Origin of the sequence: Methanogenium cariaci JCM 10550 (assembly GCF_001315945.1) — an archaeon.
Classification (GTDB): Archaea; Halobacteriota; Methanomicrobia; order Methanomicrobiales; family Methanomicrobiaceae; genus Methanogenium; species Methanogenium cariaci.
Map to the genome: position 1 here is coordinate 1 of NZ_BBBG01000012.1, position 53,201 is coordinate 53,201.

The window sequence follows — 53,201 nt, forward strand, 5'->3', positions numbered from 1 at the left end:
AGCGCGAGCTGGGCGTTGAGCGATATGGCGCCATAGCTCATGTGGGCGATCATGATCGGGGTCTCGCACTTCAGGTTGGGTGCCAGTTTGGTGACGAGGTCGATGTCCCCCCCTTCCGGCGTTCTGTCGATCTGAATCTGCCGGGGGGGTTTTTTCCCGATATAGGTGCGGAGTTCCATGGGTTCGCGGAGCGGGTCGATGGACGGGTTGGTGACCTGACAGGCATCCAGCAGGAGCCGGTCGAAGATCTGCGGCACGTTGAGGGCGTTTCCCATCCCGGTCAACACAATCTTCCCCCCCGACTGCGCCTGCGTATAGATGGCTTCGCGGGCCTCGCGTGACCATACCGGGTGGGAACGGTAATCGACGGGTTTCTCCTGAAGGCTGATGGCGTCACGCGGGCACATGGCGATACAGCGGTGGCAGCCGGTGCATGCACGCGAAAAGATCTGTATTTTGTTGCCCTCGCGACGGAACGTCCCGTAGGGGGGGCAGTTTTCTATGCAGCGTTCACAGAGCATGCAGAGGTCGTTGTCGATTTCCACTTTGTATTTGGGGGGGGACACTTCCGACAGGCATCAGTATACCCTCCCGATGACCGGTTCTCCGGCGCGGGGGGGCATCCATATCCGGTCGGGTGCGGGTTCCATCACCCGGATAGCCGCCTCTTCACTGGAGAGATACAGGCGGTCGCCTGCCTCTGCTGCAACAAGGGGGGGGCGGAGTTTGATCCGGTCGGTAATGCCTGCAATGCCGTCCGACCCTGCCACCACAATGGCAAACGGCCCGTTCATCATGGCCGGGCTGTAGGTCATCCGCAGGGCGGTATCGAATGCCCGTTCCTTTTCCGGCATCCGGTCAATATCATCAGAACGGGGGGGGCCAGTGCTTTGAACGCCAGTTCCGCCGGAAGCTTGTGCCGTCTCTGGAGAAGATCGGTGAGGTATGCGACCACTTCGGTATCGGTATGCATGGTGCATACGTAGCCGAAACTCTCCAGATAGCGTTTGTTTGTCCCGTATGAGGTGATCTCGCCGTTATGTACGACACTCCAGTCGAGCAGATTGAACGGGTGGGCGCCGCCCCCCCACCAGCCTGCGGTGTTGGTGGGGGGGTAGCGGTTGTGGGAGAGCCAGATGTATCCCTCATAATCCTGAATGCGATAAAAATCGGCCACCTCTTCCGCCCAGCCTGCCGCCTTGAAGATGCCGATGTTTTTGCCGGTGGAGTAGATGAGCGCTCCGGGAATGCTGGTGTTGACCTTCTTCATCAGGTAGACTAAGATGTCCTCTTCGGATGCCGTTGTGCCAAGGGCCGAGACATTCGGCTGAAAGAAATATCTCCACGGTATGTGCCGCTTTTTCAGGTTGGGCTGTTCAAACGTGGGAATCTCTTCGTCATGCGTTACGGTGCCCAGTTTTTCCAGTTCTGCTTCAACGGCCGTTTTCGGCCCGATGAGGTCGTCATAAAATACGTGGACGGCATAGTAATCCGCAAATTCCGGGAATGCGCCGTAGACGGCATACCCTGCCCCCCCTTCGCCATTCCCCCCCGTTCGTTCATGATGGTGAGCGCTTCTCTGACAGCACTGCCATCCATGGGATTTTTCTTTCTGTCAATGACGCTGATTATTCCGCACATGGTTATCACATAGTTTTGAGAGATGGTGGGATCTGATTTGAACGTTTTCCCCCCCTTCGGGTGTGGTTGCTCTTCTATGGTATGTGGCCGCTCCTAAATAATACCATAGTTTTATAACATATTTGATGGAAGCTCCCTTCCATCAGGTCCCCCCCGACGGGATGGATATTTGCGTGATGAAGATCCATCGGAAGGGATTTGTTGCTGTCAATCAGAAAATGGGGGGGAAAAAGAGGAAAAAACGAACAAAAAAATACCGGATTGCCCGACATCAGGCGTTCATTGGCAGGGGGGGTGATGATGTTCCCGGATGTCTGAAGCACCCGACTAACGCCGGGGGTTTTTTGCCGGTTTTGACTTTGCAGGAGTCTTGTTCCCGGTTGTTTTTTTCATCAGGGAAGGCATGCTCTTTTTGGATTTGAACGCAGGGGGGGACGCGAGCTGCGGATCTCTCTTTTTGCGTTCTGTTCCCGTGCACTCAGTTTCTTTATGGAGATGTCCCGGTTGACAATCTGGAGCTTTCGTTCTTCCAGACGTTTTACATCATGCTCTGCAGGTGCCACCTCTTCGGTGATGGGATCGTATCCCAGATAGTACATCGCCGTAGAGCGGGTGAGGGGGGGGTGGGGGGGGTAAACATCTGGATCTGGTTGCCCTGCAATTTATTGGCATTGAGGAAATCGATCGTCTCTTTTGTTTCCGCTTTTTCTTCACCCGGATGTCCGGCGATGATGTAGGGGGGGTTTACTTTCAGGGGGGGCAGACCCTCTTTTGTGGAGATATCGCGGGCCCGTTCCAGGAAGTCCGTAAATACCTCCGGGGGGGATGGTTTACCCATCAGGCTCAGCACGCGTGCGCTCCCGGATTCCGGTGCAATCTTTATCCGTCCGGGGGGGTGTGGAATTTGATACACGCACGGATGAGGTCATCATCCATCAGTGCCGGGTCAAACCGGAGCCCCCCCGAACTGATGAATACATGTTTTACGCCCTTGATCTCTCGTGCCTCATTCAGCAGTTCAAGATATGCCTTTGTCCCGGAAATGAGTTTTTTGCATGCCGCATCTTCCTTCAGGCAGTTATGGTCGCGGCATCCCCCGATACGGCAGGAGGAGGCGTACATATTTGCCGATGGCCCTCCGATATCCGTGATTGTACCGGAAAATCCGGGTTTCGCTGCGATCTGTTTTACTTCCCGGAGTACGGATTCCTTGCTGCGGGACACGATCTCCGGACCCTGGTGTGCGGTAATGGAACAGAATGAACACCGCCCGTAGCAGCCCCCCCGGTGCGACGTGATGGAATTTTCTATCATCCGGAATGCCGGAATGTCGGTGTATTTTGGATGGGGTGCCCGTTCAAACGGAAGCGCATAGATGGCATCCAGTTCTTCCTGCGTCAGCAGCGCCGGGGAAACTGGACCAGACTCCGCGTGTCCTGTGGCTGTATCAGCGGGTTGAGGTCCCGGTTCTGGTAGAACAGGTTAAATGCGGTCTTAAATGATTTTTTCTTGTCTCTCACATCGGCAAATGAGGGGAGCGTATATGCTTTCTGGATGCCTTCCGTGGATTTTCTGATGACTGCCGTCCCCCCCGGAATCTCCATCGTCTCCGGAGTCTGTCCCTCTGACAACGCCCGGATACAGTCGACGAGAGGGTATTCGCCCATGCCGTATATCAGGATGTCCGCCTTTGCATCAAAGAGGATGCTCTTCCTGACAGAATCCGACCACCAGTCATAGTGCGCAATCCTTCGCATCGAGCTTCAATACCGCCGATAATGATCGGCACGTCACGACAGACGCTGCGGATCTGGTTGGTGTAGACATTAATTGTCCGGTCAGGCCGAATCCGGTATCTCTTCCCGTCTCCTTTCTGTGAGAAATACGGCTCTCCTTTTTCACAGTAGGCATCGTCGCCACGGGGAATTTTGGATGCGGTATAGTTCATCACCATGGAGTCCATCGCTCCGCCGGATACGGCAAAAGCAATCTTTGGCACTCCTAATGCAAGGAACGATTCCGGGTCTCTCCATTTTGGCTGGGACAGAATGCCGACCCGGTAACCTTTGGATTCAAGCATTCTCCCGATAACGGCTGTTGCAAATGAGGGGTGGTCGATGTAGGCGTCCGGGGTAACGATGACGACATCGCACTGGTCCCAGTTGCGCTGCTTCATCTCTTTTTTTGTTGTTGGAAGGAACATGGATTATTCACGTGTTGTCGTTTTTTGTGGGGGGGGTCTGCCCCCGGTATTCTGTAGCCTGATTATTCCGGCAACGATGCAGGGCGTTCCCGGTAGTATGCATTTTCGGTTTGAAAATTACTGGATACTACTCTGTTGACAGATTAAAAGAATGTCTGCTAAACTGAATCAATGGGGGGGTGCAACGGAAAGGTATAGGAGAATCCGTTATCGTTCGGATAACGGATATCAAAAAACGGATTGGTGTATGGTATTTTGGGTTTATACCCAGCCACGGATTTTCATTGCTTCGACCACACGGGTTACGGCAACCGCGTATGCTCCCATACGCATGTTGACGTTGTGGTTTTTGGACGCATAGAGCACTTCGTGGTATGCCTTGGTCATCTTCTGGTCAAGACGGGCATAGACCTCTTCTGCTGTCCAGTAGTACATGTACATGTTCTGGACCATCTCGAAGTATGATGCGGTTACACCACCGGCATTGCAGAGGAAGTCAGGTATGACGTGGACGCCGTTTTTGTAGAGGATTTCGTCTGCTTCAGGTGTGGTTGGACCGTTTGCCAGTTCTGCAAGGATTTTTGCTTTGATGTTTCCGGCATTCTCTTTGGTGATTGCGTTTTCCAGTGCCGCTGCGATGATGATGTCAACGTCAAGCTCAAGCACTTCGTTGTTGGTGATGGTCCGGGTGTTTGGTGCGTTGATGACTGACCGGGTCTCCTTCTTGTGTTCGATGACTGCTTCAATGTCAAGACCGTCGGGGGGGTTGTAGATACCGCCCTTTGAGTCACTGACCGCAACGACCGTTGCGCCAAAGAGTTCCTGTGAGAGGGTTGCCGCAAAGGAACCGGCATTTCCGAATCCCTGGATTGCGATCTTTGTCTGGGAAAGGTCCATGCCCAGTTCTTTTGCTGCCTCACGAATGGTGTACATGCCGCCCATTGCGGTTGCATCGCCACGACCGGCGGAACCGCCCACATTGAGGGGGGGTTTGCCGGTAAGGATGCCGAACTGGTTTTTCCCGGATAACTTGGAGTATTCATCATCATCCAGGCCATGATCTGAGGGGGGGTGGTATAGACATCGGGTGCGGGGGGGACATCGACATCCGGGCCGATGAATTTCCAGACGCGATCCATGTATGAACGGCTCAGGCGTTCCAGTTCTCCTTCAGAGAGCTCTTTGGTGTTGCAGATAATTCCGCCCTTTCCGCCTCCGAGTGGCACGTCAAGCAGTGCACATTTCCATGTCATCCATGCCGCGAGTGCCTTCACGGTATCGACGGTTTCCTCAGGGTGGAAGCGGATGCCACCTTTTGCAGGGCCAAGGACATTGTTGTACATGACTCTGAATCCCTGGAACACTTTTGTTGTTCCGTCGTCCATCTTTACCGGAACGGATACCTGAACCTGCTGCATGGGATTCTCAAGCATCCCTACAACATCATCATCCAGATCCAGAACCTTGGCACATGCGTAGAGCTGTTCCTGTGCCATTTCAAAAGGATTGTTTTTGTCCATATCATTAACTCCTAGAATAGTTTGATCAATTTGATGTCTTAAAAAATTATGCACATCGGGGGTGACAGACGATCTACGAAACTCTGTGTTGTCGCACAGAATCCGTTCAACGTGGATGACCTGGCCTTGTATCTTCTGTGCATAACCGTTCCTTTAGATTTTGTATTTCTGATATAATAAAGTAGCTGAAAGCAGTGGCTATCTACCTTTTTTATGCTTTTAGCAAATTATATATGGTCAGAATTGGTGGATAATTGTTTAACCACATCTAATTCCTCTGTAGGTGAGAGAACATACAGACATTTGTCGGTTATTTTCCGTTTTATTGGCAAAATGGGTTTTTCGTGAATGGATGGTATGATCCAGCAATGCTACACCGAAATGTGTTTATCTGAAGATGGTATATGTGGAGGTATGAAAGTTGGTATTATTGGAGGTACTGGTGATATTGGAAAAGGAATGGCGTTACGCCTCTCCCAAAACCATGAGGTGATCATCGGTTCCCGGAAAGAAGAGAAGGCCTCGTTGTCCTGTGACGCATGTTGCCAGTGTCTGAGAGAACTGAATCTTCCCTTTAATCTGACCGCCTCAACGAACCAGGGGGGGTTGTTGACGATTCTGACATTGTTGTGTTTTCCGTTCCTTCGGAAACATTACAGATTACGATTGACTCATTAACCGGGCTGGAAGGAAAACTGGTTGTCAGTCTGATGAACCCGATGGAACGAGGGGATTTCTTTAAGTATGCCCCCCCTCCGGAAGAAGGCTCTGCCGCCCTGCAGCTCCAGAGGATGCTGCCGGATTCAAGAGTTATTGCCGCATTTAACAATATCCCGGCAAAACAGTGGAACCAGATCGCAGAGATACTGGACTATTCTGTTTGTGTCTGCGGTGATGATGAAGAGGGGGGAAAAAAGTCGTTATGGAACTGGTGAACTCCATATCTGAATTACAGGCCCTGAATGCCGGACCCCTTGCCGTTTCCGCAACCGTGGAAGCCATTACTCCGCTGGTAATTAATATCGCAAAATTCAACAAAATGCGTGATGTGGGCGTCTACTTCAGATAAAATATGGGAAAATTCGTATTTTTAATGAATAATTCACATTTTTTGTTGTGTATCCCTTTTTTTGCATGAATCTGCCTGACATCTGCGATGGGGGGGCAGAGAGAATAAAATTGATTATTTTTGGTAATCCGGTGACGATTCAGAAAGGGGCAATCCATAATCCTCAAACCATTTTGCATCCGGATTTTTGGTAAATACCATCAGTTTTCCAATATTTTCTTTTGTATCCGCCTGATGATATTTCATGTAGGTATGGTTGCTGTCTGTCGCAAGGATCTCGATTTTACCGGATTTATGGGACATGACATATTTGACTCTCTTGGCCAGACCGGAGCAGTGCACCTTCGCCTCTTCAATGATCTGGTATGCTTCTTCAACCGGAACCGAGAAATGCTGGTTGCCGGTTGTGGGCCTGCACTGGAAGATATAGTAGGGTGAAACACCTGTTGCTGCAAGTTTACTCAACAGTTCCCCGAGCACATCCGGGTCATCATTTATTCCCCGGAGTATCGGTGTCTGGTTTGTTGGTTTTGCCCCTGCCTTTGTCAGCAGATCAATTGCTTCTACCGCAGCTTCCGTCAGTTCTCTCGGATGGTTGAACTGTGTCATGATATAGATGCGCTTGTCTTTTGTGCTGTACTTTTCAATCATTTCAAGGAGGGAAGGGTCATTGATGATGCGGTAGGGATTGTATGCCGGCATCTTGCTTCCGATTCGGATGATCTTTACGTGATCAATTTCCCGTAACTGTTGGATAACCGGTTCGAGTTTTGCGGTTGCCAGCATCAGGGGGGGATCTCCTCCGGTCAACAGAACATTTGATATTTCCGGATGATTTTTGATATATTCGATATTTTCTGCGAGATTCTTTATGGTCTCCGAATCCGTATCCATGAAGATACGCTTCCGGAAGCAGAACCGGCATATCCCGCCACAGACCTCACTTACCAGCATTAATGCAGTCGGGCCGTATTTATGCTGGACACCGGGCAGTACAGTATTGCTGCTTTCCGTTGACGGGTCCAGTTCTCCCCCCCAGTTGTCAAGTTCATCCGGTTCTGGCAAAATAATACGTCGGATCGGGTCATGTTCATCTGACCAGTCAATGAGTGAGAGGTAATATTCACTAGACCGAAACGGAAATCTTTCTTCAACGGTTTTCAGTTTTGCGGCATCATCTTCTGAGAGTTCTGTTATATCATCTATTTTTGTTATGTATCCGGGGGGGTGCGTCATATGTTCACCTCATTTTTGGCATTAGTCAGTTGAGAAAGGAATGGGGGGGGTTTATGCATCAAAGATACGATAACCTGACTACTATGTCTATGATCGTTACTTTATTAACTTTGGCTATATAAAATGAATGATGGTGTATATAGCAAATATATAGGCATGCTGTTCATAATATAAAATGGTTGGGTGGCATTATTTTTGTTCTGACTGACCGGGCTCAGTGGTCTTGCTCATCAGGAAAACCGTAGCGGATCCGTTTCAACATCAATAATCGTCGGGCATCGGTTCTTCATCGCCTCGGTGACAGCACCCCCCCTGAGTTGCGCGGGCTCTTCGACCTGGATACCCTTCCCCCCCGCAGATTGATGCGTATGCAGCGAAGTCCGGATTATACAGGTCCGTTCCAAAATTCGGGTACTGCTCCACTGTCTGTTCAACCTGTATCATGCCCAGTTCATGGTTATTCAGAATGATGACCACCATCGGCAGATCGTATTTCACCGCGGTGACAAAGTCCGCCATGGCCATGGAAAATCCTCCGTCGCCGGTGATGCAGAAGACCTCCTTCTCCGGACAGGCGAGTTTTGCGGCAATCGCTCCCGGCAGACCGAATCCCATCGTCGCGAGATACCCCCCCGACATCACAAACCGTTGTCTCTTCATCTGGAAATTTCGTCCGAACCACCACTGGTTCTCCCCCCCGACATCAAGGGATATGACCGCGTCTTCCGGGATGACGTCAGAGAGCACCTGCATGATATACGGAGGCCGGATGGGTCTTTTGGATGCATCCGCCTCTCTGTCCCGGATGGCATTCCAGTCCGCCTTCCGGGAGGCGATTTTGTCCAGATGGATTTCGGTGTTCCTTTTGTTCAATAACGGCAGCAACGCAGTGACGATGAGCCCGGTATCCCCCCACAGCGGCGTTGCCTCAGGAGAGATGCCCAGCTTCAGGGGGGGTCGATATCCACCTGAATCATCGGTTGGGACAAAGGGACATTGGTAAATTTTGAGAAGCCCACGCCGAGAGTGATCAACAGATCCGACTCTGCGACCCAGTCCCGGGCCGCCGGAATTCCCAGATTTCCAAGTATGCCCAGATGCCACGGGTGGCTCTCGGGGAAAAGCCCCTTGGCACGGAAGGTGGTGATGACGGGTGCGCTGATCTTTTCTGCCAGTGCCGCCACCCCCCCGTCCGCATAGTGAAACGCCCCCCCCATCCTGCGATGATCACCGGGTTTTCGGCGGCATTGACGATCGCTGCCGCCGCCGTGATGGTCTCTGCGTCCGGCAGCACCCGACAATCCGTGCATCGTTCTTTCCGGCATCTTTTGATTTCAAGGGGCATCTTCTGGATGTTGTTTGGCACCGACAGCTGGGCGACCCCCCCACGGTGGATCGTTGCATACTTCAGGGCACGCGTCAGCAAAAGAACCGTCTTGTCCTTGTCGTAGATGGTATTGTTGTAGACCGAGACCGGACGGAAGAACGCGTCCAGATCAATCTCCTGAATGCCGCCGGGCCCCGAATACTGGGCCTCGACCTGCCCGTTAATTGAGATGACCGAGGCATGATCCTCCTTTGCATCATACAGCCCGGTTGTACAGTTGGTCGCACCTGGGCCCGCGATGGTGAGACAGCAGGCAATCTTCCCCGTCAGCTTGTTATAGGCAGATGCAGCCATCGCCGCGTTCTCCTCATGACGGACGACAATGTACCGGACGTCGTCATTCTTTCGGACTGCCTCCACGAGACCAAGGGATGACGTCCCCCCCGGCAGACCAAAGACCAGATTCACTCCCCCCCGTGCAGAAAGTGCTGCGATGATCACATCCGAGACGGTCGCTGTGGCCGACGCATGCTGGTCTGTCTCGTCCACCTTCTCAAACGCATCCTTGCCCGCACCGCATACCGGACACCTCCAGGTATCCGGCAGTTCGCGAAACAAAATTCCTGATGAAATATCCGATTCATCGTAGAGGTATCCACATATGTTGCATTTCCATGATGTCATCCTATCCCCCCCGGGAGTATGCCCGTTACCTGTCTGTTACGGGATAAAAAAGAGATGGTTCAGAAAGGAGGAAACAAAAAATTATTCCGATGAAATTACTTCCGTCTCCAGCATCAGGTTCCCGAATATTATTTTTTCAAGCACCTGTGAAACATACTTTATTTTTTGCATCTCATCGCTGTCTTCATACCGGTGAATATCCGCATACACCTGAAGGCGCACGAGTCCGAACCGGAAATGGTCCAGACCATCCCCTTCCAGTTTAATGGCGTGATAGTATATCGGTTCAATGGACCGGGGGGGCAACAGCTCAATATCTTCAAGACAGGGGGGGATAACCATCCGGTATATCTCGAGTACCTCGCCGTCTCCGGAAATGATCCTGATATAGTCCATAACGCATTACTCCTTTGTTCACCGTGATATTGGTTTCTGATACATATGCGTATCCACATTGAAGGATCCGGGAAAAAAAGAAAGAAATGAATTACTCTTTTAGTTCTTTGAGAATGTTGTCCATTACCGCATCGACTTTTTCCCATGTCGCCTGATGCTGGTCATCCCCTTCTTTTCGGATCACAAACGGCCTGCCTTCATCGCCTGCCTTGCGCATCTCAGGGTCAATGGGGGATGGAACCGAGGTAGGGCACATCCAGTTCCTCTGCCGCTTTCTTTCCGCCTCCCTTTCCAAAGAGGTCGATCTCATCACCGCAGTGCGGACAGATCATCCCGCTCATATTCTCGATGATACCGATGACCGGTAATTCAAGCTGCTGAATGAACTTCACCGCCTTTGTCGAATCCATCACGGCGACATCCTGCGGGGGGGTGGTGACAATGACCGCACCGTCGATATTGGGTGCGAGCTGGGCAATCGCCAGTGCCTCGTCACCCGTGCCGGGCGGCAGGTCAACGATGAGATACTCCATATCTCCCCAGTTGACATCTTCGAGGAACTGTTTGATTGCGGTGAATTTCATGGGACCGCGCCAGACAACTGGGCTGGAGGTGTCCGGGAGCAAGAAGGCCATGGAGACGACACCGAGTTTTCCGGTAAGACGGACCGGTTCAATCGTCTTCCCGTCACGGGACTCCAGACGTTTGTCCTCAACACCCAGCATCTTGGGGATATTTGGTCCGTGAATGTCAAGATCAACAATTCCGGTGTCATATCCCTTATTGGAAAGGGACATAGCGAGGTTTGTTGCGACCGTGCTCTTCCCCCCCACTCCTCCCTTACCGGAAAGAACGAGAATGATATGCTTTACACTGATCTCTACCTTCTGTATGGGACTACTGGTCTTTTTTGCCGGGTCTGTGCATGTGGACGCGGTTCCGCATGAGGAACAGTTCCCGTCGCATGCCTGTTCTGATTTTTCGGTATTTTCGGTCATGATATTCTCCTCACAGTATCTTTGTCTTATGAAGTGTGAATGATTTTCTTTCATTCGTCCTGCATAAATCTATATATGTTTTCAATATCCCGACGGATATATCTGCGTATTTTTGTGTGATTTCCCTGACGTATGAACCGTTCATTGATCATGCTTTTTTGGTCTGCTGAACCCGGTCAAGGTCGATGAAGGGTTTGATGTCCAGAACCGGGGGGGTGTTATCGATGGCATCCAGTCCACGGACGGTCAGGACAGTTCCTTTGACCTGAATCAGATCGACCAGTTCAAGGGCGATGGGGGGGTTCGGGCGTGCCGGTGACCGGATGGAAAATACTCCACGTTCTGTTGTCTGTCCCGGCGGAGTGGCCCTGAGAAGGGTTCGTTCTGCCCGGTCAAACCAGCAGAGCACTACGAGTTGGTTGCATTTTTCAACGGTGTACAATGCATCCCGGTACTCCGGGAAGATATGAATCTCCGAGACCTGATCCGAGAGCCGTCCCTGTCGGGGTGCGTCAGCAGGTGTCGCATAGGATGATTTGACCCGGCCCACCGGTCTGAGCGTAAATTCTTCTCTGCTGACGTGCTCTTCCTCAGCCGATGTCGTGCCCTTTTTTTGCATCCGGTCCAGTGTCTCGTTGCACATCCGGTCAGCGATACTGATGTGGGTATGTGACCGGGGGGGCACATTTTCAAAAGAGACTGAATCAAATTTTTTGACGATGGCAACGGCTTTCATATACAGTTCTCTCAGACAGCGGTCCCTGACCTTATATTCACCCCCCCTGAGCTGGCGAATGATCAGCTGACTGTCCGAGTAGAGAAGAATATTGCCGAACCCCCCCTGCTGTTCTGCATCCGAGAGTGCATTGATCACTGCGTAATATTCGGCCTGATTGTTCGTTGCATATGTGTGGTATCCGGAATTCTCTGTCTCAATGATCCCGTTATGCATGATAATATAGGCCCACGCTGAATTTCCCGGATTTCCGCGCGAGGCGCCGTCAGTGTATATTACCGCAGATTCACCCTTCATGTTCAGAGTATTGGCAATCAAGGTATTTAATTCGATTATTGAACGGACGGGTTCCGGAATGCGATGGGGGGGAAAAGGCTCCGGGAGTCTTCCTGCCGTCACATCCCGGAATAAATGAATGTTATTCCTTTAGTTCTCTCCGGACACACCGGCAGATGTCACAGATGGTAACACCGCCGTCGCCGTTGATGAGGGACCAGGCCCACCGGTCGATTACGCTATTGAGATCGTCTGATATTTCGATGCATTTGCATCCCCGTTTTCTGCTGACATACTGGGATACGGCAGCAGGGGGGGTCAGTCCCATATATCCTGCAACGCTTTTCTGGGTGAGTCCTCTCTGGATTACCATTCGGGATACGACTTCCGCCCGTATCTGGGGGGGCAGGTACTGCCGTACCATCTCATCACAAATTAATATGTCACAGGACGGCTGCTTCATGCAGCGGCCTTCTGTGCTTCTTCAGCAGTCAGTACGTCCTTGATCTGATAGAGAACCTGACGGGCATCTCTGAAGTTGAATTTCTCGATGATCATGCCGTTCTCTTTGAGTTTTTTTATTGCATACCTGACCGTGCGTGGTGAAATGTCGATTTCCTGCGTCACCTGCTTGAATGTCCTTGACTCTCCGTCCTCCAGAAGGGCCAGCACCCGCTGGGAGGAGGGGGGGGAAGCCGCACTTTGTTAACGCTGTTAATGGCTTGCATGATAGGTACTTAACGCCGTTAACATATATACCTGCCGTGATGTGCTCTGGCATGCCATGCCCTGTCAGCACATGGTGACGTTCGAAGAGAAATACACTTCTGATACCAGAGTGAACGGATATCCATGGTCAGACTCGACAGGATTGAATTTGTAAAACTGCTGGTTTCTGTTGGTGCCGGAATGGTCGCAGGGAATGTTGCCCGTGGTTATTTTAGTGATCAGATTGCCGGTTTCTTTGCAACCGTCGTTGTTCTGGTGACCGTATATGGTGCACTCGATATCATCGACCGCAGATACCTGCGCAGAAATGAATGATCGCAGATGAGTGTTTGAAAGAAAGACATAATGCACCTGATTGCCCACAGGGGGGGTTGTCTGTGGGGGGGTGGCGGGACTGTCTGTTGAAGAGATCATTATTCTCATTGTTTTTCTGTTGCTCATTGCTCTGTTGTCGGTGATCATTTTCAAGTGGCTCAGGATTCCGTATACCATCGGTTTGATTATTATCGGGGCTGGCATCGCCCTGTTCTCTGATATCACCGGCATGCTCGACCCCCCCTCATCTCGTTCACTTTGTCACCGGAGATCATTCTGTTTCTTTTTCTGCCGCCGTTGATCTTTGAGGCCGCATACCGGATGAACAGCCGGGTTTTTTTCCGCAATATCGTGCCGGTGCTGATACTGACCCTGCCGGGCATCGTTGTCTCAATGATTGTCATCGGGGGGGGATATCGGCGCTTCTCACCCCCCCGTCCCTATTTTTTCCGCCCTGCTTTTTGGCGCACTGATATCGGCCACCGACCCGGTATCGGTGCTCGCCCTGTTCCAGAAGCTGGGTATCTCCGAACGACTGAAGACCCTCGTGGAAGGGGGGGAGAGTCTCTTCAATGATGCAACAGCCATCGTGCTCTACAATGCGGTGATCGTCATTGCGGTATCGGGCGTTTTTACGGCAACGGATGTCACCGGGGGGGGTCTGACAGAGTTTGTCGGCGATTTTCTGGGGGGGATTCTCAGCGGGTGTCTGACGGGTATGGTCATCGGCTATCTGATCCTCTTTTCGCGGGACAATATGGCGTTTGCAGAGACGGTGTCCCTGATCGTTGCGTATGCGGCATTTCTGGTGGCGGAGATCTTTTTCGGGGTCTCCGGCGTGATCTCGGTTGTCTTTGCCGGTCTGACGCTCGGCTGGATTGCGTCGCTGACCCTGAAACCCGCGGAACGAAACCACATGAACGATTTCTGGCACTTTGCCGGGTTCATATCCAACAGTCTGATCTTTCTGCTGGTGGGCATCACGGTGATCAATCTCGTTGAGATGATGGGAACCGGGACGATGATCGTGCTTCTGGGTGGGGGGGCCGGTATAGCTGCGGTGCTCGCCGGACGGCTGGTGGTGGTCTACGGTCTCACTGCCGTATACAATCTGCTCCCCGGTGCGGATGTGATTGGTATCCGCTACCAGCACATCCTCTTCTGGGGCGGGCTCCGTGGGGGGGCGGTGGCGCTGGCGCTGGCACTCAGTATACCGGTAACGGTGCCGTTCCGGGACGAGATCCTGTTGATGACCATCATGGTCACCCTCTTCACCATTCTGGTGCAGGGCTCAACGATTCATCTCCTCATCAGCCGCCTGCGTCTGAACCGTCCGAGTAATCTGGCCTGGGTGGAGTATCTGGACACGCGGCTCACAACAAAGAGAAAGGCCCTTTCGCTGTTGGAAAAGATTCACGAGACCCGCGATATTGACCCGCAGATCTATGCCTCCGTTCATGCGGAGTATGTGAACGCGGTTCGGCGCTGCGAAATGGACTTCCGGGTGTTTGAGAAGTCGCTGAACCTGACGCCGAAGATGATTGAACAGGCGTTATGGTCGCGTCTGCTCTCCGTTCAGAGACGGGGGTATCGCGAGTTGTATGATAAGTCTTTGATATCGGAATTTGTGTTTGACATCCTGACGCATTCGCTGAACAGCGGGTATGCGATGATCCGGAACAGGGAGACGCCGGAATTTCGTATTGACAAAAAACCCCCCCTGGAAATTGAGGTCATCCGGTGGCTGATCGCGGTGATTCACCGGGTGTCACCCCGGGCACCGGCGGCAAAGAATCTCCGGAAGTTTTCCCTCAGTATCGAATATCAGACGCTTATTTCAGAAGTTGGGGGGGCTGCCAGCCGGGCACGGGAGAGCATTGATACGATTTCCCGTGATTTTACTGTCCCGGATGATCTGCTGGACGTGGTTCGGGCAGGGTATTCCCACCATATTGCCGAGTGCAATGCCGCGCTGCAAGAGATGGGGGGGAAGAAATATCCGGAGCTGGCGGAGGATATCGAGGACTACTACCTGCGTATGACCTGATAATGCGGGAGGGGGGGATATCATCCGGCATCTGGCGGATGAGGGGGGGACGATATACGAGAACGTCCGGGACGATCTGCTCAGGGATCTCGAACAGGAGAAGGAAGCCCTGGAAAAGCATGTCTATAATATACTGTGATCAACTTTTGATAATGGAAGACTGCATCGGGATGCCCTGAGGGCATCCGATCAAAAATTCTTTAATTATGGCAAATAAATGGGAAATCAGCATATGAAACAGGGATATATTCAGGTCTATACGGGAGAGGGGGGGAAGGGCAAGACGACGGCGGCTCTGGGGGGGGTGAGTGTCCGGTCTCTGATTGCGGGGGGGCACCGGGTCTATTTCGCCCAGTTCATCAAGGGGGCGAAGACCGGGGAGCTTTCGTTGCCGGAGTCGTTTTCGGAGTTTACGATTGTGCAGTACGGGGAAGGCCGGTTTATCGACGGTCAGCCGGAGGAGAGTGATATCATCGCCGCCCGAAAGGGGGCTTGCAATCTGTGCCGACGTGCTTTGCTCGGGAATGTATGATCTGGTGGTGCTGGATGAAGTCAATGTGGCCCTCTACTACGGGTTGTTTGATCTCTCTGAAGTGATGGCGGCTCTCCGCGGCAGGGCACCGCATGTGGATGTGATCTGCACGGGCAGGTACGCTCCCTCGGTATTGATTGAGGAGCAGACCTGGTCACCGAGATGAAGAAGATAAAGCATTACTATGCGGCCGGGGTGCGGGCCCGCAGAGGAATTGAGTTTTGATGATATTCTGTTGAGCTTCAATCTATTGAAGTACACTCCGGGTCGGGGTCTTGCGGGAGAAGGCCCCCCCGTGCAACGATACGGGCCACGCGGACGGGTTCGGGGGATCTTTCCCTGAGCGGTAAAGATGGTGCAGGCACGGACGGCATCTGCAAGGGGGGATGCCTGCCATGCGCAGGTAGACGGTCTCTCCGGTGGGAAGTTCGCAGGGGGATTCGTTTTCCTAACGATACGTATGCTGCGAGTCTCGGTTCGTCGTCGGGGGAAGTGGTGGCGGATGTCACCTTCAAGGCCGGGCGAGTCTTCGTAGGTGACCGATATGACGGGGGAGCCCGGTCTGTTCGTGCAGCTGTTGGATGTCGATGACATTGAACCAGGAGATGACGCTGCCGCCCAGCATGATGGCCTGGATGTCGTTTCGTGCCAGACGGTTCCACAGGGCAAGGATGGCAGCGGTTGCGTCCATGCCCCCCCGACGGTGGCGTGGGAGAAGGCGCAGCCGTCGATGATTTTGTCCCTTCGCATGACGATGCCGCAGATGAGGGACTGTTTTTTCCCCCCCCGGTAGCTCTCTGCGATGCCCAGTATCCGGATGCCTGTTTTTTCGAAGTGGAGCATGGTTTGGATCTCCTTTTTTTCTGCATCGATGCTCCCGACCTGACGGGGGTATGTCCCGGTTATTTTCTCCGCTGCAGGAGTATGGCGCCGGCACCGATGGCAAGGATGGCAACAGCGGCGATGATGATCAGGGCATCGGGTGCCTTGTTTTCATCATAGAGTCTCTGGGCGGTCTTAAGGTTTTCTTCGGGAGGGACGGCGTCGGGGGGGTAGGGGGGGCGATGTATGCGTCCTCTGATTCTGTTGCCCGGGTGAGGACGGAGACGGCATCCGCATACTTTCCGAGTTGGGTGAGTGCCACGCCTTTGGTATTGAGGTAATTCACATGATCCGGCCTGAGGATGAGGGCGGTGTCGATGGCAACAAGGGCATTCTTCGGGTCACCTTCTCCCAGGAGTCCGGATGCGATGATGTTGTATGCAGCGGCGCTGGTATTGTCATTGGCAATTGCACGGTCTGATGCGATATCGGTTTTGCTATCCCGTTCCAGTCGCAACGTCTCTTCTGCGTCTATTCGTGCATTCTGGTACTGGCCGAGGGCAAGGTAGGTGTAGCCCCGGTTCAGGTATGCGGTGGCCTCATCAGGATCTTTCTCAATGCCGATGGTGACGGCAGCGAGGGCCTCGTCATACTTGCCCATCTTTCTGAGGGAGTATCCCCATTTGCACCAGACGTCGGCAGGGACGGTATCCGTATCAATCTCATTTTTGTCCGCGTGCTGGGTGATCAGTTCGGCATACGCAGAGGCCCGCGGCCAGTTGCCTTCTTCGAATGCTGCGTCCATCGTTGCAATGGCCTTGGTGACATTCAGTTCGGCGGGGGGGACGGCGGTGAGGCCGGGAGCGGCGGCAAGGGTCGGGGGGGGCGATGATGGCGAGTCCTGCGATGAGGAGGAGGGCCAGGATGATGGGGGGGTGTTGGATCTCGGACGGGTGGTATTTTTGGTATTGTTCATTGTTAGAAATTCAGTACACGGGGGGGGAAATAAATAGGTGATGAATGAGGGTTGGCCTCTGTAATCTGATAGTTTTTGAGAAAAGGATTGATCGTATGCAACGCTGCCCTGAGTTCCGGCTCGATGATGACCTCACTGAATGATACTCACTGCGACTCATGCGTCTCAGCTCCTTTGGGCAGGTGCCAGATCTCCCAGCCGAGACGCTCAAGCTGCTTGTGGAAGGAGATTTCGACGGAATTCTCTTCGTTCCAGATCATTTTCCGCAGAAAGCGATTCATTAGAGAGTAAATAAAAGATGAGATATTTTTATGAAAAAATGAATGTTTGCAGGTCATTCAACTTTCAATGGAGGATTTGTACTGAGAAAATCAGTTAACGAAGCAATCTGTTGTTTATTTAATGAACTTCTGTTCTTTTCAAGTATATCACTAACCTTTTCTCTGAATTCATTGTCTGATTTAAATGGTTCAAGAGAATATGGGACAATTGGGCCAACATATTTCATCTCATAGGATTTGTAAATGATAGCTATCAGAGAATCATCATTTTTCCAAATATTTTCTATCGCATCTACAAGATATCTGTCGTCAGGGCTCAATTTGTTCCATACGTAAATTATGGTGGTGATACTCGGTGAAGCAAAAGCGCACACGTCTGTTGAAAATGCATGCTGTAATTTTTCCACAAAAATTTTATCAATCTCTTTCAATTCATCTAATTTCAGGAATCTGTCTGGACTAATGGTTGTTTCATCCCATTCGCCATTTTGTTGGTGAATGATAATTATTCCATCGGCCATCAGCCAGAACGAATCTCCCGTTGAAAAAGCTTCACGTAACAATTCCAGTCGTTTTGCCTTTGGGTAGAAAGTGAGAGCCATATAAATAACTTTAGAAATATATTTTGTAATATATCCCATAGATATTACACTTTGGTTTACTACTTCAGGTTTAGTTATTAGTTTATTTTCGATTCTGAAACATCCAATTACAATATTTTTCAGCAATTCTTCAGGAGTTTTTTCATCGATTGATGGGAGTATGCCCTCTAAAAATACTAATGCTCTGGAGCCCCCCCCTTCCCATTTCTCCCTTTAGCTGTGATATGATCATAATGAATTCGTTTGGATCTTGTATTGAATGCAGTAATTCTATTAATTCTGTGTTTGAAAAGAGATCTGGCTCAGTCTGAAATCTAAAATATTTAAGAAAGGTATCATAATTCAAATGAATATGCAATTTTCTGGGTGATGGACTTGAAATGGAGGAAGTATTATCAAAACACTTTTTTGACCGATGGAAACAGGTCTGTCATAATGTATTTCACTGACAGTTTATCTTTATCTTCGATACTATCAATCCAATTTTTATGGAAAGTATTTATGGATTCTGGTTTTATAGAGAGGGAAATTAATTGCCCTATCAAAGAATTGTCTTCAATAAAGTAACGATGATTCTCTTTTATCAGATTATACAATTTAGGATAATTTTGCCTGATAATTTCCAAACAGATGAAGTCGATTACATTAACCTCATTTTTAAGAGGGGGATATAATAATTCCAATGAATTGTGCAGACGGATAACACTTCGTGGTGTTAAAATGAACTGTTTCAGACCCTTATGATAAATATCCGTCCACCTTGTCTGGTCGAATAAATCACTATTTGTATCATAAAATAGATCGGTAAAAATCGTTTTTTCTGTGTATTGTTTCAAATGATATTCTCCAATCACAGGGAGGGGAACCTCAAACTGGACAATCTTCTCAAGATATTTTATCCCTGCCCGATGGTTATTGTTGGGGGGGTTAGTATGAAGTGCAGGGTGGAATTCATACTCAAGGGCATCTATGACAATTTCTTTATCATATGCCAGCAGGTAAATGATATTTTGAAAATCGACAACTGCTTTTAATGCCCTGAAGAGTTCCTGAATTTCTTTTGATGTGAGCCGGTCAATATCATCGATGATGATTACGATTTTCCCATCTAATTCCTGAAGTTCTGTTTTAATTTCTTCTTTCAACTGGAATATTGATTTAACCGATTTTTGCAATTTATATTCGATTATTGTATTGAGCCCAGTAAAACCCCATCCAGCTATTTGCCCTTCCGGTGTTGGGACAGCTCTTAGGCAGGAGCCGTATGAAAATAATTTATTTAATGTTTTCAGTGTTTTTTTAGAGATCTTTTGTTGCGGTCTCTTGCATTGGGCCTGTAGCTGAATAAAAAATTGTGATACAATATCCTGATGACCTGAAAATAGCCAGGGATCAAATCTAAAGACAATTGTCTCCGTAACCTCTCTACCTATTTCCAGTTCATTACAGTTTTCAGTAAGATATTTTTCGGTATAAAAGAGGAATGACGATTTTCCACTCCCCCCCATTTACCATTTATTGCAATGACATAGCCTGAATCAGAATGAAGTTGGCAAATACTCGCTGCCACTTCTTTTGCGATATTTTTGTAGCCAAAAGCATCAACACCAAAATCATCAACAGGACAATCCCTGATAATGTTCATGGATTTTGAAGAATCATCGTTTTCCTGGCTCATATAATTTCCTTCTCCGACACTTGCACCTTGCCGGTGATGAGGTCAGCCATCAATCCATGTTTCATCGTCAGCAGTTTGTCACGATAGGCTTCTTCTCTAGCAATGTTTCCGTCTGCATCGGTGAGGATTGTGGCAATGCGGCGCTGTTCGAGGAGTGGCGGCATTATTGTTGGAAGAATTTGACATTTTTTTAGATGAATATTCATTTTTTCAAGAACAACTCCTTGACTTGCATCCAAGAAATATTTCACATGCCCCCCCATGTACGATCTGTCTGTTAGCGATGAGAAATTTATCTAGAATTACTTACTGAAGATCTTTTGGGTCATGTCGAATAGGAGATATCCTGTGCCCATATTTGACAAGAGCCGAACTTATTTCTTTTCAACTGGCAAAGTCAGGACATAACAAAGAATTGTCCAATGGGGGGGGCAACGGGCTGTGCTCTTTTCATCGTCTCTGCCTTGATCGAATGCTCAGGTTCTGCGATGATACGCAGAGGAGCCAAATGTTCGGAGCTTCCCTCCTCATATGTTTGAAGCTCTTCGGCAAATGTTCGGAGTCACGTACTCCCAGGTCAATGTCCGGGCCACCCCCCCATCACACCACAGACAACCTTCCCTTATTCCGCATCTGGTCTGCATGAAAAACAAAAAACGGGAAAAAAGAAAATGGACAAACTCAAATCAGCCCCCCCCTCTTCAATCAAGAGTATCCCCCCCCTTCTGCACCATCAAAGAAGGACGCAGGCATCGCACCTGCTCCCGGCGAATGATATCCCGCCGGAAGTCGTTTCGGTGGTCAGGAATATCGGGGGGGAGGAGGCATGTCGCTTTCGTCTTCTTTGGTTTCACATCTTCACTCGTTTTCATCTCATTTCACTCTGATACCATTTTCAACGGGGGGGAGCATGTGTCGTTTGTATGGGAATTTATCGACAATCCGCCGTTTTGTTTGGTTCATTTTCACTCGCCCCCCCGGTATCACCCATACGCCCACTCCCCCCCGCCACAGAGGAAACAGCATGGTTGAATGATACCCGATGGGAGTGAAAACATCCCTCACTATCTGTACATATATCTATACTATTGTCTCCTTTACGAGAATGAACCGAATTGTGTTCATTTTTTATATCTTCACTTATGGCCGGATTGGGGTGAAAACGGGGGGGTGAACATGTGAAAACATCATCTCCCCCCCCGTCATTCCTGTCATTCCCGTCATTCCCATCATTCCCGTCACCTCCGTCACCTCCGTCATCTCCATTCTCATCATCAGAATTCCCATCCGTATCAGGCTCCAGCCAGACATCCGACTGCCTCATCCATTCCCGGTATATGGCGGCATCAAAGGAGAAGTATTTCTCACGCCGTTTGATCTCCATTCCGCCGAGCACCTCTGCCACCGTCGCGTCAATGAGGCTTACCGCAGGACACTTGTCAAGGATACCGGTGTAGGTTGCCCTGCTGTTCGTGTAGCCATGAAGCAGCCGATAGGTCGGTTGATACGAGAAGCCGAGGACATCCTGGAGCTGATGGATCGTGAAGACCTCCAGGTCCATCTTTGCGATAGACGCAAGTGCTGCCGTCTCGTTCTTTGTCAGTTTCGTCTCCTGACCGCCCCCCTCGCCGTTGATGGCCCCGAAGAGTTTCCGGGCATAGGCAAAATCATCACGGGTGGCGATGAGCGTCCCGTCTGCATCCGTCTCCCGCTGGAAGAGGTGCAGCAGAGCGTGGCACTTGATCAAATCAAAGAGCATGCCGGGGGGGTTGCGCCGGTTCTGTGTTGCCGAGAAATTGATCCGGCGGGCAAAGGGGGGGATACGCACCCGATGAGTCGCCCCTTTGAGTATCTCCCAGATGGCCTGGCAGACATACACGTCCTGATCCTCCTCCTCACAGCAACCAATCTCCGACTCTGTCGTTTTGATGTGCTCGAGGACGGCCCGGTCCTGTGCCGTTGAGTCATCAATCCAGACGGTCAGCATCCGGTTCATCACCTGGTCGTCGCCAATCGCCTCCACCTTCGCCAGCCACCAGACGCAGCGCTCCGGGATGGTACAGACCCTGAGCTGCCGTTCGCGGGTGAGCGTCCGGTGCTCAATGGGCTCCCGGAAGTTCGCGGTGGCAGACTTCAGGAGCTCCTGCATCTCGTCCGAGAGACTGATGTCGTCGAAGAGGAGGACGGTGCCGGGCCGGAGGGAGTCATGGTAGAAGAGGGCCTTGTTGGAGACAGTGCCCTTCAGCCGGTATGCCTCCGGCAGCAACCGGATCATCGTGTTGCAGGCGTGGGTCTTGCCCTTGCCGGAGTTGCCGGATATGGCGACGTGCAGCCCGGCGGTGTTCTCAACGGACTGCGAGGCAACCGACATCGCGAGACACTCAGCGACCGTCCGGTCACCGACGTGTTCCCGGTGGAAGACCTCGAGGAGAAAACCGAGCGGATCGCCCGTTTCGAGGATTTCGATGGCTTTTTTGCGGTGTTCCTGCATGTCGGTCGGGGTCTCCGGCGGAGCGGGTGTTTCATCAGGGGGCCGTTCCTTCCGGTTCGGCAGTGTCCGTGCAGCCTTCGGTTCAAACTGTGCTTTCAGTTCCTGCCAGCGCTGGCTGCCGCCGCCGCAGGATGCATGGTGGCATCCGGCAAAGAGGGCACCGTTTGCAAACTGGATGGCAAACGCCCCCCCGTCCTGGTGTGCGGAGGAGAACGGACACGCTTCGAGGGTGAATAACGTGCCGCCCTGCCAGGGTTTTTCCGTTTTGACGGCGATGCGTGGGAGGTGAGCCAGTGGCCCAGGTCAAACGAGCCGCGACGTTTCCCGGTCGCGGGGATGGAGCGGGGAATTTGCCCGGCGAGGTTTCGGAGGTGGATGCGGGCACGACCTGCGGTCTGTCCGGGGGCGGTGCAGACGCGGGCCTGCCGGTGCGGCCGCTCTGGGGTGTGGTCGCCCTTGCAGGCGGTGGTGCCGTATAGTTTCCAGATGCGTCCGGCGTTGAAGTTCGCGGTGTCGCAGTGGACGGTCGCATCAGAGAAGAGGGCGTCGAGGACGGCAAGACATGTCTTGACGAGTTGGGTGGCCTCCCCCCCGTCGTTGGGAAGGTCAACGCGGTAGAGGAGGTGGGCACCGTTGCCGGAGTCAACGGTGATCGGTGCCGGGAATCCTCTTTCGGTGAGCCATGTGGCAATCTCTTCGGCCCGCTGGAGGGCGGCGGCGTGCTCTGCTCTTGTCGCGGAGACGCCGCTCGGCCGGACGGGGTCAAGGTCGATGGGAAGCCAGCGGCGGTGGTGGCGTCCGTGCGGGAGAGGCGTTGTTTCACGCGGTTTGCCCGGCGGGAGAGGAGTGCCGGGTTCACTTCGTTGAGGGTAACGTAGATGCCTGCGATGTCACGGAAGGCATCCATCGCGTTCGCCTTCTTAGCGAGTGCATCAAAATCGTTGAAGTAACCGCTGTGGACGCCGCCGTCACCGAGGGCACGGAGTTCGACGACGTCATCTTCGGAAAAGAGAAGGGAGAGGGCGTCCCGGATCTCTTTGGGATCTCCTTTGATGGAGGCAGGAGTGGGTATGCGTCCTGCGGCCCGTTCCTTTTCCATGGATTTTATATATTCTGCCGCTGACTGTTCATCGGCGGTTCCGGACAAACCTATGTGGGAGCATGGTTCTTTTGCGGGGCTGCCGTTTTCGGTTTTTGTTTTTTTGATTTCGTTCATGAAATTTACCTCCTGTGCACGAAACACAGAGTGTCCACTATCGTATGGAGGGATAGCAGCGGGGGGGCATTAAGAAGAAGTCTGCGATGGTATGACACCCATACACACTTCTGCCAGTCGGTTGCCCGGTGGCGACTGACGTATGAAACTATTCCTTTGGGTAATATTAATCTGTCCTATCAATGGATGGGTGTCAGGCCATTTTTGAGCGTCATCCTGTGCGTCATCGCAGGCGAATTCCTTTGCACAGACATTCCACTGGCACACATTTCGAATCACAGAAGAACCTGTCACAGTCAATACTACAGATCCTGAAGATATGCCTCATTTTGCAGCCCCCCCCATCTGCAAAATCGTGTCCACATCTCCCGGATATGATGGTGATACATGATCCAGTACAATCTCAGCCCCTCCCTCATCGCCCGCTACTTCTACCACAACTGTGACCGCTACCTGCGGTATCATGCCACCCCCCCCGTGCCGATCGGGAACGGCTGGGGGGGATACCGTCGGAAAATGTGGAAAAAAGTCCCGTTACCAAATCCCTTCTGGAAGCCGGTCTCGAATGGGAAGAGACGGTAATCAAACAGAAAGTTACCGGAAATGTCCGGATACCTCCGGGTGACGGGCGTATTTCCGACCGCTCATTCAGCATTGAAGAAAGCCTGTCCCTGTTACCGCAGCTTGCACTCAACGAAACAATATACCAGCCGACGATACCGATCACGCCGACATTTTTTGAAACATACGGCCTGGACCCGGCCCGGTATCATTTCTCTCCCTGTCGGCCCGACCTGATCCAACTGCACACGGATGAGAAGGGAGAACCCGCACTCCGGGTCATCGATGTTAAGGCGAGTGACGAACTGAGCATGAGCCACCGGATTCAGGCAACGCTCTACTCCCTGATCATCACCGAAACATTCCGGGAATACGGCATTACCACGCCGGTCGATCTAAATCACGCCGGGATCTGGCTCTATGGCAGGGACGCACCGGAACCATTCGGGCAGCAGCTCACCATCCCGTTCCTGGACAATTTTTTCCGCTATCAGCTCCCGGAGATCATGGAGGCACCCCCCCTTGCCGATGTCCCCCCCTGGCATCTCTACCCCCCCCGCTGCGAACGCTGCGACTTCTACTCCTTTTGCAGAAAGGAAGCAGAAGAATGCGACTCCGTCTCCCTCATCCCCTCCCTCACGGTGGAGGGAAAGCACCACCTCGAAGATCAGCAGACACCTGTTTCCACGCTCTCCGACCTGTCCGCATTCCTCTCGTCAGACGGTGCGGAAGAGAGTCTGAGCAGCTGCGGGTCGCTTCGAAACAAAAAAGAGCAACTGCAGTCGGCCGTTTCGGCGCTGAAGAAGGAAACGGTCGTCCTTCACGGAGGTCTGAGCCCCTCCCTTCCCGTGGGAGAAGACGTTGGCATCATCCTGACCCTTCAGGACGATCCCGTATCCGGTCAAATCTATACCGCCGGATTCCGGAGAATTAAGGGAAAGGCGGTCTTTGGTTCGGGAGTAAATGAGGTCATATTCATTGCACCGTCCCCCCCGGAGGACTGCGATGAGATACGGCGAAACTTTATCCGGTCGTTGCATCAGGAACTCGACAGGCTGAACCGGTATAACCAGGAAATGTATTCATGGAGGGATCAGCAGTCGCTCCAGACCTATGTCTATGACAGCTATGAGCGGGAGCTGTTTCATCAGGTCCTCAAAGAGAGTCTTTGCGACCCAGATGTTCGGGAGATTGCCCTTCAGCTTCTGTTCTATTACCAGAACCCCCCCGGTCTGAACGAAGAGACCTGCCACCCCCCCAGCAGTATGATTGCGTATCCCGTCATTGTGCTGAAGCAGGAGGTGCAGCACATCGCCGCACTGCCCATCCCCCCCTTCTCCCTGCGGCTTCCGGAAGTCCAGCAGGTTCTGGGCGACCCCGCCCATGTTACCCCCCCCATCAACCCGGCGGGCCTGTTCTGGTTTGAACAGAGTAACCGGCTCAAGAGCGAGGCCATTGCATGGCATGGAGCGGCAAGAGACCGGAAGCCGGAGAATGGATCCAGTGGGAACTGTCCCGGCGACTCTCCGCGGCAAACGATGTCCTGAACGGTCTCAGGGATGCCGCCCGCCCGGTTCTGTTCCGCTGGCCGCCGAAGTTCAATTTTCCCCCCCATGCCGATACGTTCCGCCACCCGGAGATCTCCCGATTGATTTTCATCACCCGGTATGAATCATTCACGGGGGGGCACAGGAGGCTCAGGAACTGCGGGCTCAGCCACGGGATGTCCGGCAGTCCGAGGGCATCAGTATACCCCCCCTGAGATATGTGCGGGACAATCGGTGGGAACTACTGACCCCCCCCTGGATCTGGCAAGATACGAGCAGTATAAGTCATACAGTTACCTCATCGTCCCCCCCGACGGAGCGGACGGGGATAAAGCGCAGATGATGTTTAACGACTGCAAATATCGCAGTTCCTATAACAATCCGGGGGGGAACAGTCAGGTCTCATTTGCGTATATTCGGGATGAACGCATTGATTTCGCCGCCGGTCTGGTTCAGGGGGGGTTTTCTCTGGACATTAAATACTGCCGTGAGCAGAACCGGTTTAAACCGGGGGGGATGTCGCCGTCATTCATCCGAGGTTCACCGATTTCACTTCAAAGAGAGTGATTGAACGCTTGAACAGCTTGACCGCAACCCGGATCATGACTTCATCCGGTTACTGAAGAACCCGCACCAGCTGGTGGTCTCTCCCCGGGAAGAGGGAGAGGTGCCAAAAACGGCACGGGAGATCTCATCCGGTGCGGGCTTTACCCCAAGTCAGCAACAGGCATTCGACCATATGGTTGCCAACCGTCTGACTCTGGTATGGGGGGGCCGCCGGTACCGGGAAGACCCATTTTCTCGCGAAGGCGATACTCTGTCTCGTTCAGGCACGAAGCGACTGCGGACTGCCGTGCCGTATCGGGGGGGTGGCGGGGGGGTTTACCCATGCGTCCATTGAGAACCTTCTCGTGAAAGTGCATGATTTTGCAGAGGTGTTCGGGTGTCGGGATCTTGCCATCATCAAGGTGAAATCACTTGCCACCGCCAGGGGAAAGCGGGTTCTCGAACTGCTGGACCGGGAGACTGTCGGGTATTTTTCGGAAGGTCCGTTCAGTCTCTTTGGCGGGACGGTCTACGGCCTGAACTGGCTGACCGAATATCTGCTGCCCTTTGATATGCTGATCGTTGATGAAGCCTCCCAGATGAAACCCGGTGAACTGGCACTCGGGATGAAGATGCTCGGCGAGGGCGGGCGGCTGGTTCTGGCCGGGGGGGATAATCTCCAGCTCTCTCCCATCATTAAGGCGGCGTATTCTCCGCCGGATGACGGCACTCCCGGTCTGGATGATTCCGTATTTGCATACGTGCGTGGACGGGACGATCCGATTGACCCGGACTTCACCTACCAGCTTCAGGAAAACTGGCGGATGAACCTGACCCTGTCGTCGTTTGCGGCCGGGACGCTCTATGGAAATGCCTACCGGCCCGCCACTGAGGAGATTTGCAATCAGGCACTTGTCCTCGGGGGGGAAAAAACCGTGAAAGGAGAGGTGGATGCGTTTCTGGAATGGCTCCTTGACCCGGACTATCCCCCCCTCACTCTCTGCATCATTGAAAACGTGAAAGCGGCCCTTGCCAATGAGCGTGAGGCCGAACTGGTCGCAAAGCTTGCCACAGAACTGAGAGAACGGATGCAGGACCCGAAGCGGGGAAGCAGATATCCTGATTCGGAAGAGGGCGATGACCGGTTCTGGCGGGAAGGGTTGTTTATCGTCAGCCCGCACCACCTCCAGATCGAAGCGATACAAAACCACCTTGCCCGTCAGCGAACCTGGAGGGCACACCCCCCCTTTGTGGACACGGTTGATAAGATGCAGGGCCAGGAGGCCAATGCGGTCATTGTGAGTTATGGCGTGAGCGATGTGGAGACGGCGATAACGGAAGCAGAGTTTATCTACAGTCTGAACCGGTTAAATGTCTCGGTGACCCGTGCACGCTCGAAGTGTATCGTGTTCCTTTCCCGGCCGCTCCTCGAACCGCCTATCGAGCTGCTCCAACAGGAGAAGGCAGCCGCCGGTCTTCACTATATGCTGGAACTCCAGCGGTTCTGCCGGGAAAATGGTGATACGAGAACGTTTGCGATTCATCCCGATGGCGATGAACATCCGGTCCGGGTGACGGTGTTGAGGGCGAATGTTGGCGGAGATGGTTCGGAGTGACGGGTGTCTGGATATATTGCCCTTTTTTGACCCCCCCTGTTGGGGGGGGAATCAGGGGGGGTCAGAATGAATGTATTTTCGGTTCCCTTTTTTCTGGGGATAAAATACCTCCGGTACGCCATTTATTTGTTCAGAACAGGGATTATTGCGGACTATTGAGGGGTCACTATTGAGGGATATTTTCGGAGGACGTATGGGTTGTCTCAACGGAGATCTGTCCACTCCGGGCTTCTGTGGGGGGGATGCGTTTTTCCGGGGGGGCACAGTTCAGCAGGACATGTGATTCGGAGTCGATTGAGCGGATCGGAGATTCGGTGCCCACGACCCGGAATACTGACCTGAACTCTGTGGTTGAGAAACGGAAGGCGGGGACAACAACTACTAAGCCAGCAAAGAAGATCCCCCCCTTCACCCAATTATCTGAAGAAACATCCATTCGATCCCCCCCGTCATGTCGATTGCGGTGACACAAATCGTTTATAACGTCACGAATATTTCTTAAGTATAATGCTTAAACGGTATGATGAACCAGACGTTCATATCACAGACCATCAGGAGATGAAACCCGGTTTCCTGAATGAAACGGGTATATTATCGGTTTCCCTCCTTTCAACCATCGTCTCATTACTATTCGTTACGTTACTGGCAGGCGCAATCTACACTGGCCCGCTCATGGATACCGGGTCTTGTGTCCAGCATACTGTTCAGATAAATTCCCGTGACATACCACTGAATGACTCTGAATGGAATACATACGCTGAAAAGACCAATGCCATACAGATATCCGAAAAAATTAGTCTCCTGAAACAGATGATGGATGAATCCCGGTCCATCGGGGGGGTTCCCGTATTCAAAGGTGCATGGGTCGATAGTATCGAGACAGCATCCGGTCATTCAGACTGCCTGCTCTTGCTCTATCAATCCAGCCAGACGGATCCGGTGGGAAGAGATCATTATTATCTCTGCCAGTGGACGGTTGCAGAACCGGACCAGTCTCACCAGATCAGAAATATGTGGAGCAAAGTTCAGCTAACCGATGACGAATCCCGTCTCATTATATACACGCCGGGTTCTACGATTGTGAAAACCGAACCGGTTTCATTCTTCGGTAGTGTTACCGATCCGATATTCGAACACTTCAACATCCGCTTCTGGTCTGATCAGGATGGATATAATCCGTTTATGCACCAAAACACCATCAGTCCCAAAACAGGTGAATGCCGGGTAGGTTACGGAGGAAAATACGCCGTGGAGTGGAACGGATATAGCAAAAATTCAGAAGAGGTTATCGGGGGGGTAATGCACATAGATGTTCCCGCTGGACAGTCACTACATGCCGAATGGACGAATTCACTTCGCATGTGCTAAAGATGGTGTAGTAAAATTCCTCCTTTGAGGATGACACCATTTTTGCATCGGGAAACTCTCCCTACCCGCTGCTTTTTTAAAATATGGTTTTAGCGGAGTGAAGACTCAAACGTCCACCCGCCTGCCTTTTCCTGTTCCTGCCACATCCGGTAGTAAAGCCCTTCCGTCCCGTAGAGTTCTTCATGGTTCCTGATTCGGCAACAGCACCGTCTTTTAATACGATGATCCTGTCTGCATCTGCGATGGTGTTCAGCCGGTGTGCAATGACTACAAGGGTTTTTGAACTGACCAGTGCATTGAGTGCCTCCTGAATTGCCCGTTCGTTCTCAGTCCAGTGACGCGGTCGCCTCATCCAGAAGGATGACTGGTGCATCCTTCAGTATGGCACGGGCAATAGATATCCGCTGTTTCTCGCCGCCTGACAGTGTGGAGCCGCCTTCACCCACCATCGTCTCATAACCCTCCGGAAGATTCTCAATGAATGCATGCGACTGTGCAGCCTTTGCTGCTTCAATGACCTCCTCGCGGGTTGCATCCGGTTTTCCAACCTTAATGTTGTTGAAAATCGTATCTTTGAACAGATATACATCCTGGAATACCATGCTCAGATGCGACAGGAGTTCATCGGTTGACATCCTTCTCACATCCACCCTCCAACCGAAACAGACCCGGAATCGACATCCCAGAAACGGGCAATGAGGTTTGTGATCGTGGTCTTGCCTGAACCGGACGGGCCGACCAGTGCCGTAACCGAGCCCTCGTTCGCCTTAAAACTCACCGTGTCAAGGACTTGTGCCTCAAGGTATGAGAACGAAACGTCCTTAAACTCAATATCATACCCGACCGGAGGCCTGCTGACCGCCGGTTCACTTAGAGGTTCTGTGAGCAGCACCTCCTGCATCCTTTCGGCAGCAATATTCATGTACCGGGCTTCCATGGTAAACAGGCCTGCGGCCATCAGGGGGGGCTGGTAAAACTGATGGCCGATTACCAGGAATACAAGAAACACCGGAATCGTGAGGGTGCCCCCAAAGAAGAAGTGGGTGGCCAGAAGAAGGATCACGACAAACCCTATGCCGAGACTGCGTTGTAACTGCTCGCGAAAGCCCCCGGATAGACCTCTACACGGAGTGAATCCTTATGAAATTCCGTTAATGCATTCTCAAGCTTACTGAAACGTTTTCCTACCAGATTATATGCCTTGATATACCTAATGCCCTGGAGATACTCCAGTATCCGTGAATCGGAATCCACCCGTGACTGGTGGTGTTTTTTGCCGATACGGGCAAGCACGACATTTGAGATGTAGAGCATCGGCAGTGCCAGCACTACGGTTGCAAGGGTTGCAAGCGCCAGCCGCCAGTCGAGCACGAAGAGAAAGATCAGCAGCATCAGCGGAATGACAATGGCCGCCACAATGTCCGCAAGGAGGTGGGTGAAGATGTTCTCTACAAATGACATGTCCTGGAGCATCACGGCGGTAACATCGCCAGGGGGGTCACGCTTTTTGAAAAAGCCCATCGGAAGCTTTCGTAAGTGCTCGCCAAGATTCAGGCGTGCCTCCGAACAGAGAGTATATCCACCCTCATGACAGGCGACAAGCGCCCACTTTCCGGTGAAATACTGAAGGATGAATGTGACAATCATGGCACCTATGAGCAGGATGATGTGATTCATGTCAATGGCCGGGCTGAACAGTTCCCACAGGATGAATATCAGAAATCCATACGGAGCTCCTTTGAAGAGGTCGTGGATGATCTGCAGCAGGATCGCCCGGTTATATGCGCCTTTTTTGCCTCCCGTAATTACATTAAGTGCTGCTTTCATACTGCACCTCCGGTGGACAGCCGCCATGTGCGGGCACTGATATGTGCGTTCCACATGCGGGCATACAGTCCGTCTTTTTCGAGCAGTTCTTCATGATGGCCGCATTCTGCAACCCGCCCGTCATCGATCACAACAATCTGGTTCGCGTCTGCAATCGTTGACAGCCGGTGTGCGATGATGATCACGGTCTTCTCTCTCATGAGGTGGCTAAACGCCTCCTGAATCCGTGACTCATTCTCCGGATCTGCAAATGCGGTGGCTTCATCAAGGACGATAATCGGTGCGTTTTTCAGGATCGCCCGTGCAAGAATGATACGCTGCTGTTCACCACCGGAGAGGTATGTCCCACCGCTTCCGGTAATGGTATCATACCCGTCCGGCAGTGACCGGATGAAGTCATCTGCCTGTGCCGCTCTGGCAGCGGCAATGACCTCCTCTTTTGCGACCTGTGCATTTCCCATCCTGATATTCTCCTCTATCGTATCGTGGAACATGAAGAGATCCTGAAAGACAAATGAGACCATATCCATCAGTTTTTCTGGATCAATCTCCCTGATGTCCACGCCGCCGATGGAAATCGATCCTGCATCCACGTCCCAGAACCGGGGGATGAGCTGGGCGGCAGTACTCTTGCCTGCACCGGACGGCCCGACAAGTGCGGTCACGGTTCCGGCGGGTGCATCAAAACTTACTCCTGTCAGTACCGGATTTTTGCCATACGCAAATTTCACCTCATTAAATCTCACCGAATATTCATCCGGGATTTTTGGATTCTGAGGTGACGGGAGATCGGGTTCATTCAGGATTGCATCAATCCTTTCCACACCCTCATTGATCTGACGCCAGAATCCGGCAAACATCATCATCTTCATCATGCCGTACATATATCCGACACCAAGTATCAGGAAGAGAATGAGCACCGGAAGTTCGAGTGAACCGGTGATGTAGAACCATATGCCCGGCGGAAGGATGAAGAGAATCGGGAGATTGATACAGACTCCGAACGCCGTAAAAGCCGGTGCCACTTCCCGTGTCCACCGGTTGACATAGTCCCGGTAACCATAGACCGAGTCCTGAAGTCGGGAAAACGATCTGGCCGTCTGGTTAAATACCTTGACGACCGGCATCCCTCGTACATACTCTATGATGATGCCGTTCATCTTTTCAAGGGCGTCATAGTAGCCTTTCATGGATTTTGATGCAGACTCCTGGTACGCACGTGACATTGCAATAAATGCAAGGGGGGGGATTGGGATGAGTGCGGCAAGTGCAAGACGCCAGTCAATAGTGAACAGGAAGATGACCGTCACTATCGGGAGCACGACGCCGCTTACAACATCGGGGGGGACGTGATGGGCGATGAAGAGTTCAATTCTGTCGACATCTTCGCTGATGATTTTTTTGACTCCGCCTGATGTTCTGGTGCTGAGGTATCCAAGCGGAAGGCGTCCCAGTTTATCCACAAGACTGCGTTTTATTCCGAATAGTATCTCAAATGCCGCCATATGGGAGAGGATGAGCGAGAAGTAGACCATGACAAATCTGGCTATTGTTGCACCGAGTGCAATCAAAGCGAGATTCCATATATATGCCTCCTCGATTGGTGGCGTGAGAAGCGCCACTGCGACAAGGTATATCACTACAAACGGCACGAACCCGAGCAGTGTGCCAAGTGTTGCAAGCACCACTGCTCCGGTCAGTTTTCCTTTTTTATGCCCGGCAAGTTCGATGAGCTTGAAAGACCGGGTTTGTTGTTATCCGTTGCTTCTTTCATGGGTTCCTCCGTCTGTGGGTTGGGTATTATATGACGGTAAAAATTTGTATGTCGACCATGTTTATTAGGTGCTCCGGCCGTATTTTTTGATTTTACCTAATAATATTCGGTTTTTTTAAAACAAACCGAAAACAGAGAATGTTTGTATGAAGGTTCTGGATGTACGATGCAAAACAGGATTTCCGGGTGGTCGGGACAACAGTGAACGTGTCAGGTGGGTTTTGATCCGTTTACCGTATTCGTTTGGGGGGGTTATTGACAGGGGGGGAGACAATTGATAGCGTGACGAAAGTTCTGTAAAATAGAAGATGCCCTGTATCCAACATTGATTTGGAAAATACCGGACACTCGCTCGGTGTCGCAGACACGGGGGGGGATGCACCCACGTTGGCGGCATGTACAGCAGAATGCAGCAGGTGGCGGAAGCTTCCGCCATCATACCGGACGAGGATATTGCTTTGTTCGCCCTCTTCGGGCTGAATTATGCCGGAAGCAATTTTGTTGGCGGAAAATCTCTGGGCACGGGCACCCGAACCCGCATCTGTATGAAAGACGTCCAGGTGCCGGGGGGGGTATCATTCTTCCGCAATATCCTCTTCTCTTGAAGAAGTGTCTCCTTATTCTCTCTTAGATCTCTACCATTCGGTTGGAATACCCTGTTTTATCTTGGCGGAAAGTGCCGCCATACTGCTGCAAAGCTTCCGCCATTCCGCCAACGTCGCCCCCCCCGCCATGGGTGGGGAACTCCTGGTGGAGCCGGGCCGCCGCAGTAACGTCATCAACGGTTGCCCGGATACCCTCGCCGCCCGTATTTTACTTGACATCTTTTTACCGGGGGGGTATATAGTACCGATTCTTTAAGCCCATATAGATGTTAATAATCCTCAAATTCTAAAAATAACATTGATTTGTAGTGTTATGCACAAAAGAAGAGAATTAATGTGAGATTATTTCAAGGTTGGGAACCCGTGAAAAATCAGATATATTATTGGTTATAACCCTCGCACCGTGGTAAAGGGCAATGGCTGCTATGAGCTCATCAAACATACCGAGAGGCGTTCCCTTCCTTTCAAGAAATGCAGACAGATACCCATACTGTTCATAATATGCGGCATTAAAATTCAGTATTGGAATAATATCCAGTATGTCATCCAGATTCTTTTTTGTCTTCTTTTTGTTGTTGGATCGGTAAACACCCTTGTTCAATTCAAGGACGTTGACAAAGGTTGTTGCATATGGCTCATTATTCCTCCTGATATTATCCAACAATGAACTGCAGTTCCCATGTCTTGGATTATTGGGACTTTTCATCAGATCAATTAGAAATGTGGAATCAAAAATTATCATTCATTCTATGTCCTGTTTTAATTTCTCCGCCTCTTCTTCTGTTAAATCGGGTTCTGCATCTTCAAGTAATTTCTTTAAATCACGCGATTTGGGTAAAACCCTGATAATTACGTTTGAGAAACTTTCGTCATCGCTGATCTTCCATTCCTTCAGCCTTTTGTATGCCTCTTCCGAGAGGTTCACTGTTTTTGATGCCATACACACACATACACACACCATGATAATAATTTTTCCATCAGATAACAAAAACAGAAGACGGGTGCATTAAAGCGCCCTGATCGAATGCTTTTATGGATGATTATGGTATGCGTTGCCCGCATAGATGAACGGCTGTTAACAGAACTCATGCAGATCCGGTCGGTGTATGATGTATGCCTGCGGATTGAGAAGAGATACGATTTCAGAAAGAAGGTTCACCAGTGCTTCACCGTTTCCGTTTTTGAGTATGAGAGGGGGGAAAGGCCCCCCCCTTTCCGTTGGTTTGTGCGGGAACGTGTGAGGTGAATGAAAGTGTTATTCCCGTTCATGATTCTTTGTCCTGAAGTTCCGGGGCATTATCAGAAAGAACCAGAATATGAGAGAAAAAAGGCTTTGAACCCCCCCGATATAAGAAAGCCGTTGGAGGGAATTGAACCCCCCCCGACCTGCTGATTACGAATCAGCCGCTATACCTCTAAGCCACAACGGCACTGTGTTTGAGAAACCACCGGCACCACATTATGTTTCATGCCAGATGCCTACTTCATTTGACGCTGAAAAATAATAAAGGTGGCGTTTTGGTGTGATGGGTAACTCCGGATATTTGCAATCCGGATGGCGGTAATATGGGGGGGATATTTTTGGGGGGGTGAATGGTTGTTGGATTAACGATCAGGAATACCCGCGAATCGTAACATTCGGGTCTTCCTGCTTCTCCGGACTTTCCGTCTTGATTTCACTGAACTTGGCCTCGAAGTCCTGCACACTCTTCTGCAGCACCTGACTAAAGTTCTTGGCGTGTTTCGGGCTGATTGAGACAATCGCTTGGCACGGGCCTGATTTGTTCCCGGCAGTTCGTGGAGAAAGACGAACGTAAACTCATCGTCTTTATAGGCGACCTGAATCCGGTTTGCATACACCGGGTCCAGATCATTTGGAATATTCACTGCGATTTCCCGTTTCGTCATACTATTATTTATATGCGGCTTTCAAGATAACCCTTTGTCACCTCGGGATCTGTTGATACATCATGCGGCAAAAAAGCATCTCATCCATCGTTGCCTGTCACGCCTGTCCGGTACGCTACGAGCTGATGAAATCCCTCGAACAGGCCGAACCCGAAAAATATACCGTTGCAAAACAGCTCTCGTATGCACTGGGCCGCCCCCCCTCGATGCTGCCGCCCTCTGGGAAGATATCCGCATGATCTCCCCCCCTGACATCAGCGATGACTGGCAACCGGTGCTCGAAACCTGGGTCGATGCCTGCACCAAAAGCGACTGGCAACCCGCGGATGAATATGACGTGCGGGTCTCATCCGTTCGCCTCGGTGTCGGGGGCACGCTCGACCGTCTTCTTCCCGGCAGCCCGCCCACATGTGCTCTCATGCGGGTAACCGAGGCACCGGAAGCAGGAGTCTGGGGGGGCCGACCGTATCCGGGCCGCCTGCTTTGTGGTCTGTATTGAAGAGACGCTGGGATTCTCTCCGTCCGGCATCACGTTTGAATACCTCGCCTCCGGCATCTCCCGGACATGTGTCCCCCGAACCGCGTGACCGCCGCCGCGCCCTGCAGGCGATACGGACGGCTGACGCAATCGATGGCGGCATGGTTCCCCGAAAACCCCCCCGGAACGCGCCCTGTGACGGATGTTTCATCGCCGATGCATGCACCGTCTCCGGGCCAAAAAAACTGAGCGACCTCTTTTCCAAAGAGTAATGTACGTATAAAAAATGGTTCAGAGGGATTCCATCAAGGTCTTTGAAACAATCGACTCGCCCTTTGCTTCCCGGGTGGTGCCGACGATCAGCCATTTGGTATCGCCATGCTCCTCGACCACACCGGTGGCTTCAATGACCTCACCTTTCCGGGCCTGCCCGCTGTAGGTATGGGTAAAGGACAACACCTTACTGATCTCCTCATGGTCAACCGAATAGACCGCAGGGTTGTCAAAGGCCAGCGACGCATCCGTCACCGTCGCTTCAATCGTCATCTTGCCGCAGACCTTCCCCCCCTTTACAATACCGGCGGAACCCAGCAGCTCATAGGAGCGGGTGTAGAGCAGATCAAAGTAGGTGCCGTCAATCTCTCCCCCCCGGTTCCATTTCCTCTTTTCATGCGCAAGGAACGTCTCGTAATCAATCTCCGGAACACGCTTGCGATAGACCTTCTGCCACATCTCCTCGGAAAGACCCGAGACCTCGCCCTTCTCCACTGCCTTTTGAAGATTCTCCTGTGCGGTAAACCAGGCGGAACCGTAGACCACCATATCAATATCCGACGACTCGTTTTCCAGACCGCACAGAAGAGATCCCGTGCATCCGACCTGTTCAATCGAGACATTAAATACCGGGAGCAGGCGCATGACGCGTTCGTTTCCTGCCGCCAGATGGAGTATTTTCTCCTCCGGTTTCATCACGCGTGCAATATCTGCAAGGGGGGGACGCGGTGCACCGTGTCGAGATATTCGGGTTTATGCTCTGCGATATACGCAAACGCATCTTCAAAATCCAGTTTATGGTATTTCGTTCCGTCCGGGCCTCTCCGTTCCCCCCCGTCTTCATCAGGCACATACCGGAGCACACAGCCTGCTTTTTCCTCGTTGTCGTATGCTGCTACGGCGTATATTCTTCCTTCCTTGTCTTCAATAAAATCGCGTAACCGTATTGGTTTCATATGTTATTCACTCCAGATCTCTGAGATATGCAGCTATTCGTTCGATATCGTCCCCCGGGCGCAGAATCCGGCGTGCCTCCAGGTCAACAACCGTACTGGGCGTCCCGGAGAGATCCCCTCCGTCAACGAAGAGGTCATATGCGACATTCACCTGTTCTTTGGATACCGGGGGGGCCGGTGTCCCTGAGGTGTTGGCACTGGTGGCAGTGATGGGGGGGGCATCCAGTTCTGCAATGATATCACGGGTGACCTGATTATCGGGCATCCGTATCCCTATCATCCGGTGCCTCCGGAAAGAACCGGCGGCAGACAGCTTTTTACCGGAAGAACAACGGTCACCGGGCCCGGCAGAAAGGTCCGGATAAATTTCCATGCTTCATCGGAGACCTCGGCAATCGCCCCAATCATCTCCTCATCGGAGACCGCAACCGAGATCGGTTTTCCCATCGGTCTGCCTTTGACTTCATACACCCGCTGAACAGCATAATCGGAGAGTGCATCCGCACCCAGACCATAGACGGTCTCCGTCGGATAGACAATCAGTCCGTCACGACGGAGCACCTTGACAGCATCAGATACAATACTCATTAGAACTTCCTTCCCTGTACGCGATAGATATTAAATACGGCTTTTGAACTGACATGCATAACGGCAAACACTCCTGCCTGAATCGGGTCTGTTACCACCAGGTCTGCATGGTCCGGGACACTCCCGACCATGGACAGGCAGATGACCGGTATTCCTAATTTCTGAATTTTCATTACGGATTCGGTTATTTTTCCGCCCATGATACTGCCTGCAAGCACCAGCACCGTGGCGCGTGGCAGACGGGACACCGCTTCAGCCGCTGCGGCAAGATCGTCTTCACCGACGAGGGGGGGAATGGTATCAACCGATATCCTTTCACCTCTGATATTGTGGCGGTCGGCTTCATTCACCGCACCCAGCGCCACCTGGGCCACCTGTGCACCGCCGCCCAGGATGATCACGCGTTTTCCGTAAATCTCAGAAAAGGGCCGGTGTCTCTCAACAGAATGTACTTCTGCAATCTCTGAGAGGTCATGGATCAGAGCGTCCATGTCAGCAATTCCTTCGAATTCAAAGTAGAGTGTCGAGATATCGTTTTGGTTTTCTGAAGAGATAACCGACTGCTGGGTTGTCAGGATATTTGCGCCGTGGCGTGCCATGACAAAGGCCACATCACGTAATACCCCCCCTGCCGATTTTCAGATAGTATACTCAAAGCATTTGGGATGCCTGTATTATTCATAGGTGGATCACCGCCATATTCCGGAGTATCGGATAATGGCTGTACAAGGTTTGGTGCTTTGGAGATAAATGATTTCTTCACGGCACCCGGACCGCCGTTTTCCTCCTGCGGGGGGAAATTGCTCCCGGCAGATGGTATTTTTCATCTGATTCTGTGTCGGTTGCATGGATCATTTCTGTCTGAGCTCTTTGTTTTTTCCGGTAATGAAGGATTAATGCCGGGAAACCCCCCCATACCTGTATGACACTATCCAATGATTGCAAAAAACAGGCTTCCGGTGATATATGCCCTCCTCGCAGCCATGCTCTTCGGGGGGGCATCAGCGCCCGCCGCAAAGATTCTCCTCACCGAGATTGAACCGGTCACCCTCGGCGCTGTTTTATATCGGAAGTGGCGTGGGTCTGCTGATATATATGTGGCTTGAGCGCCTGTCCGGCGGGGGGGACCGGCATACTCTTGAAGCATCGCTGACCCGGTCCGACCTTTCCTCTGTCGCAGGTCTCATTCTGTTCGGAGGAATTCTGGCACCGATGGTACTCATGGTCTCGTTGCAGTATACTCCCTCGCAACCGCCTCACTTCTCCTGAATTTTGAACCGGTGGCAACGACCATCCTTGCGGTTCTGTTCTTTCATGAAGCCGTTGGCAAAAGAATCGCCGTTGCCCTCGGCCTGATCACAATCTCCTGTATCATTCTCTCCTATGATCCTGCGGCAGTATGGGGGGGGTTTTCTCTCGCGGCACTGGGTATTCTTCTGACCTGCACGTGCTGGTCGCTGGACAATAATATCTCCCGGAACGTTGCCGCAAAGGATCCCATTCCGATTGTTGCGATAAAAGGGGGGGTTGTCGCAGGAGTGTTGATGGCAGGGGGGGTTGCCTTTCTGCTGGGTGAAACAGTCCCGTCCCTTTCTGTCGCCGTCATCGCGATGGTGGTCGGGTTCTTTAGTTACGGGGGGGCATTGTCAGTGTGCTGTTTTTGTGGGCATTACGGGGGGGTATCGGCACGGCGCGTGCAGGGTCGATTCTTGCGGTCTCTCCGTTTTTCGGCGTGATCATTTCTCTCGTGGTATTTACCGATCCGCTTGCTCCGGCGTTTTTTGTCGCCCTTCCGGTCATGGCAATCGGTGCCTACCTGCTGATGACCGAACACCACTCACATCCTCATTGTCATCCGGCGACATTTCATGAACACCGGCATGACCATGATGACCTGCACCATTTTCATCAGCACGTGGGTGTTGAACCGCCCCTCTCTGCATCCGGGGAACACTGTCATCCCCCCCATCAGCATGAAGAACTGGTTCACGACCATCCGCATAAGCCGGATATTCATCACCGGCATTCGCATAAATGAAGGGGTGAATGGTCAGTGTATCGCAGCCTGTTCTCCTGCTGTTGTGTGAGTCTCCCCCCCTCAGAAAGAGAGAATCGTCAATTATCCCGTTCAGTTATACTGCCAAACTGAAATTTAATATGTTCGAACAGGATTGATGTGCGAAAAAGGCATTCAATATTACAGAATGAGATGTTACCGTGTAGCGGCAAATATTCATGGTCGACATATTTATATGTCGTGTTCAATGTATGCTATGTCAGGCGTTGCAGGGCATGAAAGAACTGAATTGTGATACAAAATCAGCAGTTAAATACTATCTCAAAGAGTTTTTTAATTCTTTTGTTGTTTCCATAATAGTCGGCCTCCCGTTTTCGATACCGATTGGGATCATAGAAATTTTGGTTCTGAATTTTATCGTGGGTCTCTTCGCTCCCCCCCATCTCCAGTTGCCAGTATATGAGACATTCAATGATGTAATCAGTTATTTGTGTGGTTCCCCACTCCCCACTAATACCGAGATTCAACTCGTACTGTTGGGGGGGCTTCTCGCGCTGTTTTTTGGATCGGTAACAGAGGCAATTTTAACGGTATGGGACCAGGTTAATGACAGTGATATTTGGTGGAATGGTTTATCAGAAGAAGAAAAGGAAGAAATTCTGAACTATTGGGTGAGCCATGATTCTCATAGCCCGGAGTAACCGGTATAGGTGTAATTTATCATGGAAATCGTTTTACAAACCATCTGCATATATTCGAATTAGGTTGTTCTTCGATAGAGGAATTCCTCATATCAGGGTATGAGAGACACAATTGCAACCCCCCCGGTGATTTTTCGTCGAAACGTTTATCCAATTTGTTCAAAGCATGGCATTCAAAGGTATGATTAACGAAAATTCCGAGACAAAACCGACGATACAATCTCAAATTATACAATTAGTTGTATGGATAGTTATTTTGATGTTGGTCGGCTGGATTCTTACCATACCTATCGGTATGGTAGAAGTTTTTGTTCTGAATTTTCTGTTGGAGATATTCGAACCGCATCTTCTCATCCCAGTCCATGATTCAATCAATAATTTTCTTCAATCTGCTTTTTCCGCTGACCCAGGGATGGATTTTTTGAAATTGCTGATCCTCTCTTCATTTCTTGGATCTCTCACTGTTTCAGTTTGCCTGGGATGGAGTCTGGGCAGTGAGAAAGACACGTGGTGGAATAGTTTATCACAGGAAGAAAAGGAAAAAATTCAGAAGTATTGGATGAGCCGGTATCGCCATAATTCGAAGTGAACCAAATTCGTGCAAACCAATCCTTCCATTGGTTGAAAACCGTCTTCAGAAAATAATCTGAATAAAACAAGAGTGCGACTGCCGGGATTCGAACCCGAGATAGTGGCTTGGGAAGCCACTGTCATACCACTAGACTACAGTCGCAAATTACAGACTTTCATTAGATTTCCTTTCACATAAACCTTCGTTTTTTCCGAACGGACGGGTCCCGGTATCATCTGCCGCAGAGGGGGGGTTGAGCCGATAGATATCCTTAACATCTGAACGGACAATATTAATGGAGCACAGTACCGTTATGGTAGTGCTGACTACGGTAAGTCCGACGTGTCATAAGGCACGGCCGCGTATGCGGCTAGGGATTACAGAGAAGTTAGTTTCTGACTTTTTTGAAGGACTTTACCATCCAACATCCCGTATCTATCCCTTTCGGTATGGCGATATCCTCGCGATTCCGAAATCCAAAATGAACCAAGGTGGTGAACACAAGTGGCACGAATGCATGCAAGGCGGAGAGGACAGTCCGGATCCGTCCGTCCAAAACGCTCCGAAGCACCGGAGTGGTCAAATACCGACAGCGTAGAGATTGTGAAAATCATTGTGGAACTCAGAAAGACAGGAATGTCTTCAGCAGAGATGGGCCTTATCCTTCGGGACAAACATGGCGTTCCCTCAGTAAAACTCGCAACCGGCAAGAGAATCGAAGAAATTCTTGCGGAAAACGGGCTTGCATCTGATATCCCTGATGATATCCGCAACCTTATCACAAAAGCACTCGGAATGCGCAAGCACCTGAGCGAGAATAAAAAAGATGTCCACAACAAGCGTCAGCTCCAGCTCACTGAAGCAAAGGTACGCAGACTCGGCAAATATTACGTGAAAAACGGAAAAATGCCGGCAGGCTGGGCATACAAACCTGAAACTGCAGAATTCCTGCTTTCAAGATAATACTAAGAAATATGTCTATCCAATCCGCTGCTGTTCATCTCGCAGAACACCTTCGTGAGAAGGAGTATGTCGAGGTTTACGGGCACCATGATGCTGACGGGATTGCAGCCGCATCCATAATGGTTCATGCCTCATCCGTGAGGACGTCCAGGTACGGCTGCGTATTCTTCCGCGCATCTCTCCCGGTGACATCAGCAGCGGTAATGCCACCGTTCTGTGTGATTTTGGTTCCGGCATCCCGGACCTCCCGGATGAGGTCATGGTCATTGACCATCATATTCCCACGTTTGAAGGAGCGTTTCATGTCAACCCCCCCGTCTGGAAGGAATCGACGGGGGGGAACAGGAACTCTCCGCATCGGGTGCTGCGTATATTGTCGCACAGCACCTCGGCGATAACCGTGATCTGGCCGGGCTGGCGCTCCTCGGAATGATTGGAGACCGTCAGTCCATTAAAGGTCAGAATCAGGATATCGTGAACGAGGGAATGGCAAACAATTTCATCACTCCGGGAAACGGAATCCCCCCTTTTTGGACGCGATCTCAAAGAACAACTCTACACCGCGTTAAATCCCATGCTTCATGGCATTGCAGGTGAAGAGGGGGGACCGTTGAGTCGCTCATCAGTTCCTATACCATTCGGAATGAGACCGACATCGGAAACCTTCTCAGCGATGTGATACTGAAGATTTCTCCGTATCATAACGCCGATTCGATGTTGTCACTCTGGGGCGATACCTGGCATCTGGAGCGGGGGGGAGCAGTAAAGGATGCCCATTCCCTTGCAGGGATTGTCGAGGGATGTGGAAAATCCGGTAAGGGCATTCTTGGCGCGGCATTATGTCTTCGTTCCCCCCCAGTATACCTTGACGATGCATGGGAGACGGCACGTGCCTACCGGCTGAGAATCATCGAAGCAACACGGCAGGCACATCCGTTGCCTGATAATCCATTAATCTATGAAATTGCTGATGCAGACGCAGTAAGCGGCGTGGCGGATGCCGTTTCATTTGATGGATTGTTAAATCACCCCCCCGTTGCCGTAATGGCACCACGGGGCGATTCCTATTCCGTTTCGGCACGGAGTCCGCAGGGTGCAGGAAAAGACCTTGCAGCGATTCTGTCGGATCTGGCAGGAACGTGCGGGGGCACCGGCGGCGGACATTATTCCCGCGGAGGTGCGAAGATACCCCCCCGTGACAAGATTGACTGCTTTACCTCCGGATTTCTGGAGGTATGTGCATGACACTGCGCATTGAAGGTATGGTCAGCACACCGCATGCAGACGCCGCATCGGTGGCAGAAGCACTCTCGCCGGATAACCTTTCGAATATGACGACGACTGCTTCCGGCGGGTTTGTCAGAACCGGAATACACACGAACCGTTTACGGTCCCTGGTGGCATCGGTAGACGATTATCTTATGAATCTTGGAATTGCGGAGGAAATATGCGCATACGTCTCTTTGACAGACACCAAACGAAACAATGCATCTTTGCCGGAGGCAGGCGGAGTCATTGACGATGTGTCTGGTGATGCCTCTTTAGACGTATCAAATAATTATTTTGAGAAAACCAGGGGGACGCATTCACGCTCCCCCCCGATCATTCATAATATGAGGAGATTATTACATGGCAAGACGAAAGAAACAGGCAGGACGGAGAGTAGAGGGCTGGAAAGCAAAGAGCTGGTACAAGGTATACGCACCCGAGTATTTCGACCGTGCATACCTTGGTGAAAGCATTTCCGGTGACCCCCCCAGAAAATGATCGGCAGGGTCATGAGGACCACGCTCGGTGAGATGACCTCTGACTATTCCAAGCAGAACATCAAGATGAATTTCAAGGTAACCAACGTTGCCGGCGATGCTGCATACACCGAATTCGTCGGACACGAAGTGACCAAGGATTACCTTCGTTCCATGGTGAAACGCCGTACATCACGTATTGATTCACTGGTTCTTCTGACAACCAAAGAAGGCCGGAGAATCCGTGTGACCGCAACCTGTTTCACCATCTCCCGTGCAGAGATGAGCCAGGCAAAGGCAATCCGGTCGACCATCACTCAGTATCTCATCGCAAAATCATCTACGATGACCTACGAACAGTTTGTTCGTGACATGGTACTGGGAGAGCTCTCCCGCGAAATCTTCAAGATTGTAAAGAAGATCTATCCGACACGCCGTGTCGAGGTAATCAAATCCAAGGGCGAGGAGAAAGCAACCGGCAAACCCCGTGCTGTTGTCGCTGAATCCGAACCCGTGGCTGAAGCAGAAGCAGAAGCTGCACCTGTGGCTGAGGCCGCACCCGCAGCTGAAGCTGAAGTTCCTGCAGAAGATGTGCAGGAAGAAGAGAACTAATTCTCTTCCTTTTTTCCGGAATCCAGGAGGGTTCCTTTCATTCCCGCGATGCATATGTCCGAACGTTTTCTACGGGACGTCTTTTCTGTTTGGTGTGCTTAGAGATGTTTTGTGCCCGTAACAAGGGATGACCTTTTTTCTTTCCCACTCACGGACCCAATCCAGAGATGATTACGAAGACTCATATGGATATATGGTGAGTACTTTTCATCAGAAGGCGGCACAGTAATGGAGACAGGTGGACAGAATTGGTTTGAACGATGTATCCTTCCGGATAATACCGAACTCCAGGAACATACCCTGAAGACCGACCGGATTATTGTCATCGGGGGGGACCGGTGCAGAATTGACTACGGTCTTGAAGGCAGCGAGATTGTGGTGTGTGAATTCACTACGATAAATGGTGACATCCGTGCCGGAGGGGGGGGATGTGCGCATTGACAATTTCTGTGAAATTCATGGGGGGGATGTGTATACCACCGCGGATGCATATCTCGGCGAAGGGGGGGTCAAAATAAAAGGGCGCCTGATTGTAAACGGGGGGGATCTCGATATCGGGGGGGACAATGTCCAGATTGAGAAGGGGGGGTTTGAAGCAAAGGGCTGGATTTCCATACGCAATCCTCTCCCGGTTCTGACGTATCTGGTATTATACCTCGTCACCCTTCTGGGAATTGAAAAGGAAGAAGAGATCTCTGAAATTATGCAGAAACTCTTTGGCTATGACGATGACGAATTAACCGAAATCCCCCCCTGATGATCCCTTCCAATTCGGTACTGGATATGGAAACGTTTGCGGTTCCCAAATCGATGGCAATCGGCACGGACTGCCGTCTTCACGGAAATATCCGGGCAGGCTCGGTTACCGTTGATACGGGCAATACCCTCTTTGGCAGTCTTCGTGCAGAAGGGGGGGACATTACGGTCGCTCCCAACAACGAGATTCACGGAAATATCCATTCCGCCGGGGGGGATGTCGTTATCTGTGAGGGGGGGGTGCATGTGCTGGGAAATGTGCAGTGCTCGAATCTGACACTGAATGAAGAGGCCCGTCTGGACGGGACGATAAAGGCACCGATGGGTGTGCGAATTGTGAGGGAAAGATGCTGATAGATGATATATTTGATGTGCACGGGATGCAGTGTATTGAACCGGTGTTTGCTGAGATTACGGACGATTATTACACCGAAGCACTGCTCTCCGTGCCTGCAGAGGAAGCGCGTCTGTTACTTGATGAGAACGAGTATCCGATTGCGCTGGCCCTGCGCAAGGATGAGGATTGGATTGCAGGCAGTTTTGTCTGCCGCCCCCCCTGTCACGGGAGGTCATCTCCCGGTTTGAAGAGGTCGGCGGGGGGGACCTGTATCAGGAGAAGGCGTCCCGCTACTGGGATGCTCTCCGGGAATACTTTAGTCTGAAACTGCTGGCCGAAGTGCCACCGGCAACCGAGGACACCCGGCCGGACCGAAAACAGATGGTCACGTCCCTGATTTCAGAGGTCTGGGGGGGCTCGCTGGATAATGCGTCATGTGTGGACTGCTGCTGTGGGTCCGGCGTGATAGCGGAGGCCATCCGGGAGTGCGGGGGCCAGCCCTGCGGGTATGACAACGATCCTACTCTGATCGCGCTGGGTCTGCAGAGCAGACGCCTGCACCCGCATCAGGTGATGCACATTGACGCCTTGCGTGCAACCGACTACATCGCACCGGCTACGTATGGCGTTGGGTGCATGCTGGGGGGGGACATCACGGCGTTTAATGCGGGCATGTGGGCTGATATTGTATTTGAACTGTTGGCGCTATCGGAACAGACGCTGATCACCACCGCGACCGAACCGGAAATCCGTCGTGTCGAGGAGTGGGCCGTTGCCGAGGGCCGGACATGTGAGATCCGGGAAAATGAACGGGACCCGATATACGACCGCTGGGTCTGCATCGCATCCGTCTGATTTTTTATCCACTCTTTTTTTGGCACTGACCGTTTGTCATGGTTTATGTCTCCCCGGAGTCAACTTTATTGATATATCTGAGTCATTGCCATGCATACTACTGTTGTACCTGAACTTCTCGCACCGGCCGGTTCCCCCCCTGATGCGCTTATTGCTGCGGTTTCAGCGGGAGCTGACGCGGTCTATCTGGGGGGGGCACATTACGGGGGGGCCCGACAGAATGCCGTCAATTTCGGGAAGACGGAGATGGAATGGGCCCTTCGCTACTGCCATGCGCGTGCGTCCGGGTGTATGTGACCCTCAACACTCTGCTCTCCGATGCGGAGATATTGGATGCCGTGGCGTATGCCCGCTTTCTGTATACATCCGGTGTCGATGCGGTGATCGTGCAGGACGTAGGGCTGGCAGAGATACTGCACACCTCTCTTCCCGACCTGCCCTGCATGCCTCGACGCAGATGACCGTGCTGTCCAAAGACGGGCTGAACTGGGTGCGGGCACTCGGCTGTCTGCGGGTCGTGCTTCCCCGTGAACTGACCCTGCGTGAGATTGCAGCGATCTACGCCGGTGCGGATGAGAACTATCCGGAACCGGAAGTCTTTGTTCACGGTGCTCTCTGTTACGGCTATTCCGGGCAGTGCCTGCTCTCCTCTCTGATCGGGGGGCAGGAGTGGAAACCGGGGTTCCTGTGCGCAACCGTGCCGCCGGGATTATACGCTTCTTTCCGGGGATACCGACGCAGAGGGCCTGCCAGTGAAGGCGTCTCTCAAAACGGTGAAGACCCAGTACCTGCTCTCCCCCCCGCGGGATCTCTGCACCTATCCGAAGATCACGGACATCGTCCGGTCCCCCCCTGCCGTATCCCTGAAAATCGAAGGCCGGATGAAGTCGCCGGAGTACGTGGCCGCGGTGGTCTATGTCTACCGGAAGATACTGGACGAGGCAAAAAAGGGTTCGTTTGCCCCCTTCGGATGTGGACATGCTCACCCTTCGTGCGGCATTTAACCGTGAGTTCACCGCAGGATACCTGCTGGACGAAAAGAGCGGCACTGTCATGGGACCGGAAGCACCGGCAACCGGGGGGGGTGCATATCGGTGCGGTCCGTTCCTACGATGCACGGAAAAAAATGGCCGAGATCACGCTGGACGGAACGTATGCTCCGGAAGCGGGTGACGGCATATCCTTTTCCGACGGGACGCCCGACTTCTTTGGCGGGGGGGCTGTTTTCAGGAATGCTCCGACCATACGAGACCGGAACCTTCGGGTGCGTGTTCCCATGCCGGTCCGACCGGGCAATCAGGTGTTTCTGACAAAAAGCGGAAGGAGTGCTGAATATGCAGCCGGTCTGCTCCGGAAAAATGCTTCCCGGATGGTGCCGGTTGATCTGGTGCTTTCCTTTGACGGCGATACCCCGTCGTGACGGGGGGGACGGCATCGTCCCGGACAGGCGAGGTATCAGTATCCGTGAAAGCCGGGTTTTCCTTTTCCCCCGGCACAAACCCGTCCGGTCACTCCGGAGAATCTTGCAGACCTGTTGTCCCGGACCGGGGGGGACACGCCGTATTATGTCCGTTCCTTTTCATCCGACTATACGGGCGGTTTATTCGCACCCATCCGTGAGATCACGGCGTTCCGGCGGGAATTTTTTGCCGCCCTCGAAGACGCTGCGGTGCAGTCATTCCTGCCGGAAAAGACGGCAGGGGCTGCGGGCCTCCCCGTCCTTCCGGGAGAGACACATGGGTCGGAGATATCCCCGATACCCGGTGCACCAAAGATATCCGTCTACGTATCCGACTGCGATACCCTGCGGGGGGGCACTTGCGGCCGGGTGTCACCGGGTCTATTTCGAACCTCAGGGACGACCCGGTTCCGATGCTGATTCAGAACCATGGGACGGATGGCTCTCTTCGCAGATGGCTCAGGCCGCAGCCCTCTGTCATGAGGCCGGAGCGGACCTGATCTGGAAATGGCCGCGTATCACCCGGCAGGAATTTCTGGATAAGGCATGCCGCATCCCTGTACAGGGTATCAGCGGGGGGGTGATGGGGGAAAATATCAGTGCCCTTGCCGCTGCCCGGCGTGCCTTTCCGGATCTGCCCCCTCTACGGGGGGGTTCGGGACTAAACATCTTCAACAGTCAGGCTGCCCGGATATTCGGAAGGGACTGTGTATCGGTCACTCTGTCCCCCCCTGAACTCTCGTTTGATGCAATCGGTACACTGGTCTTTCGGCTGACTGCGGGAGTTGAGACAGATCCAATTCCGGAATGTATCATCCACGGCCCGGCGGAACTTGCCGTAAGTGAGGACTGCATCATTGCAACAGCCCATGGCCGGTGCCTGCAGTGCGGGGGGGATACACCGGGAGACAGACCATGGTTTGGGATACAGGATGTTAAGAAGCATATCTTCCCGGTCACCGTTGATGCCGAATGCCGGACGCATGTATGGAACTCCCGGGAGACCTGTATTATCGATCATCTGGATTTGCTCGTGAATGCGGGTATCCGCCATGTGGCCATCGACTGCCGTATCAGAAACGGGCGATATGCAGAGTCCGTTGTCCGTGCATATCAGGATGCATTTGCTCTGCTCATCGCCGGGGGGGAAAGCATGAAGGGGGGGCGTAAGATACAGGCCCTCAAAGACCGGGTGCACCAGCGGGCGTCCGGGGGGGGATTACCACCGGTCACTTCCTGAAGGGTGTGGAAGAAAAAGAAGAACGAAAGATCAATATCTGATCACTTTTGCCTTTCTCCGTACCATATCTGCCTCTGCGGCATCACTGACCCGGAGAAGAAAGGTGCCGTGGCAGGGCTTGGTGAAGGGGGGGAAGGTAACGACATCGCCGTCCAGACCAATCCGGACGGGAGGTATGCCGATCATCGCTTTATCAAATATTTTGAAGCCTGGTTTCACTTCGTATACCTCGGCGCAGTTTTTATCGATGTAGGCGGCACCCTCTTTAAACGAGATGTGTTTGTCAATGACCTCGTAGTCGAGTTTTTCTATGCATCCCATGATATGACCTCGTCAATTTTTCTTTTCAGGGGGGGCAAAGGATTGTGGCTGCCCTGGGCAAAGATTGCCGGACATCCAGTCTCTTTGAGTTCATTCATCCGGGCCAGGGTTTCCCCCCCGCCGAAGACGACTGCCACTACGGTGCCGGATGTCAGGGCCTGTATGGTGGCGGCGTATGCCACCCCCCCCGCCTCGTTATGAACCAGTACCAGTGATACGTCTGCATCAAAGGTTTTGTCGGCCATCGCGTTAATGACCGCGTCAATGTCCTGTATCTTGCCGGTGTATATCTGATCAATGTCGGCAATCTCCAGCAGTGCCCGTGCCGCTTTTGTACCGCCTATCGTGACTGCCACATCTTTTTTGCGCAGCATGCCGCTGAGGTAGAGGGCCGCACTGGTCTGTATCGGTACCTGGGGGGGGCAGCCGAGCAGTATCAGTGCCGTATCCGGTTTTTTGGTAGTATCGTGTTGTCACTCATCTGATGTACCGTCTGTTTTGTTCAATAGTTTTTCATTGATACCGGAGATCCGCTCCGGGTGGGCAAAGATGGTGAACCGTCGCTCCCGTGAAAAATTAATGAGCGTGATCCCGGTTCTCTCTGCGAGGGCAATTCCCTTATTTGTCGGTGCGGCCCGTGAGATGAGCACCGGTATACCTGCATTGGCCACTTTCCCCACCATCCCCCCCGAGGCTGTCTGCCGGTACAGCCGATGTAGCACCGGGACCGGTCGGTCCGTTGCAGTTCTGCTGCTCCCACGACCTTGTCCACCGTGTTATGCCGCCCGATATCACAGCTCTTTGCAACGACCGTGCCTTCGGTTAAGAGAACCGAGCAGTGCACTCCCCCGGTCTTCTGCCAGGTTTCCGACATGATCTCTGCGGTGGCTGCATACACCTCTTCCGGGGGGGAATACGGAGGGACGAGGTGACAAGGCCCGGTTCGTTCTGGTGAATGCCGTGTCCCCCGCCAGTCCGCATCTCAAGGCTGACATTTTTTCGCGTGTCGGCCTCGATCCATATGTCTGTCCCGTCCACGGTCACTGCCTCAACCGCGTCAGAGAGTCCTTCACAGATGACAAATCCCGCACCCAGCTCCCGGAGCATATCATTGCTCGCCACCTGATCCAGAATGTGGACATTGTTCAGGTAGAGGGAAAACCGATCCTCCCGTATCACGTCATCGGTAATCCTTCTGGGTATGCCATCTTCCACCCGTATGCCGGGATAACTGTCGGTAAACATCTCAACCCTTCCCTGTCACGAATATCTGTTATATACCGCAATAAAATATATAGATTCCATTGGCTGGTATGAGTGCCCTTATATTGATTTGTTGCCTTATATGAATGGATGATGTACGCACACCGTCTGGACAATCTTCCGCCCTATCTTTTTGCCCGAATTGATGCAATGAAGGCAGAAAAGAGGGCGCAGGGTGTTGACGTAATAGATTTGGGGGGGGTTGGAGATCCGGATCTTCCGACACCATCACATATTATAGAATCCCTTGTTGAAGCAGCGCGCAATCCGGCAACCCACCACTATCCCGACTACACGGGTATGCTCTCATACCGGGAAGCAGTCGCTGCATGGTACATGAGCCGGTTTGGCGTGGAACTCGATCCAAAAACCGAAGTGCTGGCACTTATTGGTTCAAAGGAAGGTATCGCCCATGTCCCCCCCGAGGCATTTGTAAACCCCCCCGGTGACTATGTGCTGGTACCGGACCCCCCCGGATATCCGGTATACAAGACCTCGACGCTGTTTGCCGAAGGGAACATATGGGAAATGCCCCCCCTGAAAGAAGAGAATGGATTCCTTCCTGACTTCAGTGCCATCCCATCGGATGTCTGTTCCAAAAGCAGGCTCATGTTTTTGAACTATCCCAACAACCCGACCGGGGGCTATTGCACCCGTCTCATTCTTTGAGGAAGCCATCGAATTCGCCAAAGAGCATGACGTTATTATTGTGCATGACAATGCCTACTCCGAGATATCGTTTGACGGCTACAAGGCGCCGTCGTTTCTGGAGGTGGACGGGGCGATGGATGTCGGAATCGAGATGCATTCGCTTTCAAAAACCTACAACATGACCGGCTGGCGTATCGGTATGGCGGCAGGGTCTGCTGATATCATCGCCGGTCTGGGGGGGCGTGTAAAGACCAATATCGATTCCGGTGCATTTGATGCCATTCAGATGGCTGGCATCACCGCATTGACGTCATCCCAGGAATGTATTGCAGATTCCTGTGCCGTGTATGAAGAACGACGGAACCTTTTGGTCTCCGGTCTGCGCGGGTTAGGGTTTGAGGTCACGTCACCGAAGGCGACGTTCTATGTCTGGATGAAGGTGGACGATTCCATGGAGTTTGCAGCAAAGATGCTCAACGAAGCCGGTATTGTCGTCACACCGGGCACGGGATTCGGGAAGGCCGGGGGGGAAGGCTACGTGCGCTTTGCCATCACGCGTTCCGTTGAACGGATTGAGGAAGCGCTGGAGCGCATGCGTGGAGTCTTCGCATGAACTACCCTCCCCCCCATCTCTCTGATAAGAACGGTCATCTCTGTATCGGGTCGCATGACACCACGGTGCTTGCAAAAAAATATGGTACACCGTTATACGTAACCGACGAGCAGCGTATCCGCGACAATTACCAGTCCTATTACGATGCCCTGACCGGCTATTATGACAAGGTGCAGGTGCTGTATGCGGCAAAGGCAAACGGCAATCTTGCAATCCTGAAGTTATTTGCCTCTCTGGGTGCCGGTGCGGATGTCTTTTCAACCGGGGAACTTCATCTGGCCCTCGCTGCCGGTATGAACCCGGAGCACCTGCTCTTTAACGGCAGTTCCAAGACCGATACGGATCTCTCCACCGCTCTTGACAAGAAGATTCGCGTTTCCCTTGACTCGGTGGATGAACTGCAGCAGCTCAGTCTTCTCGCTCAGGAGGCCGGTGTGACCGCAGAGGTTTCATTCCGGGTCAACCCGGCAATGGAAGTACCCACCATCCCAAGATCGCCACCGGTCTTGCGACGAGTAAATTTGGTATCCCCGCAGGGGGGGAGATTGTGTCTGCGTATCAGGCGGCAATGGACGCGGAGAATATTCTGCCTGTTGGTCTTCACTGTCATATCGGATCCCAGATTCTTGAGGTCGCACCCTTCGCCAAGGAGGCGGAAGTGCTCACCTCTGTCGCCCGTGATATCACCGATATCGGGGGGTGAAACTACGCTTTATGGACGTGGGCGGCGGTCTCGGGGGGGTTCCATACCATCGTGACACCGATCCGGTGCCCACCCCTGCCGAGTATGCCGATGCGGTCATGCCGGTCTTCCTGGACGGCATCAAATCTATCGGCATCAGACCGGAATTCTGGGTTGAGCCTGGCAGATACCTGCTGGCGGATTCAACCGTGCTTTTGTCACGGGTGAATTCGGTCAAGCGTTCGCACAAGACATTTGTGAATGTCGATGCCGGATTCAACCTGCTGTTACGCCCGGCGATGTATGACTCCTATCATGAGGTGGTCGTTGCAAACAAGACAGGCCCTGAGAATGCCAAAGAAGAAACACAGAATGTGGTGACCGTGACCGGGCCCATATGTGAGACCGGCGACATCATTGCGCATGACCGGCTTCTTCCGCCGGTTGCGTCCGGAGACCTGATTGCCATACTCGATACCGGAGCATACGGGTATTCGATGTCATCGCAGTATAACAGCCGCCCCCGGTGTGCAGAGGTGATGGTGAATAATTCGCAGGAAGGCCTGATGCGCCGTGCAGAATCCATCATTGAC

The 53,201-nt window shown here is 52.1% G+C and carries 69 protein-coding genes, 2 tRNA genes and 18 pseudogenes (1 of these 89 running past the window's edge); 39 read left to right on the forward strand and 50 right to left on the reverse strand.

Annotated elements, in window-relative coordinates; genetic code table 11:
• The 9 genes and pseudogenes from JCM10550_RS10160 to JCM10550_RS22870 all read right to left on the reverse strand — a co-directional run.
• Window positions 1–521, reverse strand: a 521-nt coding sequence (locus JCM10550_RS10160; protein WP_245619051.1) for a 4Fe-4S dicluster domain-containing protein, incomplete at its 3' end; no start/stop codon positions are given.
• A 57-nt stretch (window positions 522–578) separates the two neighbouring features.
• Window positions 579–1,641: pseudogene (locus JCM10550_RS10165) on the reverse strand (glutamine amidotransferase family protein).
• 392 nt (window positions 1,642–2,033) lie between these two features.
• A complete protein-coding gene (locus tag JCM10550_RS22840; protein ID WP_245619019.1) occupies window positions 2,034–2,204 on the reverse strand; it encodes a hypothetical protein in 171 nt (56 codons plus the stop codon).
• Window positions 2,180–2,554 (reverse strand): hypothetical protein, encoded by a 375-nt coding sequence (locus tag JCM10550_RS22845; RefSeq protein WP_245619021.1) that lies wholly within the window; start codon window positions 2,552–2,554, stop codon window positions 2,180–2,182. The genes JCM10550_RS22840 and JCM10550_RS22845 overlap by 25 nt, the downstream gene beginning before the upstream one ends.
• Entirely contained in the window at window positions 2,521–2,955 is a 435-nt protein-coding gene (locus tag JCM10550_RS22850) for a radical SAM protein (RefSeq protein WP_062398912.1), read from the reverse strand. Before JCM10550_RS22850 ends, JCM10550_RS22845 begins: the two co-directional genes overlap by 34 nt.
• 83 nt (window positions 2,956–3,038) lie before the next feature.
• Complete coding sequence (locus tag JCM10550_RS22855) at window positions 3,039–3,398, reverse strand: hypothetical protein (protein ID WP_281175361.1); 360 nt, start codon at window positions 3,396–3,398, stop codon at window positions 3,039–3,041.
• Complete coding sequence (locus tag JCM10550_RS22860; RefSeq protein WP_062398916.1) at window positions 3,317–3,844, reverse strand: hypothetical protein; 528 nt, start codon at window positions 3,842–3,844, stop codon at window positions 3,317–3,319. The genes JCM10550_RS22855 and JCM10550_RS22860 overlap by 82 nt, the downstream gene beginning before the upstream one ends.
• Window positions 3,845–4,105: 261 nt before the next feature.
• Complete coding sequence (locus tag JCM10550_RS22865; protein WP_245619023.1) at window positions 4,106–4,822, reverse strand: Glu/Leu/Phe/Val dehydrogenase; 717 nt, start codon at window positions 4,820–4,822, stop codon at window positions 4,106–4,108.
• A gap of 116 nt (window positions 4,823–4,938) precedes the next feature.
• Window positions 4,939–5,229, reverse strand: a pseudogene (locus tag JCM10550_RS22870) (Glu/Leu/Phe/Val dehydrogenase dimerization domain-containing protein); the annotation flags it as partial.
• A 549-nt stretch (window positions 5,230–5,778) separates the two neighbouring features.
• Between JCM10550_RS22870 and npdG the strand changes: the two are divergent.
• A pseudogene (gene npdG / locus JCM10550_RS10200) lies at window positions 5,779–6,433 on the forward strand (NADPH-dependent F420 reductase).
• A gap of 114 nt (window positions 6,434–6,547) precedes the next feature.
• Here npdG and JCM10550_RS10205 read toward each other — a convergent pair.
• The 10 genes and pseudogenes from JCM10550_RS10205 to JCM10550_RS10235 form a co-directional block, all read right to left on the reverse strand.
• Window positions 6,548–7,669 carry a KamA family radical SAM protein gene (locus tag JCM10550_RS10205; RefSeq protein ID WP_062398918.1) on the reverse strand — a complete coding sequence of 374 codons (1,122 nt, stop codon included), beginning with the start codon at window positions 7,667–7,669 and terminating at the stop codon, window positions 6,548–6,550.
• Window positions 7,670–7,930: 261 nt separating this feature from the next.
• The gene (locus JCM10550_RS22875; RefSeq protein WP_245619053.1) at window positions 7,931–8,308 is read right to left on the reverse strand and encodes a thiamine pyrophosphate-dependent enzyme; all 378 of its coding nucleotides are present in this window, start codon (window positions 8,306–8,308) and stop codon (window positions 7,931–7,933) included.
• Window positions 8,309–8,616: 308 nt separating this feature from the next.
• A complete protein-coding gene (locus JCM10550_RS22880; RefSeq protein ID WP_245619025.1) occupies window positions 8,617–8,886 on the reverse strand; it encodes a hypothetical protein in 270 nt (89 codons plus the stop codon).
• Between the two features lie 176 nt (window positions 8,887–9,062).
• Window positions 9,063–9,680 (reverse strand): annotated as a pseudogene (locus tag JCM10550_RS22885) (thiamine pyrophosphate-binding protein); the annotation flags it as partial.
• A gap of 81 nt (window positions 9,681–9,761) precedes the next feature.
• The gene (locus JCM10550_RS10215) at window positions 9,762–10,076 is read right to left on the reverse strand and encodes a hypothetical protein (RefSeq protein ID WP_062398920.1); all 315 of its coding nucleotides are present in this window, start codon (window positions 10,074–10,076) and stop codon (window positions 9,762–9,764) included.
• A gap of 91 nt (window positions 10,077–10,167) precedes the next feature.
• Window positions 10,168–11,074: pseudogene (locus JCM10550_RS10220) on the reverse strand (Mrp/NBP35 family ATP-binding protein).
• Window positions 11,075–11,222: 148 nt separating this feature from the next.
• A complete protein-coding gene (tsaA, locus tag JCM10550_RS22890) occupies window positions 11,223–11,693 on the reverse strand; it encodes a tRNA (N6-threonylcarbamoyladenosine(37)-N6)-methyltransferase TrmO (protein ID WP_062399028.1) in 471 nt (156 codons plus the stop codon).
• Between the two features lie 66 nt (window positions 11,694–11,759).
• Window positions 11,760–12,107 (reverse strand): annotated as a pseudogene (locus JCM10550_RS22895) (ribonuclease HI family protein); the annotation flags it as partial.
• 121 nt (window positions 12,108–12,228) lie between these two features.
• A complete protein-coding gene (locus JCM10550_RS10230; protein ID WP_245619027.1) occupies window positions 12,229–12,510 on the reverse strand; it encodes a transcriptional regulator in 282 nt (93 codons plus the stop codon).
• Window positions 12,511–12,545: 35 nt separating this feature from the next.
• Window positions 12,546–12,758, reverse strand: a complete 213-nt coding sequence (locus JCM10550_RS10235) for a winged helix-turn-helix domain-containing protein (protein WP_062398924.1) — start codon at window positions 12,756–12,758, stop codon at window positions 12,546–12,548.
• Window positions 12,759–12,938: 180 nt separating this feature from the next.
• Here JCM10550_RS10235 and JCM10550_RS18780 point away from each other — a divergent pair, with 180 nt between their 5' ends.
• From JCM10550_RS18780 to JCM10550_RS24995, 6 genes are all read left to right on the forward strand, one after another.
• Window positions 12,939–13,130: a hypothetical protein gene (locus tag JCM10550_RS18780; protein ID WP_157200151.1), complete on the forward strand. Its 192-nt coding sequence runs from the start codon at window positions 12,939–12,941 to the stop codon at window positions 13,128–13,130.
• 70 nt (window positions 13,131–13,200) lie between these two features.
• Complete coding sequence (locus tag JCM10550_RS18785; RefSeq protein WP_157200152.1) at window positions 13,201–13,431, forward strand: hypothetical protein; 231 nt, start codon at window positions 13,201–13,203, stop codon at window positions 13,429–13,431.
• A gap of 96 nt (window positions 13,432–13,527) precedes the next feature.
• Window positions 13,528–15,177 (forward strand): sodium:proton antiporter, encoded by a 1,650-nt coding sequence (locus JCM10550_RS10245; RefSeq protein WP_062398928.1) that lies wholly within the window; start codon window positions 13,528–13,530, stop codon window positions 15,175–15,177.
• A gap of 232 nt (window positions 15,178–15,409) precedes the next feature.
• A complete protein-coding gene (locus tag JCM10550_RS24985) occupies window positions 15,410–15,709 on the forward strand; it encodes a cob(I)yrinic acid a,c-diamide adenosyltransferase (protein WP_281175362.1) in 300 nt (99 codons plus the stop codon).
• Window positions 15,702–15,875, forward strand: a complete 174-nt coding sequence (locus JCM10550_RS24990) for a cob(I)yrinic acid a,c-diamide adenosyltransferase (RefSeq protein ID WP_281175363.1) — start codon at window positions 15,702–15,704, stop codon at window positions 15,873–15,875. The genes JCM10550_RS24985 and JCM10550_RS24990 overlap by 8 nt, the downstream gene beginning before the upstream one ends.
• The gene (locus JCM10550_RS24995; RefSeq protein WP_281175368.1) at window positions 15,872–15,934 is read left to right on the forward strand and encodes a hypothetical protein; all 63 of its coding nucleotides are present in this window, start codon (window positions 15,872–15,874) and stop codon (window positions 15,932–15,934) included. The genes JCM10550_RS24990 and JCM10550_RS24995 overlap by 4 nt, the downstream gene beginning before the upstream one ends.
• Window positions 15,935–15,951: 17 nt before the next feature.
• Here JCM10550_RS24995 and JCM10550_RS22900 read toward each other — a convergent pair whose 3' ends face one another.
• The 10 genes and pseudogenes from JCM10550_RS22900 to JCM10550_RS22915 form a co-directional block, all read right to left on the reverse strand.
• Window positions 15,952–16,224 carry a hypothetical protein gene (locus JCM10550_RS22900; protein ID WP_245619029.1) on the reverse strand — a complete coding sequence of 91 codons (273 nt, stop codon included), beginning with the start codon at window positions 16,222–16,224 and terminating at the stop codon, window positions 15,952–15,954.
• Complete coding sequence (locus JCM10550_RS22905) at window positions 16,221–16,400, reverse strand: DUF99 family protein (protein WP_245619030.1); 180 nt, start codon at window positions 16,398–16,400, stop codon at window positions 16,221–16,223. The genes JCM10550_RS22900 and JCM10550_RS22905 overlap by 4 nt, the downstream gene beginning before the upstream one ends.
• A 62-nt stretch (window positions 16,401–16,462) precedes the next feature.
• Window positions 16,463–16,552: pseudogene (locus JCM10550_RS22910) on the reverse strand (hypothetical protein); the annotation flags it as partial.
• Window positions 16,553–16,679: 127 nt separating this feature from the next.
• A complete protein-coding gene (locus JCM10550_RS10260; RefSeq protein ID WP_062398930.1) occupies window positions 16,680–17,507 on the reverse strand; it encodes a tetratricopeptide repeat protein in 828 nt (275 codons plus the stop codon).
• A gap of 334 nt (window positions 17,508–17,841) precedes the next feature.
• Window positions 17,842–18,516, reverse strand: coding sequence for a hypothetical protein (locus tag JCM10550_RS10270; RefSeq protein ID WP_157200153.1), 675 nt, complete (start codon window positions 18,514–18,516; stop codon window positions 17,842–17,844).
• Between the two features lie 269 nt (window positions 18,517–18,785).
• The gene (locus JCM10550_RS10275; protein ID WP_062398936.1) at window positions 18,786–19,898 is read right to left on the reverse strand and encodes a P-loop NTPase fold protein; all 1,113 of its coding nucleotides are present in this window, start codon (window positions 19,896–19,898) and stop codon (window positions 18,786–18,788) included.
• On the reverse strand, window positions 19,820–20,068 hold the full coding sequence (locus JCM10550_RS19695) for a hypothetical protein (protein ID WP_172673848.1): 249 nt from the start codon (window positions 20,066–20,068) through the stop codon (window positions 19,820–19,822). Before JCM10550_RS19695 ends, JCM10550_RS10275 begins: the two co-directional genes overlap by 79 nt.
• Window positions 20,065–20,331 carry a hypothetical protein gene (locus JCM10550_RS10280; protein WP_062398938.1) on the reverse strand — a complete coding sequence of 89 codons (267 nt, stop codon included), beginning with the start codon at window positions 20,329–20,331 and terminating at the stop codon, window positions 20,065–20,067. Before JCM10550_RS10280 ends, JCM10550_RS19695 begins: the two co-directional genes overlap by 4 nt.
• A 438-nt stretch (window positions 20,332–20,769) precedes the next feature.
• A complete protein-coding gene (locus JCM10550_RS18795; RefSeq protein WP_157200154.1) occupies window positions 20,770–20,940 on the reverse strand; it encodes a hypothetical protein in 171 nt (56 codons plus the stop codon).
• A gap of 419 nt (window positions 20,941–21,359) precedes the next feature.
• Window positions 21,360–23,658: pseudogene (locus JCM10550_RS22915) on the reverse strand (hypothetical protein); the annotation flags it as partial.
• A 504-nt stretch (window positions 23,659–24,162) separates the two neighbouring features.
• Here JCM10550_RS22915 and JCM10550_RS18820 point away from each other — a divergent pair.
• The 6 genes from JCM10550_RS18820 to JCM10550_RS10320 all read left to right on the forward strand — a co-directional run bounded on the left by JCM10550_RS18820 (window position 24,163) and on the right by JCM10550_RS10320 (window position 28,045).
• Window positions 24,163–24,357 (forward strand): hypothetical protein, encoded by a 195-nt coding sequence (locus JCM10550_RS18820; protein WP_157200158.1) that lies wholly within the window; start codon window positions 24,163–24,165, stop codon window positions 24,355–24,357.
• Window positions 24,294–25,883 carry a hypothetical protein gene (locus tag JCM10550_RS10305; protein ID WP_062398948.1) on the forward strand — a complete coding sequence of 530 codons (1,590 nt, stop codon included), beginning with the start codon at window positions 24,294–24,296 and terminating at the stop codon, window positions 25,881–25,883. The genes JCM10550_RS18820 and JCM10550_RS10305 overlap by 64 nt, the downstream gene beginning before the upstream one ends.
• Window positions 25,796–26,098, forward strand: a complete 303-nt coding sequence (locus tag JCM10550_RS18825) for a hypothetical protein (protein WP_157200159.1) — start codon at window positions 25,796–25,798, stop codon at window positions 26,096–26,098. Before JCM10550_RS10305 ends, JCM10550_RS18825 begins: the two co-directional genes overlap by 88 nt.
• Window positions 26,099–26,117: 19 nt before the next feature.
• Entirely contained in the window at window positions 26,118–26,450 is a 333-nt protein-coding gene (locus tag JCM10550_RS10310; protein ID WP_157200160.1) for a hypothetical protein, read from the forward strand.
• A gap of 73 nt (window positions 26,451–26,523) precedes the next feature.
• A complete protein-coding gene (locus JCM10550_RS10315; protein WP_062398952.1) occupies window positions 26,524–26,784 on the forward strand; it encodes a hypothetical protein in 261 nt (86 codons plus the stop codon).
• Window positions 26,753–28,045, forward strand: a complete 1,293-nt coding sequence (locus JCM10550_RS10320) for an ATP-binding protein (RefSeq protein WP_062398953.1) — start codon at window positions 26,753–26,755, stop codon at window positions 28,043–28,045. The genes JCM10550_RS10315 and JCM10550_RS10320 overlap by 32 nt, the downstream gene beginning before the upstream one ends.
• A 166-nt stretch (window positions 28,046–28,211) precedes the next feature.
• On the opposite strand, the gene JCM10550_RS10325 is transcribed toward JCM10550_RS10320, so the two are convergent.
• Entirely contained in the window at window positions 28,212–28,481 is a 270-nt protein-coding gene (locus JCM10550_RS10325) for a hypothetical protein (protein WP_062398955.1), read from the reverse strand.
• A gap of 71 nt (window positions 28,482–28,552) precedes the next feature.
• Here JCM10550_RS10325 and JCM10550_RS10330 point away from each other — a divergent pair, with 71 nt between their 5' ends.
• Window positions 28,553–29,413 carry a hypothetical protein gene (locus JCM10550_RS10330; RefSeq protein ID WP_062398957.1) on the forward strand — a complete coding sequence of 287 codons (861 nt, stop codon included), beginning with the start codon at window positions 28,553–28,555 and terminating at the stop codon, window positions 29,411–29,413.
• A 76-nt stretch (window positions 29,414–29,489) separates the two neighbouring features.
• Here JCM10550_RS10330 and JCM10550_RS10335 read toward each other — a convergent pair whose 3' ends face one another.
• Genes JCM10550_RS10335 through JCM10550_RS10355 form a run of 5 tightly spaced genes read right to left on the reverse strand, consistent with a single transcriptional unit; the run spans window position 29,490 to window position 32,925 of the window.
• Window positions 29,490–29,765: a hypothetical protein gene (locus tag JCM10550_RS10335; protein WP_062398959.1), complete on the reverse strand. Its 276-nt coding sequence runs from the start codon at window positions 29,763–29,765 to the stop codon at window positions 29,490–29,492.
• Entirely contained in the window at window positions 29,740–30,048 is a 309-nt protein-coding gene (locus tag JCM10550_RS25000; RefSeq protein WP_157200162.1) for an ATP-binding cassette domain-containing protein, read from the reverse strand. The genes JCM10550_RS10335 and JCM10550_RS25000 overlap by 26 nt, the downstream gene beginning before the upstream one ends.
• A 5-nt stretch (window positions 30,049–30,053) precedes the next feature.
• Window positions 30,054–30,476, reverse strand: coding sequence for an ABC transporter ATP-binding protein (locus JCM10550_RS25005; protein WP_062398962.1), 423 nt, complete (start codon window positions 30,474–30,476; stop codon window positions 30,054–30,056).
• Window positions 30,477–30,484: 8 nt separating this feature from the next.
• The gene (locus JCM10550_RS10350) at window positions 30,485–31,240 is read right to left on the reverse strand and encodes an ABC transporter ATP-binding protein (RefSeq protein WP_062398964.1); all 756 of its coding nucleotides are present in this window, start codon (window positions 31,238–31,240) and stop codon (window positions 30,485–30,487) included.
• The gene (locus tag JCM10550_RS10355; RefSeq protein ID WP_172673849.1) at window positions 31,237–32,925 is read right to left on the reverse strand and encodes an ABC transporter ATP-binding protein; all 1,689 of its coding nucleotides are present in this window, start codon (window positions 32,923–32,925) and stop codon (window positions 31,237–31,239) included. The genes JCM10550_RS10350 and JCM10550_RS10355 overlap by 4 nt, the downstream gene beginning before the upstream one ends.
• 505 nt (window positions 32,926–33,430) lie before the next feature.
• Between JCM10550_RS10355 and JCM10550_RS10360 the strand changes: the two genes are divergently transcribed.
• Complete coding sequence (locus JCM10550_RS10360; RefSeq protein WP_157200164.1) at window positions 33,431–33,619, forward strand: hypothetical protein; 189 nt, start codon at window positions 33,431–33,433, stop codon at window positions 33,617–33,619.
• Between the two features lie 61 nt (window positions 33,620–33,680).
• Window positions 33,681–33,875 (forward strand): hypothetical protein, encoded by a 195-nt coding sequence (locus JCM10550_RS18830; protein WP_157200165.1) that lies wholly within the window; start codon window positions 33,681–33,683, stop codon window positions 33,873–33,875.
• Window positions 33,876–33,950: 75 nt separating this feature from the next.
• On the opposite strand, the gene JCM10550_RS10365 is transcribed toward JCM10550_RS18830, so the two are convergent.
• The 4 genes and pseudogenes from JCM10550_RS10365 to JCM10550_RS17245 all read right to left on the reverse strand — a co-directional run bounded on the left by JCM10550_RS10365 (window position 33,951) and on the right by JCM10550_RS17245 (window position 35,527).
• The gene (locus tag JCM10550_RS10365) at window positions 33,951–34,361 is read right to left on the reverse strand and encodes a type II toxin-antitoxin system VapC family toxin (protein ID WP_062398968.1); all 411 of its coding nucleotides are present in this window, start codon (window positions 34,359–34,361) and stop codon (window positions 33,951–33,953) included.
• A complete protein-coding gene (locus JCM10550_RS10370; RefSeq protein WP_062398970.1) occupies window positions 34,362–34,559 on the reverse strand; it encodes an antitoxin VapB family protein in 198 nt (65 codons plus the stop codon).
• Window positions 34,560–34,974: 415 nt separating this feature from the next.
• Window positions 34,975–35,049 (reverse strand) — tRNA-Thr (locus tag JCM10550_RS10380).
• A gap of 182 nt (window positions 35,050–35,231) precedes the next feature.
• Window positions 35,232–35,527, reverse strand: a pseudogene (locus JCM10550_RS17245) (DUF3467 domain-containing protein).
• 62 nt (window positions 35,528–35,589) lie between these two features.
• Here JCM10550_RS17245 and JCM10550_RS18835 point away from each other — a divergent pair.
• The 3 genes from JCM10550_RS18835 to JCM10550_RS10390 all read left to right on the forward strand — a co-directional run bounded on the left by JCM10550_RS18835 (window position 35,590) and on the right by JCM10550_RS10390 (window position 36,277).
• A complete protein-coding gene (locus tag JCM10550_RS18835) occupies window positions 35,590–35,766 on the forward strand; it encodes a hypothetical protein (protein ID WP_157200166.1) in 177 nt (58 codons plus the stop codon).
• Complete coding sequence (locus JCM10550_RS10385) at window positions 35,763–36,026, forward strand: hypothetical protein (protein WP_062398974.1); 264 nt, start codon at window positions 35,763–35,765, stop codon at window positions 36,024–36,026. Before JCM10550_RS18835 ends, JCM10550_RS10385 begins: the two co-directional genes overlap by 4 nt.
• A gap of 68 nt (window positions 36,027–36,094) precedes the next feature.
• Complete coding sequence (locus JCM10550_RS10390; RefSeq protein ID WP_062398976.1) at window positions 36,095–36,277, forward strand: hypothetical protein; 183 nt, start codon at window positions 36,095–36,097, stop codon at window positions 36,275–36,277.
• A 19-nt stretch (window positions 36,278–36,296) separates the two neighbouring features.
• On the opposite strand, the pseudogene JCM10550_RS10395 reads toward JCM10550_RS10390, so the two are convergent.
• The 3 pseudogenes from JCM10550_RS10395 to JCM10550_RS10405 form a co-directional block, all read right to left on the reverse strand.
• Window positions 36,297–37,234 (reverse strand): annotated as a pseudogene (locus JCM10550_RS10395) (DNA polymerase subunit beta).
• Between the two features lie 7 nt (window positions 37,235–37,241).
• Window positions 37,242–37,822, reverse strand: a pseudogene (locus JCM10550_RS10400) (L-threonylcarbamoyladenylate synthase).
• Window positions 37,822–38,504: pseudogene (locus tag JCM10550_RS10405) on the reverse strand (DUF5612 domain-containing protein). Before JCM10550_RS10405 ends, JCM10550_RS10400 begins: the two co-directional pseudogenes overlap by 1 nt.
• 253 nt (window positions 38,505–38,757) lie before the next feature.
• On the opposite strand from JCM10550_RS10405, the gene JCM10550_RS22925 reads away from it, so the two are divergent.
• From JCM10550_RS22925 to JCM10550_RS10420, 6 genes are all read left to right on the forward strand, one after another.
• On the forward strand, window positions 38,758–38,928 hold the full coding sequence (locus tag JCM10550_RS22925) for a hypothetical protein (RefSeq protein WP_245619032.1): 171 nt from the start codon (window positions 38,758–38,760) through the stop codon (window positions 38,926–38,928).
• Window positions 38,918–39,091: a hypothetical protein gene (locus tag JCM10550_RS22930; protein WP_245619033.1), complete on the forward strand. Its 174-nt coding sequence runs from the start codon at window positions 38,918–38,920 to the stop codon at window positions 39,089–39,091. The genes JCM10550_RS22925 and JCM10550_RS22930 overlap by 11 nt, the downstream gene beginning before the upstream one ends.
• An 11-nt stretch (window positions 39,092–39,102) precedes the next feature.
• Entirely contained in the window at window positions 39,103–39,558 is a 456-nt protein-coding gene (locus tag JCM10550_RS22935) for a hypothetical protein (protein WP_245619034.1), read from the forward strand.
• 11 nt (window positions 39,559–39,569) lie between these two features.
• Window positions 39,570–39,860: a hypothetical protein gene (locus JCM10550_RS22940; protein WP_245619036.1), complete on the forward strand. Its 291-nt coding sequence runs from the start codon at window positions 39,570–39,572 to the stop codon at window positions 39,858–39,860.
• Window positions 39,861–40,114: 254 nt separating this feature from the next.
• Entirely contained in the window at window positions 40,115–40,540 is a 426-nt protein-coding gene (locus JCM10550_RS10415) for a hypothetical protein (protein WP_157200167.1), read from the forward strand.
• 166 nt (window positions 40,541–40,706) lie between these two features.
• Window positions 40,707–41,129 (forward strand): hypothetical protein, encoded by a 423-nt coding sequence (locus tag JCM10550_RS10420; protein WP_157200168.1) that lies wholly within the window; start codon window positions 40,707–40,709, stop codon window positions 41,127–41,129.
• Window positions 41,130–41,202: 73 nt separating this feature from the next.
• Here JCM10550_RS10420 and JCM10550_RS10425 read toward each other — a convergent pair.
• Window positions 41,203–41,273 (reverse strand) — tRNA-Gly (locus JCM10550_RS10425).
• Window positions 41,274–41,615: 342 nt separating this feature from the next.
• Here JCM10550_RS10425 and JCM10550_RS10430 point away from each other — a divergent pair.
• The gene (locus JCM10550_RS10430) at window positions 41,616–42,074 is read left to right on the forward strand and encodes a 30S ribosomal protein S15 (RefSeq protein WP_062398982.1); all 459 of its coding nucleotides are present in this window, start codon (window positions 41,616–41,618) and stop codon (window positions 42,072–42,074) included.
• A 124-nt stretch (window positions 42,075–42,198) separates the two neighbouring features.
• Here JCM10550_RS10430 and JCM10550_RS10435 read toward each other — a convergent pair whose 3' ends face one another.
• A complete protein-coding gene (locus JCM10550_RS10435; protein ID WP_062398983.1) occupies window positions 42,199–42,378 on the reverse strand; it encodes a hypothetical protein in 180 nt (59 codons plus the stop codon).
• The gene (locus JCM10550_RS10440; protein ID WP_062398986.1) at window positions 42,375–42,620 is read right to left on the reverse strand and encodes a hypothetical protein; all 246 of its coding nucleotides are present in this window, start codon (window positions 42,618–42,620) and stop codon (window positions 42,375–42,377) included. Before JCM10550_RS10440 ends, JCM10550_RS10435 begins: the two co-directional genes overlap by 4 nt.
• A 168-nt stretch (window positions 42,621–42,788) precedes the next feature.
• Here JCM10550_RS10440 and JCM10550_RS10445 point away from each other — a divergent pair, with 168 nt between their 5' ends.
• The 11 genes and pseudogenes from JCM10550_RS10445 to JCM10550_RS19705 all read left to right on the forward strand — a co-directional run bounded on the left by JCM10550_RS10445 (window position 42,789) and on the right by JCM10550_RS19705 (window position 49,078).
• Window positions 42,789–43,319, forward strand: a complete 531-nt coding sequence (locus tag JCM10550_RS10445; protein WP_062398988.1) for a DHH family phosphoesterase — start codon at window positions 42,789–42,791, stop codon at window positions 43,317–43,319.
• Complete coding sequence (locus tag JCM10550_RS20070) at window positions 43,316–43,810, forward strand: KEOPS complex subunit Pcc1 (protein ID WP_175020534.1); 495 nt, start codon at window positions 43,316–43,318, stop codon at window positions 43,808–43,810. Before JCM10550_RS10445 ends, JCM10550_RS20070 begins: the two co-directional genes overlap by 4 nt.
• Window positions 43,704–44,290 (forward strand): annotated as a pseudogene (locus JCM10550_RS10455) (30S ribosomal protein S3ae); the annotation flags it as partial. The gene JCM10550_RS20070 and the pseudogene JCM10550_RS10455, both read left to right, overlap by 107 nt.
• A 369-nt stretch (window positions 44,291–44,659) precedes the next feature.
• On the forward strand, window positions 44,660–44,872 hold the full coding sequence (locus tag JCM10550_RS22945) for a hypothetical protein (protein WP_245619038.1): 213 nt from the start codon (window positions 44,660–44,662) through the stop codon (window positions 44,870–44,872).
• Window positions 44,862–45,188, forward strand: coding sequence for a hypothetical protein (locus JCM10550_RS22950; RefSeq protein ID WP_245619039.1), 327 nt, complete (start codon window positions 44,862–44,864; stop codon window positions 45,186–45,188). The genes JCM10550_RS22945 and JCM10550_RS22950 overlap by 11 nt, the downstream gene beginning before the upstream one ends.
• Before the next feature lie 53 nt (window positions 45,189–45,241).
• Window positions 45,242–45,541 carry a polymer-forming cytoskeletal protein gene (locus tag JCM10550_RS22955; RefSeq protein ID WP_245619041.1) on the forward strand — a complete coding sequence of 100 codons (300 nt, stop codon included), beginning with the start codon at window positions 45,242–45,244 and terminating at the stop codon, window positions 45,539–45,541.
• A gap of 169 nt (window positions 45,542–45,710) precedes the next feature.
• The gene (locus JCM10550_RS10470; RefSeq protein WP_157200169.1) at window positions 45,711–46,379 is read left to right on the forward strand and encodes a hypothetical protein; all 669 of its coding nucleotides are present in this window, start codon (window positions 45,711–45,713) and stop codon (window positions 46,377–46,379) included.
• A 90-nt stretch (window positions 46,380–46,469) separates the two neighbouring features.
• Entirely contained in the window at window positions 46,470–46,676 is a 207-nt protein-coding gene (locus JCM10550_RS18840) for a hypothetical protein (RefSeq protein ID WP_062398993.1), read from the forward strand.
• Window positions 46,631–47,799 (forward strand): annotated as a pseudogene (locus JCM10550_RS10480) (U32 family peptidase). Before JCM10550_RS18840 ends, JCM10550_RS10480 begins: the two are co-directional and overlap by 46 nt.
• Before the next feature lie 81 nt (window positions 47,800–47,880).
• A pseudogene (locus tag JCM10550_RS19700) lies at window positions 47,881–48,258 on the forward strand (DUF3656 domain-containing protein); the annotation flags it as partial.
• 34 nt (window positions 48,259–48,292) lie between these two features.
• Window positions 48,293–49,078, forward strand: a complete 786-nt coding sequence (locus tag JCM10550_RS19705; protein WP_062398999.1) for a peptidase U32 family protein — start codon at window positions 48,293–48,295, stop codon at window positions 49,076–49,078.
• A 30-nt stretch (window positions 49,079–49,108) separates the two neighbouring features.
• Here the strand turns inward: JCM10550_RS19705 and JCM10550_RS10495 are convergent, their stop codons facing one another.
• The 5 genes and pseudogenes from JCM10550_RS10495 to JCM10550_RS22965 form a co-directional block, all read right to left on the reverse strand.
• The gene (locus JCM10550_RS10495) at window positions 49,109–49,399 is read right to left on the reverse strand and encodes a DUF1894 domain-containing protein (protein WP_062399001.1); all 291 of its coding nucleotides are present in this window, start codon (window positions 49,397–49,399) and stop codon (window positions 49,109–49,111) included.
• Window positions 49,387–49,833: a DUF1890 family protein gene (locus JCM10550_RS10500; RefSeq protein WP_281175369.1), complete on the reverse strand. Its 447-nt coding sequence runs from the start codon at window positions 49,831–49,833 to the stop codon at window positions 49,387–49,389. The genes JCM10550_RS10495 and JCM10550_RS10500 overlap by 13 nt, the downstream gene beginning before the upstream one ends.
• Window positions 49,834–49,872: 39 nt before the next feature.
• The gene (locus JCM10550_RS25010; protein ID WP_281175365.1) at window positions 49,873–50,082 is read right to left on the reverse strand and encodes a formate dehydrogenase accessory sulfurtransferase FdhD; all 210 of its coding nucleotides are present in this window, start codon (window positions 50,080–50,082) and stop codon (window positions 49,873–49,875) included.
• Between the two features lie 71 nt (window positions 50,083–50,153).
• Window positions 50,154–50,273, reverse strand: a pseudogene (locus JCM10550_RS25015) (formate dehydrogenase accessory sulfurtransferase FdhD); the annotation flags it as partial.
• A complete protein-coding gene (locus JCM10550_RS22965; protein ID WP_245619043.1) occupies window positions 50,222–50,644 on the reverse strand; it encodes a hypothetical protein in 423 nt (140 codons plus the stop codon). The gene JCM10550_RS22965 and the pseudogene JCM10550_RS25015, both read right to left, overlap by 52 nt.
• Before the next feature lie 111 nt (window positions 50,645–50,755).
• On the opposite strand from JCM10550_RS22965, the pseudogene JCM10550_RS10510 reads away from it, so the two are divergent.
• A pseudogene (locus tag JCM10550_RS10510) lies at window positions 50,756–51,926 on the forward strand (LL-diaminopimelate aminotransferase).
• Window positions 51,923–53,201, forward strand: a pseudogene (gene lysA / locus JCM10550_RS25020) (diaminopimelate decarboxylase); it runs 39 nt beyond the window's last position. Before JCM10550_RS10510 ends, lysA begins: the two co-directional pseudogenes overlap by 4 nt.

Bases quoted from the DNA above. Each gene is read 5' to 3' on its own strand.
- JCM10550_RS10365 (WP_062398968.1), bottom strand. From the start codon at position 34,361: ATGATAATTTTTGATTCCACATTTCTAATTGATCTGATGAAAAGTCCC.
- JCM10550_RS10215 (WP_062398920.1), bottom strand. From the start codon at position 10,076: ATGGACTATATCAGGATCATTTCCGGAGACGGCGAGGTACTCGAGATA.
- JCM10550_RS10420 (WP_157200168.1), top strand. From the start codon at position 40,707: ATGGCATTCAAAGGTATGATTAACGAAAATTCCGAGACAAAACCGACG.
- JCM10550_RS25010 (WP_281175365.1), bottom strand. From the start codon at position 50,082: ATGGTGGGGAAAGTGGCCAATGCAGGTATACCGGTGCTCATCTCACGG.
- JCM10550_RS22955 (WP_245619041.1), top strand. From the start codon at position 45,242: ATGGCAATCGGCACGGACTGCCGTCTTCACGGAAATATCCGGGCAGGC.
- JCM10550_RS10280 (WP_062398938.1), bottom strand. From the start codon at position 20,331: ATGGGGGGGCATGTGAAATATTTCTTGGATGCAAGTCAAGGAGTTGTT.
- JCM10550_RS10230 (WP_245619027.1), bottom strand. From the start codon at position 12,510: ATGGTACGGCAGTACCTGCCCCCCCAGATACGGGCGGAAGTCGTATCC.
- JCM10550_RS10260 (WP_062398930.1), bottom strand. From the start codon at position 17,507: ATGAACAATACCAAAAATACCACCCGTCCGAGATCCAACACCCCCCCA.
- JCM10550_RS10415 (WP_157200167.1), top strand. From the start codon at position 40,115: ATGAAAGAACTGAATTGTGATACAAAATCAGCAGTTAAATACTATCTC.
- JCM10550_RS10275 (WP_062398936.1), bottom strand. From the start codon at position 19,898: ATGGGGGGGAGTGGAAAATCGTCATTCCTCTTTTATACCGAAAAATAT.
- JCM10550_RS10335 (WP_062398959.1), bottom strand. From the start codon at position 29,765: ATGAGGCGACCGCGTCACTGGACTGAGAACGAACGGGCAATTCAGGAG.
- JCM10550_RS22930 (WP_245619033.1), top strand. From the start codon at position 38,918: ATGTGGCTTGAGCGCCTGTCCGGCGGGGGGGACCGGCATACTCTTGAA.
- JCM10550_RS24990 (WP_281175363.1), top strand. From the start codon at position 15,702: ATGTATGATCTGGTGGTGCTGGATGAAGTCAATGTGGCCCTCTACTAC.
- JCM10550_RS25000 (WP_157200162.1), bottom strand. From the start codon at position 30,048: ATGTCAACCGATGAACTCCTGTCGCATCTGAGCATGGTATTCCAGGAT.
- JCM10550_RS22875 (WP_245619053.1), bottom strand. From the start codon at position 8,308: ATGTCGGGGGGGTATCTCGCGACGATGGGATTCGGTCTGCCGGGAGCG.
- JCM10550_RS10350 (WP_062398964.1), bottom strand. From the start codon at position 31,240: ATGAAAGCAGCACTTAATGTAATTACGGGAGGCAAAAAAGGCGCATAT.
- JCM10550_RS22905 (WP_245619030.1), bottom strand. From the start codon at position 16,400: ATGGACGCAACCGCTGCCATCCTTGCCCTGTGGAACCGTCTGGCACGA.
- JCM10550_RS18780 (WP_157200151.1), top strand. From the start codon at position 12,939: ATGGTCAGACTCGACAGGATTGAATTTGTAAAACTGCTGGTTTCTGTT.
- JCM10550_RS22860 (WP_062398916.1), bottom strand. From the start codon at position 3,844: ATGTTCCTTCCAACAACAAAAAAAGAGATGAAGCAGCGCAACTGGGAC.
- JCM10550_RS20070 (WP_175020534.1), top strand. From the start codon at position 43,316: ATGACACTGCGCATTGAAGGTATGGTCAGCACACCGCATGCAGACGCC.
- JCM10550_RS10205 (WP_062398918.1), bottom strand. From the start codon at position 7,669: ATGACGCACCCCCCCGGATACATAACAAAAATAGATGATATAACAGAA.
- JCM10550_RS18840 (WP_062398993.1), top strand. From the start codon at position 46,470: ATGCATACTACTGTTGTACCTGAACTTCTCGCACCGGCCGGTTCCCCC.
- JCM10550_RS10370 (WP_062398970.1), bottom strand. From the start codon at position 34,559: ATGGCATCAAAAACAGTGAACCTCTCGGAAGAGGCATACAAAAGGCTG.
- JCM10550_RS19705 (WP_062398999.1), top strand. From the start codon at position 48,293: ATGGCTCAGGCCGCAGCCCTCTGTCATGAGGCCGGAGCGGACCTGATC.
- tsaA (WP_062399028.1), bottom strand. From the start codon at position 11,693: ATGCAAAAAAAGGGCACGACATCGGCTGAGGAAGAGCACGTCAGCAGA.
- JCM10550_RS18795 (WP_157200154.1), bottom strand. From the start codon at position 20,940: ATGAAAACGAGTGAAGATGTGAAACCAAAGAAGACGAAAGCGACATGC.
- JCM10550_RS22850 (WP_062398912.1), bottom strand. From the start codon at position 2,955: ATGATAGAAAATTCCATCACGTCGCACCGGGGGGGCTGCTACGGGCGG.
- JCM10550_RS10325 (WP_062398955.1), bottom strand. From the start codon at position 28,481: ATGGATGTTTCTTCAGATAATTGGGTGAAGGGGGGGATCTTCTTTGCT.
- JCM10550_RS19695 (WP_172673848.1), bottom strand. From the start codon at position 20,068: ATGAGCCAGGAAAACGATGATTCTTCAAAATCCATGAACATTATCAGG.
- JCM10550_RS24985 (WP_281175362.1), top strand. From the start codon at position 15,410: ATGAAACAGGGATATATTCAGGTCTATACGGGAGAGGGGGGGAAGGGC.
- JCM10550_RS10495 (WP_062399001.1), bottom strand. From the start codon at position 49,399: ATGGGATGCATAGAAAAACTCGACTACGAGGTCATTGACAAACACATC.
- JCM10550_RS22945 (WP_245619038.1), top strand. From the start codon at position 44,660: ATGGAGACAGGTGGACAGAATTGGTTTGAACGATGTATCCTTCCGGAT.
- JCM10550_RS22880 (WP_245619025.1), bottom strand. From the start codon at position 8,886: ATGGGGGGGGCGTTTCACTATGCGGACGGGGGGGTGGCGGCACTGGCA.
- JCM10550_RS18825 (WP_157200159.1), top strand. From the start codon at position 25,796: ATGGCATGGAGCGGCAAGAGACCGGAAGCCGGAGAATGGATCCAGTGG.
- JCM10550_RS22855 (WP_281175361.1), bottom strand. From the start codon at position 3,398: ATGCGAAGGATTGCGCACTATGACTGGTGGTCGGATTCTGTCAGGAAG.
- JCM10550_RS10385 (WP_062398974.1), top strand. From the start codon at position 35,763: ATGATCTCCCCCCCTGACATCAGCGATGACTGGCAACCGGTGCTCGAA.
- JCM10550_RS10330 (WP_062398957.1), top strand. From the start codon at position 28,553: ATGCTTAAACGGTATGATGAACCAGACGTTCATATCACAGACCATCAG.
- JCM10550_RS18820 (WP_157200158.1), top strand. From the start codon at position 24,163: ATGATCCAGTACAATCTCAGCCCCTCCCTCATCGCCCGCTACTTCTAC.
- JCM10550_RS18835 (WP_157200166.1), top strand. From the start codon at position 35,590: ATGCGGCAAAAAAGCATCTCATCCATCGTTGCCTGTCACGCCTGTCCG.
- JCM10550_RS22925 (WP_245619032.1), top strand. From the start codon at position 38,758: ATGATTGCAAAAAACAGGCTTCCGGTGATATATGCCCTCCTCGCAGCC.
- JCM10550_RS10445 (WP_062398988.1), top strand. From the start codon at position 42,789: ATGTTGTCACTCTGGGGCGATACCTGGCATCTGGAGCGGGGGGGAGCA.
- JCM10550_RS10435 (WP_062398983.1), bottom strand. From the start codon at position 42,378: ATGAAACGCTCCTTCAAACGTGGGAATATGATGGTCAATGACCATGAC.
- JCM10550_RS22965 (WP_245619043.1), bottom strand. From the start codon at position 50,644: ATGTTTACCGACAGTTATCCCGGCATACGGGTGGAAGATGGCATACCC.